Below are 57,671 nucleotides of genomic sequence, written 5' to 3' on the forward strand. Positions count from 1 at the left end.
ATACAATGATATCGTCCCAAGACCTCCCGATCCGGCTTTCGCTCGGCCGGAAGCGCCACACTGTTGTAAAGTAGGGTTTCAGCAAATGCTGTCGCAGAAATTCTGCCCGCTTAGCGGGGTGGGTTCAACTGATCCCTGCAACACACTCCGCGAACTTTTCAGCTGGGGTTTGATAAAGCAAGGTCTTTCGCGGCCTCTCATTGAGCTGCCGTGCGATCGCGCTGAGCTTAGTCTGGCTGTGCAGGGATAGATCGGTTCCGCGCGGCAGATATTGGCGCAGTAATCGGTTGGTGTTTTCGTTGGAGCCGCGCTGCCACGGCGACCGCGGATCACAGAAGTAGACCTCGACGTCGGAGGCCAAGGTCAGGCGCTGGTGATCGGCGAGCTCTTTGCCTCGGTCCCAGGTCAACGACTGGTACAGTTCGCCGGGGAGTTTCCGTGCCTGTTTGATCAGTGCCGAGACGACGCTTTCGGTATCCTTGTTGGCGACCTTGACCAGCATCACATAGCGCGAGTGACGCTCGACCAGCGTCGCAACATAGCTGTTCCTAGATCCACCGATCAGGTCACCCTCCCAATGGCCGGGGACGGCACGATCTTCAACGGATGCAGGCCTTTCGCTGATAGAGACCGCATCCTTGATCTGGCCGAGCCCGTTCCGCTTCAGGCTGGCGTGTTTGGAGCGACGAATGGTGCGCTTTGGCCCTAAGATGCTCAAGCAGTTCCTTTTTCAGCACCCCACGCGCCTGGATGAACAGGCTTCGATAGATTGTCTCATGTGACACGTGATTATGCGGCTCCCCTGGGTAGGTGCGCCTGAGCCAGCCGGCAATTTGCTCGGGCGACCATTTCCGCTGCAGCTTGGCCGATACTGTCCGGCTCAGAAACGGGCGGCAAGCCAGCTTGCAGAGTTTAGGGCGCAGGGCCGCCGCCAGGCAGCCTGATCGGACCGTGCGGCCCGATACCTATCCGGACCACCATTGCGCCGGACTTCACGACTGATCGTGGATGGCGAGCGACCCAACCGGCGAGCAATCGAACGCAGCGAACAGAAGGTACTCAGCCCTCTGGAAATCTCCTCCCGCTCACTAAGACTGAGCGCTTGGCTTGCCCGTTTCCGAGCGGCCGGACGAATTCCGCCTGTCGGCGAGATCACCGAAAAGACCGACGAGGACTCCCGATCAAATCGTCGCCCGATCGAACTCATCGACTCGCCAGCCTGCCAATGATCCCAAATCTCAGACCGCTGAGCTGCAGAGTAATAGATGCGACGTCGCTGCTTCATGCCCCACACTCCATCTTTGACAAAAGACTAGTGTGTTGCGTTCACCTGTTGAGCCCACCGGATAGTGCAGACATTCGCGTCGAGTTCCTGAGGAATGTCGAGAGACATTCCTCAGGGGGTAGTTAGAGCCGGGCAAAGGCAGCAAACTGGCCGGGTGGGTGCTTGGCTACTATATCATTAACATGTAGGAGGTCGAGCAGTGAGCATTGTCACGCTTCCATGCGGCAATGGGCGGGCCGTTTCCTTTGATGTGATCGGCATTGGCGGCGACCGCATTTTCCTTGTCGACCTGCGCAACGAGTTGAACAGGTACGCGTCGGTGGTCGACGCTGCGCGCGAGGTTTTCCAGTTCTGCAACGCTAGCTGTGGAATCGGACGCATTATTTGCGAGGATACCAATTGAATTGGGACTGGCAGGAAATCGTTCCCGAAAAGGCCGCATTCGCCACTGCACCCTACCGAGGCAAAATTCCGCTCATGGTACATTTCAAAAGCTTGGCACCAGGGCGAGGCATGCCCGGTGGTAGTACCTAGCTGTTTGATCCCGGACTTTAATGGCGCATCATTGCCGTCCGAATCAAAGGATGCGCTATGGGACAGGTTCTACACCGCCGCGCCACGACGACAGAGGCAGTCCGTCGAGCGATACAGCATAGTGAAGAGAGCCTGAGAGCGCTGGCCAAGCGCTACGGCATCGATCAGAAGACCGTTAGAAAGTGGAGGAACCGGACCTCGACCGCCGATCTTCCCACCGGCCCGAAGAAACCAAGATCGACAGTGCTGTCGCTCGAAGAGGAAGCGGTGATCGTCGCCTTTCGCAAGCACACGTTGCTGGCGCTGGATGATTGCATCTATGCCCTACAGCCCTCGATCCCGCATCTGACGCGCTCGTCGTTGCATCGCTGCCTTCAGCGCCATGGCATTTCGCGGCTGCCGCAGGACGCCGACAAGCCGGCCAGGAAGAAGTTCAACGCTTATCCGCTCGGCTATTTCCATATCGACCTCGCCGAGGTGCAGACCGCCGAGGGCAAGCTGCGCCTTTTCGTGGCCATCGATCGGACGTCGAAATTCGCCTATGCGGAATTGCACCCGACGCTTGACGGTGGCGTCCTTGATGGTCCGATTCATCCGCTCGACCTGGCCGTTCGCCCAGGGATGGTTGATCTTTGTGAGCCGGTGCTCGATGCCATGTTCGTCGCAGATGCCGTCGAAGATGTGCTGAAGGGCATGCCGCTCGCAGGTCCGGTTGGTGAACTGAATGCCGTTGTCGGTCAGAATGGTATGGATGGCATAGGGCACGGTCGCGATCAGGTTGCGAAGGAATCGGGCCACCGCCATCTTGCCCGCCTTCTATGAAGGTGCAGGGTTCCAGCAAGGCGGAAAAACTTACTTCGAAATTCGCCGCTTGGAGGACGCTTTGGGTCGATTTTCCACCTTCCCTGACGGCCCGGAGGGGTGGGAATCGGCCGCTCGCGTCGTCCCGGCTGCCTAGCGTGGCGGATGAATTAACAGCCAGCGATTTGGCTCTTGCTCGACGAACTCTTTCTGGACGTGCCTGAGCACGTTCCGCTGCCCGGCAAACGGAACCATGTTGACCGCTTGATCGAAGGGGACCCACTGAAACTCGCTGTGTTCGGCATTCAGTCGCACCGTCTCTGTCGACCCCGCGAAACCCACGAAAACCGGCAGGAGGCTAATGGCGTCGCGGTCCGCTTCATAGAATTGCTCGCATATGTCGGCCGAATAGAGCCTCTGCAGCGTCAAGCCCGTTTCCTCCTTAGTCTCTCGCCAGGTCTTCCTTACGATCCGGTCATGGGTCTCGACCACGGCATCGGCGACCGCCGCCTCCCATTCCACGGCGCAAACGGCAAGGATCGCCCAGCGTCGATCCGAGCTGATATCGCGCAAGCCATCGGTGAAATAGCGCTCACCCTGCCGACGCAGGCGAGCGATGCGGTGTTGCGGATGCCGGCGAGCACTTGCGGATCAAGACCCACCGCGCAGGAACTCCAGTCGGTCAAGCAGCCGGTTTGCCGCCGCGGAATTGTTGCCGAGCTCGAACTTGCGAAGCAAGATGAAGCGGCTTATGTTACCGGCCAACATTTCGGTCAGAAGCCCATCCAACCGCTCGCGCGCACCAGCATCCAGCTTTTCCGCAATCCGCGTTTCGATCCGGCGCTCGGCGTCGACCAGGGCGTCCGCGCACAAGCGCTCGATTGTCGACACGGCTGGCAAGATAGTCAAAGTCTCCCTCCACCGCGCGACAAAACGCGAGCAAGGTCCTCGTTCGATCTGGCATCTTCAGCCTGATCGAAAAGCCAATCCCGCAGATCACGGGTACCGCGCCGCTCGATCGTCTCAATAACCGCCTGAGGCGTCGGCCGGCGCAGCCGATGAGGGCGAGATGAGCGATCCCGCAATCCTGGCATTTCCTCGGCGCGATACCGGTCGAGCCATTTGCGAACCGTCCGCGGGCAGACGCCTGCGGCTTTGGCGACGGCCTCAGGCGTCTGTCCGCTCTCGACCTGCATTACAATTCGCTCTCGACCGAGCGGCGTCACACGGGTACTCTTATGGATGTTCATCCGGTCCCACTGGAATCACTGAAGCTTCGACAACCTCAGCTTTCCCGGTTCGGACCGGATGGATAACCTTCTGAAAGCTCACAACTAGCTACCAATGCGATCAGCTTTCGGGCTATCGGGGCATCCAGGGAGGATGGGTATGTTCTTGGCTAACGGGCTCAAGCTGCGGGACCGCGGGTGCACCCTGGCACTGATTTTGGCGATCATATGTGTATGTGCGCCTGCACTGGCGGCAAACGCGTCGGATCAGGCGTGCCGGTCCATCGCCAAGCTCACAATTCCAAGCGTGATCTTTACCGAGGCTAGCCTTCAAAAGCCGCAGGAGATCCCCGCAGATCCCTTCACTGCATTCACCGGCGCCTCGCCTCAGGCGGTAAAAGTGGGCGGGCACTGCCTTGTCCGAGGTGTTATCGGGAAACGCCAGGGGGTCGATGGTCAATCATATGGCACCCGGTTTGAGGTGCGTCTTCCGACGACCTGGAACGACATGTTCCTTTTCCAGGGCGGCGGCGCAGTTGATGGCTTCCTGGCGCCGGCCGTCGGGACCATTCCTTGCCGGAACTCGACCGCGGCTCCCGGGCTCTTGCGCGGCTACGCTGTTGTAAGCATGGATGGCGGGCACCCAAGCCCCGATCCGGCTTTCGGGGTCGATCAAGCCGCACGCATTGATTTTGCGTACGCCTCCATTGGCAAAGTCACTTCGGTCTCGAAGCAGGTGGTGGCCAAGTTCTATGGGGCGGCTCCGAAAAAGTCGGTGTTCATGGGATGCTCGAATGGCGGTCGTGAGGCGTTGATAGCGGCTCAGCGATATCCGCTCGAGTTCGACGGGATTGTTGCAGGTAGCCCGGGTTTTCGTCTCAGTGCCGCCAACATTGCCCAAGCCTGGGATACTCGCGAGTACATGAGCATCGCTCCCAAGGATGAGGCCGGCCATCCCATTCTATCCCGCGCCTTCTCCCAGCAGGATCTGAACCTCGTCGCCAACGCGGTTCTCGCTGCCTGTGATGCCCGCGATGGCATTGAGGATGGCGTCATCAACGCCTGGCAGCAGTGCCGGTTCGACCCAAAGGTCCTGTCCTGCCAAGGCGATAAGACGGACAGCTGCCTCACGGCTGGTCAAGTGCAGGCCATGAGCCGCGCGTTCGCGGGTCCGGAAAGCTCCGATGGCGAAAAGCTTTACAGCGATTGGCCATATGATACGGGCGTTGCGGGCGCGGACTGGAGAATGTGGAAGCTGGGCAAATCCCCCACTTCCCAGTCGGATGCAAACAACATCGTTCTGGGAGCCCGCTCGCTTCAATACTACTTCATGACGCCCCCGGCGCCGAATTTTGACCCCCTGAAGTTCGACTTCGACAAGGATCCGGCACGCGTTGCGGATACGGCCAAGCTCAATGATGCGACCGGCACGTATCTCGCCAGCTTCGCTGCCCACGGTGGAAAGCTGCTCTTGTTTCAGGGACTTTCCGATCCGGTCTTCTCGGCCAACGATCTGGTGCGCTGGTACAAGCAAGTCGTCGAGGTCACAGGCGGCGGCGATTTGGAAGCGACTCGCCGTTTCGTGCGCATGTTCATAATCCCGGGGATGACCCACTGCGGCGATGGCCAAGCCTTCGACGACTTTGATCCTTTGGCCGCCATCGAGGGCTGGATAAACCAAGACAAGGCTCCGGACTCTCTCGCGGCTGGCAGCAAGGCATTCCCTGGCAAGCACCAGCCGATCTGCGCTTATCCCACTCAAGCTGCCTATGACGGTAAGGGAAATCCCGATGAGATCGCGAGCTATTCGTGTCGGGGATAAGAGACCTCGTCATTTGTTCGCTTCAATCTGCGCGCATTCCCGGAACAGGTCTCCCGGACCAAGGATCGGTTGGAAAAGCTAAACCCGGAATTTGTGGGCCGTGCCATAACGCAGTTGATGATCATGCCTGACTACGAAGCGTCGGCCGCCGATAGTCTGGAGCGCTCGCTGTGCTCGAGGAGGTATTGTTATCGCCTGAGATCTGACCGCCTCATCCCAGCGGACAAAACGGGGCAGGGGAGGGGGCTTTTCAGAGCCCGGACGCCTTGGTGAGATTGACGCGGAAACGATCGCGCCGGCGCTGATACTTTCGAGTCATCTCGGCCGAGGCGTGACCGAGCTGCTGTTGCACATAGCGCTCATCGACCTCGGCCGAGGACGCGAGGCCGGCGCGCAGTGAGTGGCCGGCGAATTTCTTGGCCCGTTCGCCCTCCGACAGATCGCCGCGCACGCCGGCGGCCAGGGCCGCGCGCTTGACCAGGCGTGCGACCTCCTGGTCGTTCAAGCGATCGGCACCGACGGCTCTGCCTTGACCAGCAACGCGCCGGAACAGCGGTCCGTGCGCAATGCGCGCCAGTCTTAGCCAGGTCTGCAGAGCGACCACAGGGCAGGTGCCGTCGGAGGAGCCGCGGCCGATTTCGACCTCGCGCCAGCCGGTTTTGCCGCGCAATGTGACAAGCAGACCCTTATCGGCAAAAATCTCGACCCAGCCGCGTCCGTCCTCGGTCTGATCCCTGCCGACGTCCAGGCCGACGATTTCGGATCGGCGAAGGCCGCCGGCGAAACCCAAAAGCAGCATGGCGCGGTCGCGCAGACCACGCAGCGTGCCGCGGTCGAGGGTCTCGAGCATGGCGATCAGATCCTCGGGCAGGATCGCTTCCTTCTGCCGGGGAGGGGAGGCGTGGGTGTTGCGGATGCCGGCCATGACCGTTGCGATGTGGCGGTCCTTGCGGTCCAGCGGTTCGCCTCGCTGCGAAAAGTTCCAGGACAGTGACGAAAGGCGACGCTCGATCGTCGCCACAGAGTTTGGTTTTTTCTCCCTTGTTACCTTTCCGGACGCGCAGGCGGTGATGTAGAGCCCGAGGGTCTGCGGATCAGGTGGGAGCACTTCCAGACCCTGCCGGCGCGCCCAGGCGCAAAAATGCTTCCAGTCGGCGGCGTAGGCGCGCCGTGTATTGGCCGAGCTGGCCGCCTTGACATAGTCGCGGGCGTGGCCGGCAAGCTCTTCCAGATGGCCGGGAAGGCTACCATGTCCCCGTGAGTGCATAGGCGGCAGGGGAGGGGAGGGGGATTTTTCGCCCTCCTGTGGATGCTGTCCCATTTCCATCACGACATCGATGATGTCGGGAAGATCGTCCCCTCGGGGCGCTGCAGTTGATCCCGCACCGTCGCCAGCCATCGTTATGCTGCCTCGATATCCGTCTGGGAAAAGTCATTGCCGATAAAGAGCAAGGGCTCATCCGCCCGTTTGGCCAACGCGTAGGAAAGGCAATCGGCAAAAAATTCAGGGCGGCCGGGTGGCGGCCTTTGCCGTAGGTGAGCCAAGCCTGCGTTGCCACATCGACGAGATCGGCATCCACGGCGATGATGTCGGCCTCGATTTTGCGCAGCCACAGATCGATCTCGGCCAACGCATGCTCACCGCGCCGGCTGACCAGCACCATGCGCGCCTCGAGCACACAGGTTGCAGGGACCAGGCGGATTTGGTTGGTGACGAGCGCCTTCTCAAGCCTCAAGGCATCTGGTTCGTTGCGCAGGATCGCGACGATGGCGGAGGTGTCGATCACCATCAGTTCGGAATGCCGTGCTCGTCATAGCCGACGATCTCTTCGTCACTGCGATGATCGAGTTCCGGCAATCGCGCCACTCTTTCCCGGATCGCCCGCAACTCGCCGAGCAGGCGCTCCTGGGCCACGTCACCGTAACCCATTCGATGCAGCCGCTCGCTCAGCGCCTGGTGAATGGCTGCAGTCTTGCTGATACCCTGGCGGTGCGCGAGTTCGTCGGCGAGAGCGACGGTGGCCGGGTTTTTGATATTCAGGGACACGAGAGGCTCCGAATTTCTACCTTTTTGGCAATTTCTACCTAATCTTTTGATTTCTGTCAATTAGGAACGATAATGCAAGATTATCATTCATTCTATCAGCACGACAGGCACAGCGCTTATTGTCCATTTTTGTTGCCAAAAGCGCCGCCATGATTCATCGTGTTTGCGATGATTCTGCGTCCCAAACCCTCTCCGCGCCACTACGCCACGCTTGGCGGTGCCCCTTCGACCGCGCCGATGGCAACCGTGCCGGCCTGGCTGCGCCGCGCCATCCCGGATGCGCAAAGCCTTGCGAGCAAAGACGTTGAGGACGTCGCGCTCACAGCGGGCGCTGCCATCGGCGCGCTTGACGCGGTGGTTCGCCGCCAAGGGCGATGGGCCGGTGCCTGGCGGCAGCGCCTGGCGCTAACGGCTGCCGCGGTAACGGCGAGGCAGGCCGGCCGCGTCGAGGATGAAAGCGCGCTGCGCGACGCCGTGCTGCTCACACGGCCGGGCGATTTTTTGTCCGTCGGTCCCGCCGGATCGATGCTGCTGGCTTGGCGCCGGCTGGCCGGCACGCCTGCCGAGAAACTGCTGACCGAGACGAGCATCGGCGCGGTGCTGGATGACCTCGGTCTCCGCCGCGACGACGAGGTGGTCAGCGACCTGGCGGACGATCTTCGACAGCTTTCCGCAGGTATCGGAATGGTCGGCATGCTGACCGGCGTGTTCACGGCGGCCGAAAGATATGGTTTCGCACGAGTCTTCGGATGCTGGCTCGCCGACGCCCTGCTGGCGCAGCGGCTGGGCTGGGCACATGCGGTGCCGCTGCTGGGCGCTGAAGCGGCCTTGGGCGCAAGCGCCCGCCCGCGCCGATCGGCAGCCGGCTCTGCGGCGACAGGCATTGAGACAAATCCTGAACGTGCCAAAAGTCTGCTTGCCGCGCAGGCGCGCGCCGCGCTGCGCGCTATTGATCTTTCCGCGGAGCTCGAGCGCCGCGCGGACCGGCTGCTTGCCGTTGCGCCGAAACTCAGGGCCAAGGCAGCGGACGCTGTTGTCGACAAGCTCCTGTCTGACGATGCGATCGTTGCCTCGGAAAAGATCTCAGGCATGAGCGACCGTGGGCTGCGCCGCCTGTTCGACCGGCTGGTCGAGCTCGGCGCCGTGCGCGAATTGTCAGGTCGATCGACCTTCCGCATTTACGGACTCTGAGACCATGGCCGAGGCAGTGCGCAGGCGAGGGGGAAGCCGGTCAGATGATCGTCAATCAGCTGACCAGCTGTTCGACCGGGAGCTGGACCACCTGCCGCCGGAGGCGCGCTGGCGCGAATGGATGCATCGCGTCGAGGCCACAATCTTTGCTGCCAGCGAGCCGGTCGGCCGCGAGACTCTGGCGCGGATCGTCGGCAAAAACTGCAGCATCGACCTTTTGATCGATGACATCCGCGAAGAACTGCGCGGCCGGCCCTATGACCTCGTCGCCGTCGCCGGTGGCTGGAAGCACCTGACCCGGCCTGCCTATGCAGACGCCATCCGCAGTGCAGTCGGCGGTAACGAGCGCGCGGCAGACCTGACGCAGTCAGAGGTGCTGGTGCTGATGTGCATCGGCTACTTCCAGCCGATCACCCGCGCCGAGTTGTCGTCTTTCTTCGGCAAGGAGATCAGCCGCGATTTTATTGGTCATCTGCGCGGCGCGAAGCTGATTGCGTCCGGTCCGCGCAGCCCGACGCCCGGCGCGCCCTACACCTACGTGACGACCAAAGAATTCCTGCTGGAGTTCGGTCTCGACACGCTGCGCGACCTGCCGGATTTCGAGGCACTCGAGGATGCCGGGCTGCTGTCGAAGGAGAGACTGCTGGCGGGCGACATCATGCCAGACTTTGCCGGCGTCCAAGAGGACATCGGAGCCGAAGCGGACGAAAAAGCGCCTTGGAAGCACGAGAGCGATGAAATCTAAAACGAAAAGCCTTGATCGTTCCGCCGTGATCAAAGCTATCAATGCTATGTCGAGCGTTGACCTCAAAGCTCAACTTGATGGGGTCCGTTTAACCAAACACGAGCTGAACGATCTCTTCGGGTTGATGGCAAGGTGTTCGCAACTTTTCTTCCGTGCCGAGAACCCATTGCGCGAGGCGGGTAGGGATTCCTTTTTGGACTCCGTGGCAGAATCTATCACCGAGCGGGTCGGCAGACGGGGACATGCCCGAGCTGCGGCTTTTCGTGAACTCATTCGGCTGATCGAAGCCGGTTACCGCGATGTCGCGTACGGTCTGCGGACGGCGGCGATTTCGGCGTTACCACCGGAACGACAGCTCATCGCGGTGATGGAGAGGGCGGCATTTGATCTCGATGACCTCAGGGACAGTGTGGCGCGGGGTCTGGAAAAGCAGCCCGTCCTTGGGGACCAGATCATCGCGATCGATCGCGAGGGACGTCAATTCGACGCTGACGGCGCGCTTGCGGCTTATGTTGGTCATGTTGGGGCCGCACTACGGTTGCTTGCCGGCCGAATGGATTCGAGCCCCAGCGCAACACCGCTCAAAATCCCCCCGCCGGGTGACGCTACTGAAGAGGAAATATTCAAGGCGGGCACGAGCTTGCTATGTGCGGGCGCCTTCAGACGTTGGAAACGAGTCGAAGAACGACGTCGCTTCCGGGGCGGCGAGTTGAGGGAAATCCGCCCCCCGCATCTGCCGCCAAGCGTGGCGCCCACCATCGAGGTCATTCGGGAATTTCGGCCGAACTCCCAGGTTGAACTTCTCGATTGGGTCGCAAACGAACGCTTTAGGGATTTCCTCCATAGGCAGGTCACCTCTGCATGGTTCGAGGAGACAAACCGCGGCTTCGCAGGGATCGATAACGCAGCCGCGCTAGCCCCGGAGGGGTTTGTTTCATTGCAGGAGAGGGCAGCGTTCAAGGCGCTTCTTGGTCTTCTCTCGCCTGATCCATTTCGTGACGGGCAACGTTTCCAAGGCCTCACGATCGCCGAATGGCTTCGCGGCTACGCTACGCTGAACAGTCTCGCCACCGATGCGCGGGAGCGAAACTCCACGCCTCGATCGCGCTCGCTACTGATGTTTGCCGAGGGAGAACTTGAGACGCGCCTTTGCGGAGCCGGGCTGCCGAAAGCTGCTGTCCCGACCTTTGTAGCCTCGGTCACACTGCGGATGAATAGTGATGACCTCTTTGATTGTCCGGTGGTGCAGATCACCGACGGCCGGCGGCTCCTGTTTACGCCAGCAGCAGCTGACGCAGATCTCACTCGTATCATCCTCTCAAACCTCGGTAGCCTCGGGGAATCGTTCGCAGCCAAGGGAGGCAGCTTCGAACGGCATGTCATTGAGTTCTTCAGAAGTTTGGGCTTTCACACGTTCACTGTGAACGAGAGAAAAGCCTCTTACCAAATAGATGCTCTCGTCGCCTGGGAGGACCATTTATTCCTATTTGAGTGCAAGAATGAGTGGCTCTCGGAGGCCTCCCCCGTTGCCGCGTTTAATTTCGAAAGGTCCAAACAGAAGCATGTCGAGCAAATTCTGCGACAGGTCGATGGCATCAGGCGGCATCCTGAAATGGTCATAGCTGCTGGCGGCGTCGATCCCGCTTCCAAGACGGTTGTTCCGGTCTTGCTATACGCCTTCCCTTACTCCGAGCCGGATCCAGGCCATGGTGTGTATGTGAGCGACTGGTCCAGTCTCACGCGGTTTTTCGAAAGTCCCAGTTTTCATTCGGTTTCGTCTTCACCCGTCCGAGGTTCAAAACTTCGACGCACAGCGACTCATCGGCTTTGGGAAAATGAGAGGCCAACACCAGCTGACCTTTTGCGGCAGCTAAGAGATCCTCAGCAAGTCCGAATGATGATCGAGCGGGCGACATTCAGACATGACGAAATATGGTTGGCTGACCACCGCTACGCTCTCTCCTATGACCTGTATCGGGAGCCTACGAAAGCGATGCTCGTTGCCGTCGCAGCGGAAGGCTAAACTACGGGCGTCGGAGGCCGCTGTTGGGTCTATTCCATCGGAGTCCGTCCACGCGCAATCAGAGTCGTTGACGCGGCGAAATTACGAGGAACTTGATCGCAGATAAACGAATCTCAGTCGGCGTATGCAGTTTCGGACTTCCAATCGATCGCTGCGCCGACACGTTTTTCGATGATCGCCAAGGCATCCGCGCGGCCGGCGATGAGGCCAAGCTCATCATGACCCCATATTTGCGATTTCGGGCACGAGGTGGGCTCGCAGTTCGGCAATCCTGGCAAGGCGAGCCCACGATCGCGTCTGGTCCGCGCAGCCCGACGCGGGGCGCACCCTACACCTATGTGACGACAAAAGAATTCCTGCTGGAATTCAGGCTCGACACGCTGCGCGACTTGCCGGATTTCGAGGCACTCGAAGATGCCTGATTGCTGTCGAAAGAGAAGCTGTTGGCGGGGGATATTTTGCCGAACTTTGGTAAGACGAGCGCGACGAGGGCGCGTGACATGATGAGGAACGCCATCCTTGGACGTATGTCTCGCACTTCTTCGCCAATGAAGCGTGAAGTGACCGTCGTCGTCGCAGGGCTGGAGACCAAGAGCGACAAGATCCGCGCGCTGCTACGTCTACGTGTTCGTGGTCGACAATCTCATCAAATACATCGGCGTAAGTCGAGCTGGTATCCGCAGCCGCTTGTCGAACTACCGACTCGGCCAGTCGGGGCAAAAAACCAGCGCCCACGTGAACCGGATCATCAACGAGCACGTAACGGCAGGCACAGTCGTCGAGATCTATGCGCGATGCCCCCTGCGCTCGAGTGGAACGGTTTGCCGGTGATCTCCGCCGCCGGGCTCGAAGCGGGGCTGATCAAGATGATCCAGCCACCGTGGAACAAGAATTGGTGTGGAGAGTTGGATGGCCAAGCGTGGCGACGAGTCGCTATTGATGCTGACATTATGGATTTCGCGGCGCGGCTATCATCAGGATCTCGCGTGGGACGAAGGGCGACCCGGTGGCGAGCGTCGAACGCATGCAATGGTTCGAACCGGACGGCCATGAATACACAGGCTATACGGATGCCGTGACGGACCGTCGCCGGCCCGCAGCGGACGTGCTCGCCCAATATCGAAAAGCGACTTTAGTTGCGGTGGTGAGCGAGGGCCTATGGAACGCAGCCTTGGGAGAATTGGGCAGCGAGCATCGCTAGAAGGCGTTCAAGTTTCCGCGTATGACACGCATCAGTATGCCCTGCTTTGCGAGATCGGGCTCAGCTCCCTTTGCGTGAGGCTTTCTTGGCGTACCAGGTGCGAGTTTCGGCTGCGTCGGTCCTGAGGCCAACGAACACCGCCGTGACACCTGTTGTTTCATCATACTCCTGCGTTGATCCGTATTTTGAAAGCTTGATCGAGTAAACGAGCCGCTTGCCAAGAAGGGAAGCATTGCGGACCGTCGAGACGGCGACGGTTGTATTAGCCGGCGTGGAGGCGCTCCCAGTCTCATTATACTCCCCACAATCAATTACTCAGATCGCCGAACCCCTTCGGTGGAGTACAACTCAGAATGTAACGCGAGCCACGATCTTGGCGGGCTTTGCCGCGGCAACCGCAGGCCCGATCGTCTCCGGGAGCCGGAAGATTCTCAAGTTCTGCTCCTTGGTGGTCGACCCTGGAATGGCAGCTTCCGCGGCAGCGATGTCCTTCGCGCTGACCTGCAGCGACTTGCACGCTCCTTTCTCATCCCAAAGGTTCTTCGCAACCACGCTTCCGACGGCAGAAGTTATGGCACCTGGCGCCACGTCGTCGGGAGCCACCTGCCGTGCTTTGATCAATGCCTTGATCGCTTCACCAAGAATTTCGGCTGAATCGTCGAATTCGATTCCGCGAACCTGGTCGAATCTGTTTTCGGTGCTGCCATCTACTATGCAGTGGTGAGCGATGAATACCCAATCGTGGATCATGTAGGCCGGCGCGTAGCCCCAAGGGGACAGGCCCTGGAAGACTTGGGCGATCTTCGGGATCGAACCGCCGTCCGTGTACATGAGACCCGGCTGGATCGTGCTCCCCGGAGAAGATGGATATGCGCGATGGAAAATCAATGGATCCCGTGGGTCGGGCACGAATAGGAAATTTCCGTCGCCCGAACTGTTGCCCTCGCCAACCCACATGACAAAGAGGCTGCCAGATAGCCGCCCTGTGGTGAGCTTCTGATAGTCAATCGAACTGCACCCGGCCACGATAGCGGCGACCAGTCCCAACAGCCCTAGAGCTGCTTTTTCCAGAACACCATCCCTAACGATCGACATGATTCCCCCCTAGCACAAGTTTTCACACGGAATGCCGTCCTTGTCGCGGTCGAGCTTCCTGCCCCATGAGCAGTTCTGCAGGTTCCAGTTGGCTTCGTCTGACGTTGCCCCCAGTTTCTATCCAGTTTGAGTTCGTTTCCGGCGTGGGTTGTGCCCTGCTGGGCGGGTGAAGCGGCGACGGGCGCTGGCGCGGAGCGGTTGGCTCCCTTCCGGTCGCGCATTGTCTCCATATCCAGCGCGCCAATCCATGGCGCCTGAAACGGCCCGACCCACAGTCCGACCTTCGCCTGCTGCCCTGCATAGGCACCGTGACTGTAGCGGGGCCAGTCGAGCGCTTCGCCGTGCTCGACCATCCACCCGGCGACGCTGACGCCATCGCGTCGGCCGTCGCCAACAAAGCGGCCGTAGCGATCGCAACTGACGAATTCGCAGCGTACCGGCCTCAAGGCGGCCAAGAACCCGTCGAGTGCTGCCGCATCTGTATGGTACCTGCACCACCGTTGCACTCCAGCGACGGATTCGTTTTGGCCTCTACGGTTCGGCACTACGTCAGTGGCTTAGTGGCCGACAAAGTCGCCCGGCCGCTCGGCTTTCTGTGCCAGATACTCTTCCTGTTCGCCGGCAGCCTCCGACACAAGTTCGCCAGCAGTCAGGGTTGGCCCCGCTCCCTGGAGCGCGTTGGGGAACACTGCCACGATCGGTCGATGGTCGGAGAAGCCTTGGGCGTCCTTGTCACAGTATGACGCGTCGGGAAATTTGATCTCCGCCGTTGCCCCTTTGGCGAGGGAGGTAGGCGCATACACTTGATCGAGCATTGAGTTGAAGGAAGGATCGCATTGTGTCTTGATTGGATTGTGTGGTTTGACCCACACAAGGTTGGCGCCTGAAGTCAGATTGTTGAACGCGTCTGCGTGTGGTCTTGAGCTGACGGAGTTTGTCTGTCCGGTACACTATGCCAAGGAAATCCGATTCGCGGTCTGAATTGGCTCCACTTTCGCTAACGATATAGCGCCATCTCCCGCCTTGGGCCGCCGCCGCCTCAACGTATGCCTTCAGCGCTTGCGCGCTCTCAACCTCCTGCAAGGCCAGGATGTCAAACGCGCCGATCTCTCCGATAGAGATAGCGACCTTCGCGGGTTGCGTATCAGTATCGGACTCGGTGTTGAAAGTCGCAACGGTTAGGTCTGCAGCCTGTGCGATCGAAGCAATTAAAGCAATTACTACGGCAACGAAAAAACTTAGCATGACGTTCCTCCTCACTGTATCATCACAGACGAACATGATCATCTCGAAGTGAGTTGCTGAAATTTCAGACTGGATGGACCCGCAAATTGAAGAAGACGATGGTTCGCCTCCTTCTTTGCTCCTGGTCAGAGAAGCCCGTTACCAAGCCTTATCTGAGTCAGGTGGACCAATGTCGACGTCTTGATCCGGGGAAACGTCCGCAACTCCTTTAACGCGCCGTACCTTGCCGGCGACCGCTGCCTCGGCGGTGCCGGCGATCACGCCGATCTCATCCATGGTATTTTCGACCTGAAACCCGAGTTGGAGCAGGTCTGTCTTCAAGTGCTCAAGAGGGCGTGCACCCGACGAGGTTACAATCCACTTTCGTTTCTCTGCCATGACTATCTCCTGTCGGGTGCATGCCGCGGGCTCTACGCCGGCGCTTGGACAAGCCCTCGGCCGACCTTAGCCTGCGGGAACGGAAGCGGCCTTGCCGCCTGCAACATCCGGTTCCACAGCGCTTGCCCTCGAAGGCTCGGACTCGTTTGTGCCCAAAGTGCCGCGCAGCCCGCGACGTGGGGCGTTGCCATGCTGGTGCCGCTCTTCGTCCCGTAACGCGTGGGCCGCGGCACAGATGAGAACACGTCGCGCCCCGGCGCCGCAATCTCCATTTTACCAAAGTTCGAGAAGTTCGAAGGGACAAGAGTTTGATCGAGGGAGCCCACGGACATGATGGTGGGTGAGTTGGCGGGGGCCCCGGTGTTTGAGCTCGCGTTTCCTGCAGCTGCGATGATAAGGCAGCCGCGGTTGAGCGCTGCTTGGCCTGCCGCCGTATAGGCCGCTTGGACTGGCGATTGCGAACCAAGCGACATGGATATCACAGCGCATCCATTGGCAATTGCCCAGTTCATTCCAGCCAGCACGCTCGCACTGCTGCCGTTGCCCGAGTTGCTGAGGACTTTGCCGACAAAGATTGAAGCAGAATGCGCAATGCCATAGCGAGGGATGGAGCCTGCGGGAGCTTTCGGTCCGCAAGCCGTACCGATGCAGTGTGTGCCATGACTATGCAAGTCCTGGACTGGTTGCCCGACAAAACTGCTGGTCACGATCGGCCGACCGGCGAAGTCCGGATGCCCGAGATCCATACCGGTATCGAGCACCGCGACCTTCACACCAGCGCCAGAGCGCGAACTTTGGGGGATGCGACATGTAACCAGCCCCCACGTGGCACCAGCCACCTCGGCCTCGAAGTCGAGCTCTTCTTTCCGCATCTGGTCGAGCTCCAGCCCAGCGATAATCGCTTCGGTCGCCTTGAGGAACCCGCGTAGGTAGTCCGAGGTTTCCTGCTGTGCGAAGACGAAGTACTCGTCCTCGATCGTTTGTATGGCGCTGTCTGAGGCGGCTTCGGCTTCAATGCTAAGTCCAGCAGTCTGCATGCCAAGATTGGAAACCACCGCGACGCCAATTTCAGGCAAGACGATGGCGTGTGCATCGCCAACATCCGCGATCTCGAGAGACTGATCGGCAAAATCGCGGGCGTCTGCGGTCGCAAGCCGAGTGACGTGAGGTTGTCAGTCGGGCTGCCGGCGCCTTCCTTAAAGGTGACGACATAGCGTCCTGTCCGCAACGTGCCGTCACCACGTGCGGTCGCAGCCAGAAGCAACTCGTCTATGCTGCTACTAAGATTCGGTCCAGGTGTGGCCTGAGCGGACACACCGGACCCAACTGTTTTTTTGGCCATTTCGCTTCTCCTCTTGATGAGCGTCCGGTCACGCCATTTGCGAAACAGGATCGGGGACGCATCCGACCTGCAATGCGCTTCGCAGGACATCAGGTTGTCGAATCGTGGTCTTGTGATCGCGGCCGCCAAGTTGGTGGCTTCAGCTAGAGCCGAGTGTCTTCGGCGATCGCAACCACACGATCCGTCGGCTAGACGATGCCGCTTTCAATCAAATATGCGCAGGCGTCCCCATACCATTTGGCCGCCCGATCTAGATGATCGTCGTAGGCGCGCAAACCCCATGGGCTGTGAGCGCTGTTGTACAGTCCGCCCGCGTTGAACGCTGCGGCGACGAAGATTGGATCGAAGCCGCTCGCGCCGAGCCGTATGCGGATCTCTGCGGCACCAAGATCAAGGTTGGTTGCGAACTCATATAACGGATGATCAGCTGGCCTGGGCTCGGGCTTGGCCGGATAAACTGGCGCAACCGCAAACGGGTCGTAGTCCAGCCCGAACTGCGATCCCTTGGAACGAATGACCCAGCGCGCCGTCGTGCCCAGCGATTGCATCGGACCTGCCGAGTAGTCGCCAAGAGTCGGTGGATTGACGTCATCATTCTTGATATGCGCTTCCCACCGGAACGTCTTCGGGCCGGTGAATCTGTGTGCCTTGTAGATGTGGGTCTCCGTGGCGACCGTCATCAGAAGGAGCGCGGGTGGAATTCCATGCTTGGCGCTCGCGACAAGCAGTTCGGAACCCATATATTCCATGATCTTGCGCATCGTATCGAGGCTCTCCTCCCAGCGTTGCTGCTTGACCGTGCCGTTTTCGCGGGTGGCAAGGCCGCGCTCGTCGTATCGCCACTCCCTCGTTCCTATGCCGAACGAATGCCAACCTTTCTCATCCATTGGCGGAATCGCCGTCGGCGCGAAAGCAATTGGAGGAAAGCTGACTGTCTGGACGCCGCTTGATGGTGAAAACTTCAGGGGGGTCACGACCTGATCTGCGTCGAGACGTATGGCGGACACAGCAAGGTCAAGGAGAAGCTGACTGGGATTTCGCAGCCGGCTCGGGCGGGGGTTGGCCTTGGGCCAGGAGTAATTCCTGGTCGTGCCGCTCGCATAGGTTTCAAAATGCAGCATGTTCAGTCGGCCAACAGTGCCGATCCTCTGGCCGGCACCGACCCGATCGCCAACGCGAAGGCCAAGCGATGCGAGAGAGTTGGGCGCGACTTCACCATAGTTCACCACGTACCCATCGTGCTGGACCAGGAGGGCGTAGGTGTTCTGGTAGAAGTGATAGAAGTTGACGATCCGGCCGTCTTCCAACGCAACGACCGGGTCCCCTTCCGAGCAATAGAGATCGATCGCGCAGTGATAACGTGTGCCGCCGTTTCGATCAGCAAGGAAGCGCCGCGAGGCATTGGCACCGAAAGCGCCTCCGCCGACAAGAAGCGTGTTGACTTCCAAGGCGCGAGGATGGCGGGTCACGACAGGCCAATAGGGGGTGGTTGCGGTCGATGCAGCGAAAGCGATCGGGTCTGCGCTTGGTATCGGCCGCGCTTGCATCGCTGTTGGCCCTGCATCGGCATGGGTTGAGAAATGCTGTGCGATGGATGCGAGGATTGAGTCGGCGCCATCAATCTCCATCGTTCTGGTCGCGGGCGCCGACTTCGGCGCAGCCGTGAAGCGGACTTCAGCCATGGCTCGGCCTCGCCTGGCATAGAAGCCGACACGCTCGAGAAATGCCTCCCAGCCGTGGGGTCGCCCACGCAGGACGCTGGGGCAGTTCTTGCCTGTCCAATCATGATGCTGACGTAGGCCATCGGGCACGGTGATGCCGAGTTGCATGGCCAGGAAAACGCAAAGCCGCGCCGCGCGATCGTAGGCGGACATTTCATCCATGCCTCGGTGCATGCAGATCTCGATGCCAATGCTGGATGCATTGGCGGCGGCATGCGCGTGCCAGCCAGTCTCGTTCACGGGAAGATGCTGGTAGACGTCCTTGTCGTCCACGGTGAAATGCCATGACACCCGGCGGGCAACCGCGTCGGGGCTACGAATGTAGCGGTTATGTGCCGCAGCATCGGCGCCGGGGCCAGGATTGTCTGTGTTGTGGATGGTCAGGGTGGTCGGCCGGATCCGCGTTCCCGGTCGCGTCGGAAATCCTGGCGGCAACAAGTCAACAATGATGCCGAGTGGATTGGCAGATGCGGCGCCGTCTGCCCTGCGTGCGCGGGGATTTGACCTGACTTCTGTTTTCGGTGCTCGAGTATCCACGGCATCCTCCTTTGACAAGTATCTTGATCGCCGGAGCTCTTCGCCTGCGGTTTGCAGATGGCTCCAACAAGATGCCTATGATCCTAGATCAGGAAAAAAATCCCGACCGTGAAAACACCGTGAAATCAACTGGGCTAGCTGTGAGCACTTGCCATTGTGCTTTGTCCGCATTGACCGTCCAAGAAATGCTCGCCGAAAAGATTAGGCTCCCTTCAACAGAGTGGATTTTGGTTCTCCACGAGCGCCGCCAGCGCGACTGGAAAGTTTACTCCTCCCGGTGGATAGCGAGGCACATGAAACTACGCTAATGTAATAGGATACAAGTTACTTTCATGGGCGACATGCTAAAGCTGAATGTTCTTGGCAGGCTAACTCTCACCGACACGGAGGGTCATGATTTTGCGCCGCTCGGCAGCAAGGCGAGGGGAGTGATTGTGTTTCTAGCCGTCGCACCCGGTCACACGCGCACGCGGACCTGGCTGCAGGAGCGACTTTGGAGCGACCGCGCACCCGAGCAAGCAGCAGGCAGCCTGCGGGCAGCTCTCACCGAAATACGCAGAGCGCTTGGACCGCACAGGCAGTTGCTGGTCGCCTCAAGGCATGCGGTAACTTTGGATCAGGCGGGCTTCACTGTTGTCTACGAGGCTCCTGCGGAAAGCCAGATCGGAGGCGCGGTCAAAGCTTTCGAAGACGTAGACATACATGACCGCGAATTCGAGCAGGCCATCCGTGATATACGCAGCCAGGTTCTCCAGAGATGGGTTAGTCAAAGAAGAACCGCGCCAAGGCGCAGGTGCATAGTATTGCTGCGAAGCGATGCGCGAGGAGCCCCGGCGGCTGATGTTGGCGCACGATTGCTGCAGAACCGGATTCTGAGCGCGCTGCGGCAGATCGATAATCTGGAGATCATGGCTGCGAGCGGCGCTGATGACGTTGATGATGTAAGCACACCAGGGGGGCAGCCGCAGGCGATGCTCTTGATCCGCGTGCTTTCCGTTGCGCTCAGTGACGGGGTTTTCCTCTCTTGCGAGATTCACAACGGACGAAAGCTGTGGTCTGAAAATGCGAGCGTGCCCGGCGCTATTGGCGCGATGCATGACTCTGTCGATCTCGACAGGCTTGCGTTGAACACAGTCGAGCACGTTTGCAATGCTTTCGCCGAGGCCGCATCGATTGATGGAGCGGATGCTTGCGCATTCGTCCTGGCGCGTCAGGCGAGAAGTTTGTTCTTCCGCCTGGATAAGGGAAGCTTGATCGATGCCGATCGCCTGTTCAGGCGTGCGTTTGAGATCGAGCCGCGCGGCCGGTACTTGGCGTGGCGTGCCTTCCTGCGCAACGCCGCATTTTTTCAGCACCGCTCGATGTCATTTTTGGACAACGCCGCGCCGATCACCGAACTTGCGGTGGAGGCGCTACGCCACTCCCCGGATGATGCTTCCGTTCAGACGATCAGTTCCCAGATTGAATATGTTCATCAAGGCAATCTGCGTGCCTCTCTGCTGATGGCTCAGGGCGGTGTCGAACGTGACCCGACGGATCCTCTAGGGTGGGCGCTGCTCTCCAACGCTTTGACCACCAATGGTATGTTCGACGAAGGCTACCAGACAGCCCGGCGCTCGTTGGAGCTCACCAAACACAGCCCTTTTCAGTTTTATTTCGAGCATTTTGCCTGCATGGCCGCTGCTGCCCTGGCTGACTACGACCAGGCGCTTTTGCACGCGAAAACGGCGCTTCGATTCCGTCCGGATTTTGTCTCAACGCGGCGCTATGAGGTTGCATTGAATCTTCGCAACGAGGAGACGCCGCAGCTCAGGGAGTCGGTGAACGCCCTGCGGCAGCAGGAACCGGGCTTTACGCCGGCAGCCCTCCTTGATCCGACGTATCCAGTGAACACGCTTCGGCGACTGCCCCTCATGGGGGCGATAGAGAAGAAGGCCACTGCTCGGGTGGGCGATCTGCTGGAGTTCTAGTGGTTGCCCAACGCGCTTGTCAGGAAAGTACTGTCCCTGTCACATAACGCCCTGAGGCAGCAGCCCGCTACACTAAATACCGCGCCCAATAGTGCCTCCTCCGATGCTCCGTGAAATCATCGTGAATTCGCCAAATCACCAGAACAGGCGGCGCGCACCCCACTGTCTTTTTTCTTGAGACCGCTCTATCCAATGAGTGGTTCAATCACGTTCAACTAGGAGAAATCTCCGTGCCTGTGAGAACAAAGGGACTGCCGCCGCGTCCGGATCGCTTTGGTGCCGAAGAACTGGCTGCGCTGACAGCAGCGCTTGACAAGAACAGCCTTTGGTACTGGCCGAAAGCAAATGAAACGTCGATCGTCGCGACTGCGATGGAAGCTTATGCGAAGAGGTTCGGTGCCCATAGTGCCGTCGCCACGTCGTCGGGAACGGCCAGTCTCCATGTGGCCGTCGCAGCTTCCAGAATGCCGCCTGGTTCTGAGGTGATCACCACACCGATCACCGATATAGGCACGATCAACGCCATCCTGTACCAGAACCTCATCCCGGTGTTCGCTGATGTCGATCCCAACACTGCCATGCCTCGACCGGAGCATATCACCGCTGCGATTACCGATCGGACACGCGGCGTAGTCGCCGTCCATTTGACGGGTTGTCCCATGGAAATCGACGACATCGCGGCGATATGCGCACGCAGGGGGTTGTCCCTCATAGAGGACTGCGCTCAGGCGTTGGGCGCGACCTACAAGAGCAAATCCGTCGGGCTATTTGGACATTTCGGATGTTTCAGTCTGAATGATCAAAAACACATCACGTCTGGTGAGGGCGGTTTCGTGTTAACCGGCACCGACCATGACTACTATCTCTGTCATAACTACGCCGACAAATTTTATGATCGCTACGGCAGGAATATCCGGCTGCAGGCGCTCGCACCGAACTACCGCATGAGCGAGCTCGACGGTGCGATGGCAGCGGCTCAGCTTCCGAAACTGGACGGCATTGTTCGCAGGCGCCGAGAGTTGGGTGATCGCCTGGACCGCGAGTTATCCAAAATCCGCGGTGTGATTCCGCAGAGAAAACCGGCTGATGCCGAGTGCAGCTACTTCTTCTATCTTTTGCGGATCGACCCGCGGATCATCACCTGCACCCGCGACCAGTTTTTGAGAGCCCTCGCGAAAGAGGGAATCCCCGCCAGGGCGGCATATGTGCGCGAGCCAATCTATCGGAGCTATTACTTTCTGCAAAAGTCATTCTTCCCGGGGGTGTGGCCAGCAGAAGTCGTGTCGGGGCGCCAGTATGACTATAAATCAGTGTCCTTACCGGGAGCCGAGGAAGCCGTAGCGACCGGAATATCGCTTGAATTGCATGAGGGTTTCGCGGACAGCGACATCGATGATTACATTGCCGCGATTGACCTCGTGGCGAAGAATAATCGTTGAGTTGATCTGGGGGACGGCAGTGATGGCAAACCGTGCACTCTTCATTTCTCTTGTGAGCATGTTTCTCGCGGTCTTCCTGTCCGCCAGTCCTGCTCAGCTCGCCGACAGTCAACCTTGCGCCGTGCCTGAAGGAACCCCATTCAGCAAGGCCGCAAGCATCAAGATCGAATGCTCGAGCACGAGGCCCTTACAAGGGGGCGCAAAGAAGCGAGAATTTGTCGTCAAGCTTCCGTCTCTGTCACAGCAGCCGCAGCAGAAATATCCCTGGCAGGCCATCGATCCGCTCAAGGATCCCTCTGCTTATGTGAAGGCACTGCTGGACTACGGTATCAAGGACAATCAGAATATCGACTGGCGCATCGAGGATGATCCATCCAACGGCTGGTGTCACGCCCCATGGTTTCAGGATGTGCGCGAGCGCCTGCGAGGCATGACCGCAGAGCGTCACTCACGTTCGAACGAGCTTCACGCGTTGCAAGGGGAGGGGCGGCAAAATTGGGCCATCGGCTTCTACAATTCGGCTGCATGCCGCAGATTGGCTGAGGTCTGGCAGGATCCCGCTTTCCCGAAAACAAAGAGTTTTGCGTTTCCCGATGGCAGCTATGCGATCAAGGTGCTCTTCACTCAGGCGACACCTTCCGAAGTGCCCTATCTCGCTGGCTCTTTGGAGTGGGATGCAGCAATAGGCGATGCGGGCGAAGTGGCCACGCTGCGGCTGCTTCAAGTCGACGTTGCGGTAAAGGACAGCCGCATTCCGGGAGGTGCCGGTTGGTTTTTCGGTACGTTCATGTATGACGCCGGCACTCCCGGCAACACGCCCTTTGAGAGGCTTGTACCCGTCGGTCTGACGTGGGGCAATGATCCCACGCTGACGGCATTTCAATATGAGCAGCAGGGCAAGACCGTGGCAGAGGCATGGGTCAATGCTGCTGTGGCTGAGAAGTTTTTTCCTTTGCCACGGCACAATCTGGGCCTGTTCGGCCGGCTGAATGGGCCGGTGGACAATCCGAGATCATCTTGCATCGCCTGCCACGGGCAGGCGCTCGATTGGGGGCGAGCAGTCCCGAAAGGAAGTCTTGCCGAGCGAAACGCTCAAATGCTTCTACCGGGCCCCCCGAGCAACACGTCCGACGACGAAGCTCTCGGGCGCTATTTCATGAACCTTGGGACTTCGTCCTCGGTCCAGGGCACGCAGCCCCTTGATTACTCGCTGCAGGTGGCAAAGGGCATCGAGAAGTTCCGCGTGTGGGTGCGGGCAAAGTACCCAAGCATGGTTAATCTTACGACTGATGTTCCAAAATTTGCCTTTCCGACTGATCCTTTCGAGGCCCAGCCGGCTACCACGCCTGAACCATCCGTCAAAATTTTCGCTCGTTAGGGAGTCCGATCATGAAAGATACGATCGCTGAGTGGGCGCTGTGGCTCTCAATCGCCTCATTTGTATTGTATTTGGTCACGGCCGCAGCCCAGGTCATCGCGCAATTCAAATCTGCCAATGGTGCTGCCCAGACAGCTGACGCAATCCCTAACGTGACAGGCTTCTTTGTTGTGCTCAAAGATCTTGTCGAAGCGCTTTCAAAGGCCAGCCCTTCGTTGGTGGCACTCATTGCTTCGATCGCTTATTTGGCGATGGCGGGTTTCGCCAGCGGCGTTTGGTAGGGCCTGAGACAATATGCGGACCGGTGCGGGCGGGGCCTTGCAGTGCGGCGGCGCCGGCGGTCAGGTGGGAGATTTGATCGTTCATATTCACTCCAGCTCAATCTGTATCCTCAACAAAGGGTACAGGTTTGCTGGAGTCGACGCCGCGGAGCGAGCCCAATCCTCGATCATCCACCTTCGATTTCGAAGAAGCCTTCCCGCGTCTCGCAGCCGCCGTCTTGATGGTTGCCGCCTCGACCAATTCTCGCTGCGCGATGGCTGTTCGGACGATGGCGCGGGTGTCGACTTCGCGACGCCCCTTTGCGCGTAGGGTACGCCGGGCGGTCAGTGCCTCGTGCAGCGTTATCGAGGGCAGGGTCACATCGGCATAACGGGCCTCCACGAAGTTTCCTGATGGCCGCCGGACAAAGATGCGCGCCATGTCGCGCGGATCGTATTTGACAAGCAGACGTTGATCCGAACGCCCCACATCGGCGCTCAGTGCCGACGACCAGTAGCGCAGGTTGAACAGATGAATCCCGTCTGGCATCAACGTCCGCTCCTGCTCCGGCAGGAACGTCAGCCAGAAGCGCATTCGATCTTGCGGCAACCGAAGCGGGATTTCGCCCTCGTGCTCCCGCCACACCGCGATCGGCGGGCGGTCCAGACTGCCGTGGATCGATTGATGGTAGGCGCCGACGATGTCGAGAGCGATGTAGCGCTCGAGCTCCCTCAGAGTCAGTGCCGCATGTCGCTTTGAGTCGTAGTCGCCCAGCTCCTGTTCGTTGCTGAACGTTGTTCCGGGTAGGAGATGGCTCTAAGTCCCCAGCAGCCTAGCATCAAGCGAAGGTGTCAAGAACCTCCCCACTGACTTCCGGCCCAATGCCGGTGACTTTGCCGTGGACAGCTCTCTGGCAGTGGTAAATGCAAGGGTCGCCACGGCGGTCACGCGACACCTCATCCTGTCACTTGTGGCAGATCACACATCCTGCCGCAGCCTCGTCAATTCCGTAGACGTCATCGATCGTAGGCACAACATTGCCGGCGAGCGGGTTCACGCGGCGCCGCGCCAATAGTCGCGCGCGGCGTTGCTCGAACTCGCGCTCGATCTCGTCAATACGGGCCGGCGCGCTGAGCTCGTCTAGGCCCTCTCCCTGGCTCCAGGTGAAGGGTGAGCCGTGATCGCGAGCGGTCTTCTCATATCCCTTGGCCTCGTCGAACGCGTCGGGGTGCTCGCGCATCAATCGCACCCACTCGATTTTTTGCTGGAAGAAACAGAATGTGCACCCCGAGCGAGTCCGCCAGCGATAGTAGTCGGGTTCGCCCAAGCCGGCGCTCTCGAGCGTTTCGATCACGCCAGCCCTGCTGATGCCGTCCTCCCGCAGAGGGAAGTGCACCTGCATGTTGCCATGGGTCGCCTGATAGCCCTCGCGACTGGGTTCATCAGCCCGGATGGCCACGTAGGAATGTACGACAACCCCGGCATCGAGGTCTTCGCGCAGCCACTGCTCGAGCGGACGGAGCTTGAGCTGCCGCGTGCACCACCGAGTTTTGGGGGAGGGCAGGAAGTGATTGTATTCCTTAAGCCAGAAGTCGAAATCCCGGTCCGGATTAAGCCGGGTGATCGGTTTTCCCAAGAACCCCTCAAGCTTGTCGAGGAACGAATACACCTCTTCCAGCTCCTTGCCGGTGTCGGTGAAGAAGTATTCGAGATCGAGCTCTGGCCGGGTCTGCCGCATATGGACGGCGAGGGCCGCGCTATCGCGACCCCCCGATATCCCAAGGATATGACGCTCACGCACCAGATTTGTCATGCTGGCTCCAATCCCTTGCCTTCGGAAAGGCGTTCTACGATGCGCGCGAGAGCGGCAAGCTCCACGGCCGGCCTCATGCCCCTTTGGCGAAGCTGCGCCATCAAGTCGTCTGCCGCCATGTCTGCAGCCGCAAGCTCCTGTTCTGACACCTGGAAAGCGTGAAAAAGAGGCTTCTCCTTTGGATCCAAGCCTACCATCACCGAAATAGCCTGGGAGGTTGGGGACCGGTCGCGAACCGCGGCGAATGTCTCTGCCTCGCGAAAGCGCAGGGAGAGTTTGGCCATTTCGAACATGGCTTGTTCTTGTTCGCGGTCAGACCAGTTACGGGGCGGCTTATGAACGAGCAGGCTCGCTAATCCTTCGATGTCGCCGCCATTTCCCTCGAAAGCGCCGGCACGCATGATGAAGGCATCGACGCGCAGCTCAGCCGACACGCCAGACGCTGTAGACGACCGCGGCCCAATTCCCTCAAAGGTCATCGGGTCGACCCCAAGATGCTCGGCCAGGCTCGTGCGGAGGGTCTCCAGCATTTTTGGATAGGCCTGTTCGGCCTTGTTCAGTGCGGCCACCACGCTGACCCCGGGATCGGGCTCTCCCTCGAGGGCGGACGCGAGGTCTGAAAACAGCAGCGCTTCAGGGTCGCTGGCCTTCAGCACAATGTCCCTGACCTTACGAACATTTTCGGCCAGCGTCTGAGTGCGCTGCGCCCACAGCGGAAGAGCATGGAAACGCTGATAGAGCGCCGATGCGACCGGGAGGGCCTTCGCTTCAACGGGGCTTGTTTCGGTCGAAAGAAGCGCGGCGAGCTGCTGGACGAACGCGTCATCGCGCTTGGAGCGCGAAATCCGGCGGAACTCGATGGCTGCAGGATCCTGCAGAATGCGGTCGGCGACGATATCGTCGATGGCAGGCTGGAAAGCGCCGTCGACGTAGACGGCGACCGCGTTTCTGTGCGCCAGCAGATAGGACAATACCAGTACGGGCATCACGCCCCGCTTGATGCCATATGGCCGCGCTGCCCAGGTGTCGAAGAGTTCGGCCAGGTTCACCCGCTTCTCACCCAGAACCGTCCAGGCAGGCTTCATTGTCTTGCCCGCCTCGGCCTCCGCAGGATCGGCGAAGCGCCACACGCCCTTGTCATCCTGCCGATGAAGACCCAATGGCCGAACGATCGTTAGGTAGAGCCCGCGCTCGACCGGGAAGTTCTCGATCCCGAGGTCTGCCACGTCCGACTTCGAAACCATGGCATGCATCAAGGTCCTCAGGCCCGCCATGGCGGCAGTCGAGGGCTTATCCCGGTAGAGCAACTCCGATTGGATGACGGGTGCGCTGCTGAAAGCAGTCGTGGCAAGGGCCGACGCCAAGACGGTCAGTTCCCTGCCATCGAGTTTCTTGCCGGATGCATCTTTTGCGCTGTCACCGAATGCCCACCAGCGGGCCGAAGAGAACGCCTTCAGCAAGTCGCTGCGTACAATCTCGGCGATCAACGATTTACGTGCCGACAATTCTCGGCGGGCGATCCGATCACCCTCGAGCTGCGGATGCGTCTCTTCGATGCGATCCAGGGCATAGAGGTCGCTCGCATGATCCCTAAGCAGATAAACCTGCTCACTCGCGGCCACGCCGGCCAGGACTCCTAGGTTCTCCAATTCGACACTGAGCTGCTTGGCGGCGACCTTGACTGGCGCTTCGAAGCTTCGCGCGTCGGGCAGCAGCATAATGAGAAGACCCGCCGACCGCCGCTTCGTCTTGGCCAATGCCGCAGCGGTCCTCTTGGCCCACGCAGCGGGACTTTGCGGGCTCTCGTCGGCGAACTGAATGACAACGTCGAACGTGCGCAAAGCACCGGTCGCAAAGTAGTGGCTCTTGGCTGCGATCGGCCCCACGCCAAGCCGTGATGGCAAATCAGCCAGAACATCGGCGTCGAGCTTCAGCGCGACCTTGGAGATGGCCTCATCGAGGTCGAAATCGCTGCCGGCGAAGAGGGCATATCCACCAAGCCGCGGCTGACGGATGAGGATCGCACGGTTGACCAGTTCGTCGATCGCCGCCGTAACGTCGGCCTTTTTCGCCTCTGGCGCGCAAAGAGATAGCATGTCGTCGGCAACCGCGAGCCCAGAGCCATTCCTGAACAGCTCGACGACCGCCGCGGCCTTGGCGAGCTTGCCAACCAGCGGGCCATAAAGCGCCGCTTTCTCTACGGCCTCCATGGCCAGTGTCATCCGATTGCTTTCGGGACCAACAGAAAGGGCGCTGCCAAAGTTGGCAACTAAGTAATCCCAAAGCTGATCCGGACCATACCAGGCGTTTCCGTCGACGTCGGCCTGCGCCAAGTGGGCCTGAAACCCGTTGGGTTCCGACGAAGAGAGAAAGCCGAAGACGCTCCGCTCATTTTGTGCAAACCGTTGGCGGGACACCGGTCCCAGCAACAGAGCGGAGACCGGGTGCAATGGCCATGTTTGCGTAAGGATTTCAGTCAGCCCGGCGACATCGACCGGGCGACGATGCGAGATCGCTACCGCCGTCAGGCCAGCGATCGCTTTGGCGCTTGCCGGAGCTTGGTCGCTACCAATGGCGCGAGCGATAAGCGCCGCGACCTCGTCGGCCTGCGCAACGAAGGGCACGTTCTGGTACCGACCCTGGACCTTTGCCCATTCGTTTCGACCAGTCCGGCTCAGCCGATTGGCATATTGCTCAAAAGACTGATGCAAGATGCCGACGACGACCAGCCGACCGTCAGAGCGGGCTGCTCGCTCTGCGAGATCCTGCAAAATATGCACGTCGCCGGCAGAACTCGTCGCGTGCTCGAGGAATTTGCCGAGCTCGTCGATGACGATAAGCAACCCTCCCTTGTGACGAGCACGCGCTTCCAATTCGTCGATAAGTGCTCGCTCGTCGCGCGCTGCTTCCCGCGTCGCTTGAGGCCACTCAAATTGCTCCGCAGCCGCGTCCGCCAAGGCCCCTGCCAGGCTCGTGCGCCGGCCGGTCAGTGCAAGCACATCCCACGAGCGGCCCCGCCCAGGGAACGCAGAGGAAAACTGCTCCGCCAAGTCTGGCCCAACTATCCCTTCGGCGAGCGCGCGTTGCTTCTTGTTGCCAGCGACCAGATTGGCAACAAGCAGCGCCGCACAAGATTTGCCGCCGCCGTAGGGGCCGGTCCAGGTGAACGCAAACTGCGACCCTTCCGCGACCCCCGCTAGCATGGCTATCAACGACTTGCGCACGCTCGCCTGCAATACGTATCCCGTGAGCGGCGGCGTGCCGTTGAGATCGGTGTCGACCCTAGCGGACAGCGCGAACCGGCGTTCGACCTTGACGATGTTGGCGAGCTTGGTCATCCCGATCTCCGCCCACGGTAACCGGCTTTGACGAGATCGAACTCGTCGATTTCCTCGAGACGGCCTGCTAAAGCGACCTGACGGAGGCCCGCGGTGTCGGTCCACACCATTTTCCCGCCGGTTGCGTCCCCGATGCTCATCAGGCGTGCGACGAGGCTATCCTCATCCAGTTTGAAGACGCGCCCGGGGGAGCCGGGGTCATACTGCACCTGCTCCACCGAGAGGGTGGGGGATAGCGAGTGGTGACGCTCCCAGAACTGCTTCAATACCAGCGCAAATATGCTTTCTTCCAGCGAGGGCTTCTGCCCGCGGACGAATTCGAGTTGCCCGGTCGAGCGCTGCTCGCGCAGCAGGCCGAGTTCGACGAGCAGCGGTTCTACCGCGTCTTCCCCTGCGTCGGCGTGACGCGGCGCATAGCTGCGAACGAACACTTCCACGTCGCGCTTGAGGGTCTCGGCAGTTGCTCTTGCGGTCGCGCGCGCTTCAACGATGGCCGCCATGGCCCTCACGAGATCGTCTCGGGTAAAGGCAATCTGATTGAGCAGGTTGAAGGCGTAATAGAACGTCGTTGCGGCGTGCGGCTGACTCACAAGATGGGCATGCATCAACCACAGGGTCGACGGATGCTCGAGATATGGGTCGAGCCCGGTGCCGTCCGTGAAAATCAATCGCCCTAGAGGGGTGGCATGAAGATGGGTGGGGCTATCAACCAGGATCTTCGTCGCCAGCGCCCAATGACGCATCGAGAGCGCCATATTCTTGCCGACGCCGAAGGTGGCGATTGCGTTTTGTTCCTGAAATGTTCTACGATCGACTCCATCTGGGCCGGACGCATGATCGAACGCCTTCTTCAGCCACAACAGCCGAAGCGAGAAGGTCTCGTGGCCCGAAACGCGAATCGCGGTGGCCGGATCATAAAGGTCGTTCAACATGGGAGTGGATGCTACTGGAGACGGTCGCCAGTTGGCAATCCTTAGCGGCCGACTATTTCCGAAAGCGCGATCGCGGCGTCCGTGGCGTCCATCTCGGTATTATAGCGGGAAAAGTATAGACGAACAGTTTCCGCTGCCTGTTGGTGAGTAAATCCCATCTCAAGGAGCACATGCGAGGCAGTAATCTGCCCGCTCGTGCAAGCTGATCCTTCGGAAATCGAAATCCGATCCCCGGCTTTCGCGATTATCGACATCGCGCCATTGCCGGGGAATCTCAGACTCAAGCTGCCTGGCACGCGTTGCCAAGCAGGAACATTTTCGATGAATTGGACTTGCCTGTTGCGCAACTCGTCTAGGAACAAAGCCGACAAGCCCGTTGAATGGACGGCGTCCGCTGCGAGCCGCGCCCTGGAGACCTTGGCGGCGGCGCCAAATCCAACCACGAGCGGCGTCGGTACGGTCCCAGGACGGATCCCAGCTTCCTGACCGCCGCCGAACAACAGCGGCAACGGGCGGAGTGGAGCGGCAGATGATATGAACAGTGCGCCGATACCCATTGGGCCGTACATTTTGTGCGATGATATGCTCGCAAGGTCGAAATCCGAAAAGTCCAATGGAAGCTTGCCCAGCCCTTGTGCAGCGTCGACATGCACGAGCGCCCCCGCCGAACGAGCAATACGAACGACATCGGCGAGCGGTTGGATGGATCCCACCTCGTTGCTGACCGCCATCACCGATACCAAGAGCGTCTCGGCGTCGACCAGCCGTTCGAGCGCCGAAATATCGATGACCCCGTTCACATCAACCGGCGCTTCAATGATGCGGAAGCCAGCACTGCGCAGCGAGCCCGCGGCCGACAGCACGCTCTTGTGCTCGATGGCAGATACGACAATGTCACGCCCCCCGAAGCCACCTTCGAGTGCGGCGAGGGCGATGCCCCTTATCGCGATGTTGTTCGCCTCGGTCGCCCCGGAGGTGAAGACGAGTTCCTGTGGATCAGAGCCGATGAGGGAAGCGAGTTGCGAACGCGCAGTCTCAACGGCCTGTGACGCCAACATGCCACTCACGTGAGGCGAGTGCGGATTGCCGACCTGAGCATGCCACCAAGGTGCCATTGCTTCCATCGCCTCTGGCGCCAGCGGGGTTGTCGAGTGGCCATCAAGATAGATCGGCATAAACGCATGTGACTCTGTCTTCGGATCAAGCTCAACCTAATCCGGAACGGGGAAAATTCGAAATCGGCTCACGATCGAGGCTCAGGCAATTTGCTGATAGCATACAGGGCGAACAGGAGATGCGTATCCCATGACTGAAGGCAACGACGTCAACGTCAAAGAAATCTACAAGGAGCAATACGCCCACTTCAGAGCGATGAACGACATCCTCTACAAGATTCCCCCGCTGTTCTCAGTGGCAATCGGCGGCTTGTGGTACTTCGCGGCATCCCAGCTCAAGAGCGATCGGCTCATCGCCGTCGGCATTTTCCTGTTCGCCGCCGTCGTGAGTGTGGCCAGCGTTTTCATCATGGGTCGCTTCAGCCAGGCTTTCAGCCTCTACATCACCAATTTGAACAAGCTCGACGGCGACTACGCCGTCTCGCTCAAGAACAAGGACAAGAAATGGCCGCCCTCAACGGTAAAGATCATTCAGTTTCTGTTGTGGGTCGCGGCCGCGATGTCGTGCGCCGGGGTCATCTATGCCCTCGTCCTCCTGTTCGCTCCTGCCCCGCCTCCGGTTTTGCCAGCTCAGCCGTCCTGAGCAGCGATAGCCGACACGACGTCTTCTATATCCTCATCGGACAGGAATGGTGCCTGTGCGAAGACGGTCGAGGCCTCGCCGCTCAGTCGCGCGGCCAGGTGCCCGAGGCCGAGCAGGTTCTCGGCGCCCTTCATTCCGAGGGCGATCTCTGAGGTTCCGACGCTCGCGACCTTGAGGATCAGCCGATTACCGAGATTGTCACGCAGCTGAACAGGCATGACTCCGGCATCGGGCCGTTGTGCCGCAAAGACGAGGTGAATGCCGGCGGCTCGCGCCTTCACTCCAAGTCTGGAAACGATCGAGGTGACGGCACCCTTGTAATCCTCGGTCAGCATCCATTCGGCGAACTCGTCGTGGATGAGAAACTTCATCGGCAGCCGTGCTTCTGGCGTGGCCTTGATGTTGAACGATCGAATGTCGCGAGCCCCGCTCTGCCTGAAAAGCTCGTACCGCCGGTCCATCTCGACGACGAGCCCCTCCATCATTTCGATCGCGGCCGCTTGGTCAATGATGATCCCACCCTTCACATGCGGCAACCGCTCGATAGCGGAGTAGTCGACGCCCATTTTCGGATCGATCAGGTGAATGTGCACCAGGCCACTAGGATTGGTCGCTGCGATGTCGAGGATCAGGGCCTGGATCAGCACCGATTTACCGCTGCCAGTCGCGCCGGCAATCAGCGTGTGCGGGTCGTGTTGTGAGACGCCAGCAAAGGGACCGCCCAAGTTGAGATAGAGAATTTCTCCGTCCAGCTCGCGCAGGCCGAGAAGGAAGCTCGTGTTCAGACCGGCGGCGTTGCGGTTCAGGGCGCGGCGCTCCCAGAGATCCCACATTGAGACAATCTGCCGCTTTGCTCTTGCCACGCCCACTACGATCTCGCCGGGCAGTGGCGAGATCGAGATCACTCTCAGGCCATGCGTGGTCAGAAGGGCCGACTGCTTGGCCTCGATGTCTTCAACGCGCAGGCGATCGCTGCCGACAAATCGCACCAAGGCGGCGTTTGGCGTCAATCGCGTCCCCGCGATCTTGGCCTGCAGATTGTACCCCATAAGGGCCGTACGCAGCCGGCCGGCTGTTGCCTCGAGCCATTGTTCGTCCTCGTCAGCCGCAGACTGCACCTGTCCCGCCCGTCGGGACACCATCCCGGCAAAACTCTCGTTGTCCCCGGGAATCGATCCTTCCACCTCCTGCTCCTCCCGATCAGGCGGAGTGGCGTGGGAAGCCGAATGAGGACCAGCCTCATCGGCATCGGCAAGAGGCGCTGTATCGGCACTTCCTTTGGGCCCAGCCGGAAGGGGCGTGGGTGTCATTGGCGGAGGGCTCGGCGGCGGGGCGTCCGGTTCGGGGCCGGCACCACTCGCCGCGTTGCTCCTGGTGGTCCACCGAACGCGCGGCGCTGGCGCGCGGAACTCAGATGTCTCCCACGGCCTGTGATCCCCTAAGGCCCGCCTAATCGGCATCAATGGCTCAGACGCCTCATAGGCCTTGATCAGTTGCCGCAGACCTTCGCGTGTGTAGATCTCCTGCAGTCCCCGGACCTCGGTCACTTCGTCCTGATCGCCGGGGGAACCACCCGCGTCTGCGGGTCCCGAGACAAAAATGTGGGAATAGCCCTTTAGATCGATTTCCACCGTGCCGTTGCGGATGCCGTTCCTCACCTCCTCGAGCGAAAAGCCTGCGGTTAGAGCCGACGGCTCATCGAGCAGGATGTCCGCAAGACGCGAAAGCCATAGGTCACGGTCAAGCCGTCCCGGATCGCCGAAGAGCGCGTCCTCGATCCGGCGCATCGTTTGTCGTAACTGCTGGCTGGAATGACGTTTGGCTTCCGCCAGGCCACTGGCCTCGACATATTTCGCTTCGGTCACCACAGCGCGAAGCCTGGGGCGCCCATCGGGCCCCGGGTCGACGCTGAGCGCAAGAATGTCGGCAATCCCTTCCTCTCGCTGGCCCAGCCATTGTGCGTAATCGTCGAGGAGGAACCACGATGCCGGACGCTTCAGAAGCTCCTCAGCAATAAGCGCACGACTGAGGACCAGGCCTATTAATTCACCAGCCGATACGCCGCGCTTGGCCGCACGCAGTATGACATCTCCAGAGATGGCCGTCGCGTCGGCGATCATCTTCTGGGCAAGCGCCGATAAACGGTCGTCGCTAAGCCCTAGGTTGAGTTGATCGAGGCGTCGACGGACAAGCACCGGAAGGACACGCAGGTCGGAGGTCGAGGACACCACCATGTTGCGGCCGTGCGTCCGTTCGCGCCGATATCGGATGACCTTGATGCCCTGCGCCATGAGCTGCCGCTTGTCGAGCAGGTCGTCATAAGTGGCGACCCACTCGGCCAGGCCGTGAACATCCTTGAACATGGCCTCTAGGCCATGGTCCTGCAGCGAAATCTGACGCGCGGGCAGGTAATGCTCGTTGTCGCGATGCGACTGTTTGCGGATCACGGCCGCCAGTGCGTCGAGATAGGACCAGCCGACCCGAGGTTGGCGGGGCGAAACCAGATAGCTTGTGGCGGTGAGTTGCTCTTCTCCAACGACCCGGCGATACGACCAGCGAGGCGGCACGTGGTCGGCGATTGAGGGGGCCATGTCGTCGTTGCGCGGGACAGAAAACCAGGCCTCCTTGGCCTGACGCGATACGACATCATGCAGGAACGCCACGTCCACGCTGCGCTCGTCAGGCGCCCGGCGCCCCGTGCTGCCCTCAAGCATCACCCCGATTCTGAGCTTCGACATGAAGTTGAGCGACGTTTCACTGACGACGATTGCGTCGGGGTCGTTGCCGGACTGATCCAGGAGATCGGTATAGACCTTGTTGAGCTTCGAGCGGTCTCGATGGCGGACGAGGACGTTGCAGTGGACCTCGTCTTCGTGAACTGACCCCAACGCGTTGACCGTGGCCAATGGAAGGCCAGCAGCATCGCAGTTGTAGAGCATGATGCTCAGATTGGCGCGCTCATGCGGCTGCAAGTCGAGATAACGGCCGATCAGCCCGCGGATCTCACGCGCAGCCTCGGCCGGATCCACATCGGTGGATGCTTCCGAGGGATCGCGAACCGGCCGTTCCATGAAGCTGTAATCGTTGAGTGTGCTCGTCTCCGTCAGGAGAACCGCTTCACCCCCCGTGAAACCCGGTACTGCCTCGGGATAGTAAGGGTGCGCGAGTTCAGACCGGAGATCGGCAAAAAAGAGCCGCTGGTCGCCGAAATTGACTTCCTCCGCCTTGAGCAGGTGATCAATCAGGCCGCACAGACATCGCATCTTGACTGCCGTTGCGGCCATCCGCATCGGGTGCCAAGGTGCTACGATCGCGGCCGGCGTCGAACCGGCAATCTGAACCGTGCCGATCCTGAGGATCGGTTCCCACAGGTCCCGCCGGTTTAAGTCGCCTGGCGCCGAGCTACGAAGTTGCTCAAGCAGCCTTGCATACAAATCGGCCTGTTCGAGCTGAGGTGTTCCCCCCATGCCGTTCGTCCGCCAATCTTCGATGGCAGCCGAGTAGCCCGCGACGAAGGCAGTCCATGTCTCTCCAAGATCCGCGCCGGCAGGCGGCGTCATACGACCGCCCGCGACGGCTGCCTTGATGGCCCTGGGCAGGGCCTTGCTTAAGTCTTCGACATTGGTCGATCGTGGAACCAACGATCCCGCATCCTGGCGGAAGGAGGGCTGTAGAGTACCCACGTCGGCGAGCGACACCGACTGCATCGCCCCCTTCTTGCTGACCAGCATGCGTGACACTTCGGCAATGCCGAATGGGTTCTTTTCGAGCCGGGCCAAGTCGTCGGGCAACGCCAATCCGATCGCGTTTGGCTCGGCCCGCCAGATCAACTGAACCGTGTTTTTCTCCGCACCCGGGCCGCTTCCTACGGTCAGAGTGAGGTCGAACTTGATCTGAATGTTTGCGCGCGACGTCGAGACGTTCTCGCGGAATTTCCGGCTCTTGCTTGCGGCTTCGAGCAGCGCCTCGAACTCGAAAATGTGCGGCGTGTCCCAGCTAATCGCCTGTGGGAGAACCTGACGAAGGGCCTTGTACTTGAGGCTGAAGGCGCGGGCTACGTCCGCATTCATGTCCAGCCATTGCGTCTTGGTCCGGCGTGAAGACCGGATCTCGATCCGGCGAGGCATCTTGAGCGTGCCGAGCTGGGCAAAAAGCCGCTCGATGCTGCGGACCAAGCCATCGAGGAAATCCGTGCACTCAATAGGGCGTCCGTAGACGAACTTCTCCCATTTGGCGCGCAACTGCCTGTTGGCCGCCAGATCCTCCCGATGAGCTTCGAAGAACTCGCGGTCGTCCTCTCGCGATTCCTTGAGGGATCGACCCTTGAGATCGCTGAGATACGCCTTGTCCGGATCGTTGAGGCGATCGGGACGCTCGTAGTCGAAAAACTGAGCGGTCTCTTCCGGAAGCTTCAACTTCTTGAGCTTGAGGCCCGAGAAGATGAGAAGGATATTGTCCTGTTCCCACTCGAGCTCAGCGAGTTTTTCGGTCGCCTCCCGCCACCCGGCTGGCGAGTCGACGAATGCCTCGATCATCGGGTGCAGCTCGGCGGCGATCTCGTCTCGAACCGTCTCGAACTGATCCCGCAGCTCGTCGGCTTCGATCGGCTGGCGGTTGGGCCGCTGCTTGGAAAGCAATGGTCGACGGTCAGTGATGAGTTTGTCGTAAAGGCGTCTCCAGCGGCTTTGCTGCTGCAGGTCCTTTGGCCGCTGCGAGCGGAAATATCCTGTGTCGCGCGGCAATTGCAGTGCAGGTAGCGCCCAGCCAAGTGCGTCCGCCACGGGCAGCGACATACTGTCGATCGCGTCTCGCGTCATGGCAACATAGTTGCTGAGTTGCGCGAGTGGCCAGTCATCGACACTGGACAGGGCCTTGAGGGCTATGTGCCATGCTTCGATGTGCTCTTCCGGCAGCCCAAGACCATCGGACGCAGGAAACACCCAATAGGCGGGTCCTTCCTTCAGTTCCTTGGCGCCGATCAGCGCCACATCGTGCAATGAAGCGCCCTGATCATCGTCGGTGTTCGCGATAAGGAGCGCGGGACGGTCGCACTCGGCATGCCGCCACGCCACGGTCCTCTCGTCGGTGATCACGGAATCGGGCAGGCCCTGGCCATCGACGAGAGCGCGGGGCACGGCAATCTTGACTTGCGACTGGATCGAAGCGTCAGAAACCAACTGCCTGACGATCGCGGCAACCTGCGGCCCGGTGAGACGATCGAGCATGAAGCGAGCTGTGCCGCTGTCGGCTCCGAGACCCTGCAGGCGCTCTTGCAGCGCCGCAGCCCCTGCCGTGCCGATCAGATCGAGAGCGTTCATGCTCGCACCTCGCGGCGAAACGGATTTTCGACGTAGGCGGCCGAGTCCGACAGCCGGTTGAGCAGGCCGAGGCTAATCAGCCGTTCCTCCAGTCGCCGCGCATTATCGGAGAAGTCTTCCTGATCGGCTTTTCCGGCGCCGATGATGCTCGCTGCCTGTTGATCTCCGATCACAAAGCCATAGCGGTCGTGCATCGCGGCGAGGAAGTCCTTGAACTCCATTCGCTCGCTCACGCAGCAAACAACCAGCGTCTTGAGCAGCCGGTCGGTCGGTGCGTAGCGCACGCGGCGGCTTGAGCGACGCGAGCTCAACCCGATCTGCCGCGCCCAGGTCGAATGCACCTTGCCTACATGTTGCGCGTGTCTGGTTTTCGCCCTGCCGACGAGCTCGTCGATCAGGTCGCCAGGATTGCTCATCCCGGTCGGTAGGTCGTCGGGGTCCGGCCAGTCGAACTGGCGTCCCAATACCTCCGCGGCGCTGAGGACGGCATCGTCCGATGTAACGGCGTGCTGCCACTCATGAGAACTTTCGGCACTGCGGACGTAATGCTCAATGGCAAGACCCGGCAGCGCATTGTTCGCCTGAAAGGAGTCCGCCGCAAGGTCACGGATCACCGTCTTTCGTGGCGATACGATCTCGCAAATCATCGTGATGGGCACCGAGTCCAGCAGTTCTCGCGCCCGGTCAAGCTGGTACTGAACAAGATTGAGCCCGGTGATGGTTACGATGTGCGGCAGAGCGTCGAACACCGAAATCGGGCTGTCCAGAATAGCGATCCAATCCTCGGCAAGTTGATCGAAGATCGGGTGGGTCGAGCAGGGCAAGTATGAACCCGGCCGATCACGCTCGGCAAGTTGTGGCTCCCCTTGCAGCGCAGCGACCAACCGATCGTAGACGGTTGGCTGCTCAAAGAGCTTTGCGACCAGTCGTTGTTTGAGCTCGGCGGCTCGCTTCGACCGGCAAAGCATCAGGTAGAGAACTTCGCCGGTTCGAGCGAAGAAACGTCTGTCGGTCGAAACACCAGACGCCGTCACAGCGGCATCCTCGTAAAGCGCGCTGGGACCGAAGGGGAAGACGAACTTTGAACTCCAGCGTTTATTGCTGGTGCCTTCGATGGCGGACGACTGCAAGAACCCCACCACAGAGGCGAAGTCGTCGAAGCTGTCGAAGCGGCCACGGAGGTAACTGAAGTCGCGGCTCTCAAGGCCGCCGGCGTTCTGTTCCATCAACTCCAGCCATTTGGTCCAGGCTGCATCGTCGGAAAGCTTTTCGGCCCCGATGGTCAGAAGGTAGGGATTGTTGAAGATGAGATTGCGCAGTCGCAATTGCGTCTGCGGACGATAGGACAGTGCGTTGAACTCCTCTTCCGCCAAGGCGCGGCCGGCAACGTGCTCCGATCGGAGCACGCCAAGGAATTCAAGCACAATTAGCCAGGGCGTCTGTTCGTCATGCAGGCGATGCCCCCAGATCGCTTCATCGACCCAGAACGCGGGTCCAGTGCGATCCTCATGGGAAATTGGGCGTTTCAGGATCTCCATCATCAGAGCCTCACCGTCACACTACGCGATGATGCACGACCATCAGAATTGAGGTCGATGAACTTGAGGACGATCCCGTCACTGCGATCGTCACCGTCAAGGAACCGCCGCCGTTCGACGGCGCTCAGAAGCCGTGCCTTAAACGCAAGAAGGTCCTCGTGGCACTCGAGCGAAAAACTCGTAGGCAATGCGCCCTCGGCCACACGGCCCAAGAACTCAAAGCGGGTCGTCGACAATTGCAGCGTGACTTCAGGCGGATCATCACGCGCAAGCCGAACCACCAGCTTCATGCCTCCATCCCCGTCACCGAGCAACGCCACTTCCTCGCCAGCCCGGCGGGCGACGGACACGAATTCCTCCAGCAGAGGACTGGTCCTCGACTGCGATTGGCTTCCTGAACTTGCAAGGACTAGCTCGTCCTGGTTCTGGATCAGCATGCCGGTGAACACCCGGTTCAGCCCGCGCATGAGCATGGGCATCACCTGCCGCGGCAATGCTCGTTTCTCGGCCAACGCGCGACTGGTCTCGAGATAGAGCCCGGCGTACCGAAAGACGGTCAGGTCCCAGAGGTCCAGCGTGTCTGCCAGGTCGTCTGAGATGGTAAAGAACAACCGCTGACGCTGCCCGCGAAGGAGCCCGAGAAAACGGGCGACAGCGTTCGGATCGTCGCCCTCGAGGTAGGACTGTTGCGCCCGTTTATAGGCTGGCGTCTCGCCGTAGACCTGATCGGTTTGCACCAGGGTTCTGTAGGTTTCCACCAGTGCCGGATCGTCGGCGCCGTAGACCAGCATATTATCGACTTTGTTGCTCGTTTCCGAGCCGATGCCGAACAGGTTGAGCTTGCGAAAGGGTTCGGTTCTTTCTGCTCGGCTTGGTTTCAAGTTGCCGCCGAACACGTTGCGGTAGGGACTGGCTCGCTCCGCGGTTCCCGCAGCTGCCAATTCGACGACATCGGTGCACGCCATTAGTCCGTCGCGTGCGTCGGGATGGCCAAGAATGATGTTCGTGACGAGGGATAGGACCTGCCGGATGGTAAAGTGACCACCATTATGTTCGCTAGCTTCGACCAGATTGCCGAGCCGTCGCCGGAAGAGACGATTGTCGTGGGTTCCGACCAGCCGTTCGCGGTTCTCGCGGATCGGACAGGTTGCCCCATTCATCGCCGGACAATCCGCGCAGCCGTCCCAACCGGGGTGCAGCGTCACCGCATCGATGACCTGATCGATCATCACGGCGGCGGCAGACCGACTGAGATCCCTCAAATCGAGCTTAATCGCAGAGTTCCCGCTGCGGCCAACGACCAGGAGATTCTCCACCACCTCGACAAGAGCGCTTGTCGTCTTGTCGCTGCAGGCGGTCTTCATCTTTTCTAGAAGCTGGCCATGATTGGCCGCCATCAGATAGACCCTGGGGGAATTGGGGTCTGCGACATCCCACGCCATCTGCTCGATCAGCGGTTTACTCTCGTCGGAGCGAAGCTCGCTTAGGTCCTTGACGACGATGAGTTGGCGAGACCCCAAGCTGAGGCGCTGGATCTTCTCTCCGCCATTCCAATCTTCAATCGTGCCTCCAAGCTCTAGCCACACGCGTCGGCAGTGATAGGTCTTTCCGTCGCCGGCGGTGCCCGTGAGGATAACGGACTGGCATTCTTCTGACCTGAAATTGTCGACCAACCATGCCAGATGCTGGGCCGGCAGCTCGATTGGCTGCATCTTCAAGCGAGCCAACGCCCGCTGAATGGTCTCGTCGTACATATTATCGTTGGTCGGAATGGGTCCGTAGTTCCGAAGAAATCGGATCCAGTTGTTGGTCGGCATGCGCTATCCCCCCACGACTGCCGCCTCGCGCTGACGACCGTCCTGGAATTCCAGCGCAGCCCCATGAAAATCAGTCAGTTGCAGACTACTGTAGAACTCGTGAAACGCAACAATACAACACCGAGGGGTCGGCGAACGCCATCTCCTCACCCCTTCGCGGCAGGGATCCAAAGATTGGGGCCCCGTTAAACGCAGGGGATAAGACGTCCTTATTCATCTGTGCGACCATGAAACCGGCCAAGCGAAGAACGCGCCGAGTCTCTCAGACCTAAAAGCTAAAACTTGCGATCAACGGGCAATGGTCTGCGATGCCGAGCAGCGGCTCGGGATTGTCTTTGTTGGGATGACGACTCCCCCCGAGTCTTCCAATCGAGGTATGCGTCGCATCACCTCGAGGGACAAGGCCCGGTCCCAGCAAGATGTGGTCGAGCCCGATGGGATTTCGGCACCCAAGATAGGTGTGAAACCTCAAGACATCGACTTCTGGCGTATCAAGTGCCCGCGTCTCACCCATCCCGCACAGAAGCTTCCCAACCTCATTGAGAGGACACAGCTCCTTGAGCATCGTGAAGGCGCTCGATGCAGGCTTGCCGTCGATGACTTCCTCAAACAGGGAGCTCACGCGCACGCCGGCGGGGAGTGGGGTTGTAGGGTCGCTGCCATCACTTCGCACCGCTCGGGAGTCCTCAAGCTCGTGCCAGAGGTTGCGATTGAAGTCGCCCAGCAGGATGGTCTTGTCGGTGACCGCCGTCTCTCGGTCGATCCAGGTCTCTAGGGGGACGATCTGGTCGTGCAGGATCTGGCAAGCGGACGCATCTCCAGCCAGTGGGTTTCCACCGATGGGGGAGACGCAGCTCGATTTCAGATGCACATTGAGGACTTGCAGACGCGTTCCGCCGATATCGATGGCCAAGGACAGCCCTGGCCGGGGCTGATCCTTGGGTGGCCTGACATCTTTGAGCGTCAGAGGGTCTTCGGTCGCGCAAGCGATCTGGCTGCCCAGAGACCTCTTCCATGCGATGGCAAGACGTTGGACCTTGAAGGTCGTGAAGGAGCAGACCTCCCAATCGGCAGCGCCGTTTGGCAAAACCTCAAGAACAGCTTCTTTGCCGCTTACTTCCTGAAAGGCGATGATATCGGCCGGAACGCTGTTCGCGATGAAATTTTGTATTTGGGTGCGGCGTTGCTCGTACGCGGCGAGTGTGACGCGGACGGTGGCAAATCCGACTCCCTGCTTATTGGCTCCGTAGACATCGCAAACAGGAAAGCGGGCGGCATCCCAACCCTCTATATCGAATGCGTTGATGTCCCATCCGAACTGCGCACCGATCTGTGTCGATGGGCGGTATCTTTTTGTGGCCAGGTCCAACTCGTAAGTTGCGGTGCAGGCTTCGATCCAGTCCGTGACTGTCGCGCGATCCATGTGCCAACCCAGATTCCAGGTGGCAATGCTGATATCACGCGCGGCAGCCGCGCCCGCCAGACTCGAAAACAACAGGCTCAGAAGCACAAATAGGCGACGCATCAATGACCCCCTGAATTGGAATGGGCTAGCACCTACCACAAGTCGGAACGTCTTGCGGCAAAGCGGCGGCCAGCATAGCTTGCGCAACCAGAATCCGTTGGCTTCAATCTTATGCAGTTTCCATGACAAATTGACTAGGGGCCACAATGTATCGCGCGCTAAGTGTTGTCTGCCTGTTTCTGATGTTCCAGACCAACGTGTTCAGCGCTGAGATCGACCCAGCGCCCATTCCCTCCGGTCGCCTGATCGTCTTCGTGAACGGGATCAACTCAGACATCGAGGGCACGTTCAAAAATACGATCACCGGCGCCTTCTGGCCCAGCCTCATGCGCGATGATGAGGACAACGTCTTCGACCGTGCCGACATTCTGGTTTATCCAATCGTGACGGATTTCGGCGGGGACAGCCCGCGCATCACGGATATCGCTGACAAGCTCGCCACTGACCTGAACGACACGCTCAAGCCGTACACGAGCGTGCTCTTTGTCGCGCATAGCCTGGGTGGCGTGTCCTGCGTAGATACCTTCTGGTCGAAAGCCGGAAGGAAGGCGGGGGCATCACCTCGGACAACCGCATCAAGGGACCTCCTGCTCATGGGGACGCCTATGAACGGCGCTGGCATAGCAAACTTGGTAAGCGGCATATTCGCGAGCAAAACCCTTTGGCAATTGGGCGAGAGCGACGATCCGGATTCCTTTCTCGACACGCTGCGCGACGAGTGGATCGATGAGGGAATGGTGGCCCGCATCCCAACAGAGTGCGGCTATGAGACCGTTGGCGTGACCGTCCCATTCCTATGGTGGGAGGTGAGGACAGGCGTCACAGTGGTCACGCCGGACAGCGCATCAACGCTTTGCACGACCGGTGTCACCGGACTTGCGCAACTAGACCATTTCGGCATCGTGAAGCCCGCTAATTTCGAAGCGCAGCCATATGGGTTGGCCGTCCGGTGGTATCAGGAGCTCTTTGACGATCCTGAGGAGAAAATCACCTCCGGCGACGTGGTCGTCGCCAATTGCGAAGTTGATCGCTATGGCAAATTGCTTTTCGATAAGCTGGCAAAGTTGCTCTATGACAACAGCATCAGCATGCGCTTTTCTCCGCGGCTGCCGCAGGACTGGAGCACTGACACGCCGAATTCGTCGATTTGGACCGGGACTGAGCCAAGACTTCTTGTCATCCACTACTCCTGTTTTCAGGACGAGGACGGGGTCGATGATGATGTGCTGGAGGAACGCCGCGTAGATTTCAACGAGCTGCTCGCAAGCCTGGCAAACACCGACGTGAAAATCCTGATATGTTCTCGCGCATTCTGGGACTATCCGACCTTTGTGCAGGAAAACATCACCAGGGCGAACCGCGAGGCATTCAAAGACGTGCGCCTCTTGATGCTGCCCCTGCGGCATGGCGTTTCCATCGGGCCGGACGACATCAAACGGTTTGAACGGTTGGTCGACCAGGCCCTCGCGAACTAAGCCAAAGGTCCGTTTGGCCCCTACAACATGGGACTTCTCGCCGACATCGACGCCAAGGGCACTTGCGCCCTTGCTAAGCGTTCTCCTGCCAGAGACGCCGTGAGGCGGCGGCGCCATGATTGTGAAGAGAACGGATGGATCAACTTCGAATGACGATGTCCCGACGGGCGCACCGGCGTCGTTCCCCTATGATCGGACCACCATCGAACGCTTCCGGAAGAGTTTTCCCCGTGCTCGCTGGAGCTATGAACTCAAGGCCTGGTTTGTCCCGGGAAAGATCGCGGCTCGGCGCTTCAATCGTTGGATGGAGCAAGAACTCGCCGGATCGAGCGTGCATGCTGACAGCAGAGGACGCGACGCCTACGCCTTCGATCCTATCGTTTCCAAGTACCTGCTCGTCCAACAGGATCGGCTGGAGGTGCAAACACCATATTCTCGCTCGGTGGTAAAAGTAATGCGCGAGGTGCCGTTTGCGTCCTGGAATCCCGAAAGGCGGGTTTGGACAGTCCCTTAGCCGCGCAGCCGCTTGCCGTGCAACAGCTCGAGAAACAGCCCGAGGGCCTCCCGCTCATCGTCGAACACGAATGCTGGACGGTGCGGCCGGTCGTTCCGATCCGCCCCCATCGGCGAACCAGGCAGGCGTGGCCGAACAGGGTTTCCTCGATCGACAGCGCGTAGAAGCGGGGCATGTTCCGGCCCACGTCACGGCGTTCGATATAGAGGCGATACTGCTGCGCGATCATGGCAAGCAGAATCGCGCAGCCGGAATCCGGCGTCCAATGATTGGTTTGAATCACCGGACCCGGATCGATTCATTTCTGTGATGTGTCGGCGCGAACGTCAGCCGTTCAGCGCATCCTTAACCGCCTTCGCCGGTGTAAAGGAGAGCTTCTTGGAGGCCGCAATCTTGATCATGGTGCCGGTCGAAGGATTACGGCCCTCGCGCGCCGGCGTGTCCTTCACCTTGAACTTGCCGAAGCCAGCAATGCTGGTCTCCGCACCCGAACGTCTCTGAAATCTCATTGAACACCCTTTCGACGACCGCCTTGGCCTGCGCCTTGGTCAGGTTCTGCTCGGCGGCGATCTTGTCGGCGATTTCATTTGTTGTCGTCATTAGGTTCGACCTTCTCTGTTGATGGGCGGCGAACCTAGAACACTATTGTCAAGCTGACGATACCGACAATCTGCTTCATCGCCATCGTCGATTTCAATACGAGAATCGAGATTGCATTCGTCAGCCAATGGCTACGAAATGCGCTATCGGCAAATCAGAGTTCGATCTCAGCTGGATCCAGCGAGTCGATCATCGCAGGCGGGTCGAATCCCTCCGAAAAAACGGCGATCTCGGAAAGCGTGATCTTGTGGGCGGCAAGGGTCGCGAGACGGGGTAATGCTAGCGGCCTGCCTTGTATTCCTCCAACGCCGTCTGAGGCCCGCGGGACAGGTAATGCGTTTCGATGCTCCTGAGCCACTCGTGGTAGGAAGCCCATTTGGGTGTCCGATAGCGATGGAATATCTCGTCTGGACCGACGTGGGTGATCCGCACCCACGCGCTCCATTCTCGAGATGCCGGATAAAGGCCAGAGCCGCCTCAACGTGGCCGTCCGCGACTCTTTTAAAATCTTCGGCTACGCCGCTCGAGGCTATCTGAGCCCATCGAGTTCGAGGAGAAAGCCATGCTAGCTTAATTTAACAGCGTGCCCGAAAAACCGGCAGCAGGCCACTATTCGCAGAAATGATCCAGTTCAAACTGGTAATCGCCAAGCTGCTTGCGCGCTGCTAGGACCGCATCGAGACGCCAGAAACGGGGACCCTCTACGATACGAGCGTCTTTTAGCCCGTCGAGCTTCGTTGCGATCGACAGGGCGCGTAGGAGAACTGCCCGTGCCTGTGTATCCGATTTCGAGTCCTGGAGCGAACGCACGAGGTCAAGGCCGGTTGGATCGTCCATCTGTCGCAGCTTGTGCGCCAGCGCGCGATAGACGATGTCAAGGCCCGCATAGGACAAGTGGTTGGACGCGTACCTTTTGAGCAGGTCGATTGTCGCCGACGTGCTGCCGTGATCGCTCTTCAGCGACGCGGACAGCGCCTGCGCTACGGAGACGTCGGTGACTTCGATGATTTGTACGCCTGTCAGTGGATCGGCAGCGCGCGGCGGCGCTATCTGTACGTCGTAGGCGACGCCTCTTTCCAGACCTGAGACCCAGCGATCGGGCATGGGCGCCCAGCATGCAAGGTCGATCATTTCGGATGCATACGCCGCGATATCGCGCTCATCCTTGATGCTATCGTCGAGTCGCGAGACCAGTCGGGCCAATGCCGCGGTGCTGAGGAAGCGACCCTGCGCGGCAAGCACGCGTGCAGCTAAACCAGAATCGAGAGGGAGGCAGCGCGGGTCTTTGCCTGTTGTGTCAAGCGCACAGTTCCACAGCGCAGCGGTCCACTCTTTGCTGAGGGGAACCACGCGCGCAAATCTCGGCAACCAGATGGCGTCTGGATAGAACATCTCGCCATTAAGGACGAACAAGCCAAAACGCCGAATGATCAGGTCGAGGTCTCGTTCGTCGAGTTCGCCGCGGCGAGCAAGCAACAGGAGGGGCGGGAGCGACCATGAACGAGTGGCGTCCCCTTCCGCCGCCTGTCTCTCAGAGTCTTTCGCCATCAGCCACATCATCAAGCCTGCCGCGCTGCCCATGCCGGAGGCTTCCGGGCCCGCGGCAAAATATTCGACAATTTTCATCGACAGTTCACACCAACTCATTCCGCACTTGGCCAGACGCGGAAACACTGCGGTGTTAGGTGCGACGGCAAGCTTGGGGCTTCGTGCTATCTCCTCGACGAATCGCAATAAGGCAAGCCAATCCGCCGATTTGACCGCTCCGCGTTCAGCGCGAACGGAGATCAACAATACTGCCGCTTCCAGTGAGCGTCGCCTCGTGTCCTCATCCCCGAGCTCACGATAGGCCAAGGCAAGGCCCGCCAAATAAGTCCGTATTGCCTGGTCGGAAAGCCCCGAAAGCCCGTAGTCGGCGATCGTCTGCACGTCTTCGACGGCGTAGAGGTCGACGATCTCGGGGCCATTCAAAAGAAAATAAGTAGGGGGGCAGGACCGTGCCCGATCGAGCAACGCAGCTTCGAGTGCAAACTGATATTCGCGGATTCGATCGCGCCGAATGTTTGTCGCCTCGCAGATACTGGTCATGTCAATGCGTGACGAGACGAAATCCATTCGGCGGGCAGCTTCCTTGGATAATTCGGATGTCAGCCGAAACTCCCAGTTTTCTTGATCACCTACCGGGTGATTGACCAGCCCGCCTATGCCGCCGCGCATCAGGGCGGTTCGGGCGTTGATCCGCTCCTCGTCCCAGCGAGGCGAAGCGGGCTCAAGATCGTCGACTGCGACTGCCAACTGGACACCCGATCCTACCGCAACGGGAAGCAACGAGGACATCCAGGCCGGGCCGGGCCGCAACTCGATCCAGCCGTTCGGCTGAACAGCGATGTGGTACTGCAGGAAGTAAAGCAACAGGCCGATTGTAGCGGCGATCGTTACACCCCAGCCAAACACACGTCTGATTCTGCCGGCCAGCGCTCGTCGCGGTTCCGGTGCAGAAGGAGGACCGATTGTTGCATCAGACCAGGAAAGCTCAAGATGGCCAGCGCCATGCAGCTCCGGCGTCTGCATGCGACCGCCCGCAAATAGATAGGCGAGCTGTTCGGTGCGCTCCCTTGCGAACACAAAAAGCCGCGACAGGTCACTCGATAGCGATACGCCAAACGGCGTTGCTATTGTGGATTTGCGCAGTCCGGCGAGCGCGAACAGTCTCTTGTCGACGAGTGCCTCGTGCAGCGCGATCGTGAACAAACCCCTGCCAAGGGCAGGGTGCTCGTAGGCCAGTTGCCGCGTGGATGCGCCAGCAAGGATCAGGACATTTTCGTGGCCAATTTGTTTTGACAAGGACGCTTGAAAATCTTGCGCGACGCCGCCGGCATGGCAGAAGTCAAGTACCGCCGATACCTTGGCCGGTCTGGCAAGCATGACCAGATCGGCAAGATCGCTGCCCGCCAGGTCAATCCCATCAGGACGAGCGTCATAGGTACAGAACCAAGTCTCTTCCCCAGTCTGGTCACCATGACCCGAGAGCACCAGAATGAGTTCGCATGCTTGCTGCCCCTCCCTGGACCCTATGTCTCGAAACATGGTCTCCAGCGACTTGCGCGTAAGATCCTCATCATGGAGACCGGTGGGCGGATCGCTGGAAGAGAGAACGGCAATTGCATTGGCCAAGGAAAAGGCTCCCTCCACAGAATAACGCAGCCGAGACCGCGAACTCATGTAGATGGGACTGGAAAAGCGATCGGCAGCTATACTACAAACATATCTGGACTGGTTGGCAGTCGAACTGGAGGATTGGACATGAGTGGCGGAGTAGCGTTGACCACTGCGCTGAGCGTTTTCCTGGTTGGCCTTTTTGGGGGCTTCGTCGCCGAGCTTGTTCATTGGTATGGCCTAAAGACAAATCCACGGTTTCCAGAGTATCTAAAAAGTGCACCGTACTGGATTATCACAGCGCTGATGATATTTGTCTCGGGTGCTTTTACTTGGTTGAATTTTGGAAGCCAAGCGCAGGCATTGACGGCATTCCAAATTGGACTCTTGACCCCTCTCATACTACAGAAAGTAATCTCTGGCGCTGCCGGCGCGGAGACCGCGCGCTCACCACGGGCCAATCTGATGGATTTCTTTCGCGGTTGAAAGACCCGCCTAGCGGCAAAGCTCAATGTAAGCCGAGGCGGCCCCCCGCTTCTTGCCGATCCATAGTCGACGATCACAGCGAGCGGGAAGCCGCAGGCAGGTGGCCACCAAGTGTTGCGGTTCGTGGAGAGTAAGCTCCGTGAGCTCTGAACTCCGTAACCTATCCAGGCGTATCAGCGTAGACGGACTGGCCCACCGGGACTTAGGAAGCATGGGCTTCACTTCGCTGCGGAAGGCTGGCCGAGCTTTTGGTCGAGGGACTGCCTGAATTCTCGCTTTTGTATGTTGGAGCCAGTCGGCCTACGCTTCGCGAGATCCTTGGCTATCTTGGTTACGGAACCATCGAGCACTCGATGCAGCGTTGACAGTAATGTCCCTTCGTCGTTATCGAAATCGCCGTGGTGCCTTGCTTTAGAGGCTGGACCCGGAGCTAAATTCCACTGCTTGGTTGTTCCGTCGAATAGCGTCCCCAGCGCATCTTTGGCAAATCTTTCCATGCCGAGGATAGGAACTCCGTCCTTTAGAGCAGGGATGTGAGGTGTTGTTTCAAACGCGTTGCTGACAAGATAAAGCAGCGACTTATGATAGATGCCGGCGCAATCGTCGTCCTGCTCCGTTGGGTCGTCAAGCGTATAAAGATCGAATTTCTCGATCATTCCCTTCTTGAGCGCTGGCAAATAGGTCTCATTGAAGAGCGCGACTGTGCACGCAGGCGCCCAAAGACTGACAGTTTTTAAGGGGACTTTGGCCTTGGCGAATTTTGAAACGACCGGGGCATGAAATATCGATCCGGCGCTATGTCCGACGAGATGGACCTCATCAATCTCACCGTCCTTGTGGAGCTTGATGAGATGGTCGGTTACCAAGTTCGCCGAGCCAAGTTTCTCTTCCGTCGCCATCCGCGCGTTTTCTTTCATCTCGTCCCACAGCGCTTTACCTCCGAGGTTTCGCGCGCCGACCTCCAGAGTGTCGTCTAGCCTGTCGAGCATGAAATCTTTGGCTTTGTCCAGGAGGCCTTCGTCCCGCCGACGCCCAATTGCGTCCCTCAATATGTTTGACAAAGTCGTCCAAACGTCCGAGCGCCAGATGAATGAGAGAGGATAGACCTGCGATTGAAGCAACGGCGCGAGATTGCTTGAAACCGTTTGCACCGCAGCGTCCTGACCGACCAAACCGCCGTGAGCATAGAGCAGCACACGCCTAGTTTGCCATGAAGACATGGCGCGCGGCATCCGCTCAGTTATCAGAGTTTTCAACCCAGCAGGGGTTAAGCCATAGGTGCCCTTGTCGTCCAAGACACCATTGTTCTTCGACGTGATGATGTATGGACGAAGGTCTGCATAAACCTGGCTTTGGTAGCTGCGCGGAGCGTCCGCTCTCATGTTTGCGGTAGCAAGCGACGAGGTCAGGTCGACGGGTGCGCCGAGTGACGCGACCCATACGTCTGTGCCGTTCGCGAGCCAGTCCGTGTAGGACAGGTTTGCCAGCCCTTTTGCGCCCCACTTTTCCCCCCAGCTGTTTTGAACCCAGAAGCCTCGGCGATTGTAACCTACGATCGCAAAGGCGTGCCCGCCAATCTGCCCGGGACGATATTCAATATTCTCCTGTTCCGGCTTGACCGACTGCCATCCGTCGTGAACGCGCGCCGTGGCATACAAAATGCCGGTTTCGTTAATCGCCGCGTGCATGCCGACGAGGTCTTTGTGATTCACGCGAAAATAAGCGCCGAGCGGACGAGCAAGCGCGTCCGCAGACCGCTTTTCCTCAACAGTGGGATCGGGATCGCGTTCCTTCCAGAGCGCATAAGCGCAAAGACCGTGCTTGAACCATCCCTTCATGGCTCCCCTCGCACTGGATCCCTCGTAATTTTGCCCGGGCCACTCATCATAACGCTTGGCCATCGCGTAAAGCATCCAGGCACTTACTTCGTCGGCCGCCGGATTCCTTTCTCGGACCCTCAGGAGATAGTTTGCGACCGTCGCCAAACCGAAGCCGGTGCATGCGCCTTCTCGGCCCTGATCCAGGACGGGTATGCCAAGGCCATAATAGGCGCTGATATCACTTTCGGGTGCGACACGGATAAGTGTCGGCGTAAAGATTGCATCTCGGAAGTCAATCGTGTCAGGCAGTGTGTCGAAGGTTCTCTTTGTAGCTGCAGCCCTTGCCATTTCCCCACCCATGATCCCGGAACGTAAGTGTGCGTCAGTCGCCGGTCACGGCTGCGCAATATTCGGTGAATGCATTGACATTTTCCATATAGATCTGCGCCCGAGGGCCACTCCCGTTGTAGGGGGATAGAATTTTTGGAGGCAGATATCAAAGTCGCACCACTGGCGGTCCCGAAAGAACTGCTCGTCTGGCTTCACTCCTTGCAAGTCGTACTTAAACCTTCTGTAGCCGTTGTAGACCCCGCGGACGATCCGAATGACGCTGAAGCCTACGCGTTTTATTCGCTTCTTCGATAGGCATCGCAGTGAAATCAGGTCCGAATGCTTGGGTGTTTCTTGGGAAGGCGGTCCGCGGTGCGCCGCAGTAATCGCCGCCTGCGTGAAAAAAACATTAACGTTAGACGATCTCGTGGACCGACATCTCGTCAATCCAGCTAAGCATCTCCTGGCATACGATCGCGCATAAATGCTCGACCCCGTAAGCCTTGCGGTCCGCCACAATACTCACGCCAAACGCAAGGTCTGAACGCAGTTTATTCTGCAGAAAACGTATTAGCCCTCGAACATAACTAAAGAACGAGTCCCAATGAAAATCAAGACCCAAGCCATCTATGACAACATGAAGACGGTGGTATGGACAGTCGTCGTCGGCAAGGACCGCAACACAACAGCCGCTTCCGAATCCGAGACGGCCTCCACCCGCCTGAGCGTTTGCAGACACGCCGGCTTCAGCTGTTCTCGCGCTACTCCCGGACGTTTGGAGCTCGCTCATCATACATGTCGATTTCAGAGAAAACCCTCGATGACGCTCATTCGCAAATTCATATGGGGTCTTAACTGAATCTAGTGCGCTGATTTGTTCAAGGTGCACCCGCCAACTTCGACATTACGACAAATAGGAGTCGACTCGCCAAGCTTTATTGCTAATATAAGGAAGCGGAAATGAAGGGGTGGGGGGCGTCGATGGGTATCAATCTAGATATCCCTGGCATCTGGACGTACCGTAGCTTTCTAAATGTCCCGGGGAATGTTGGCGATTTTGGCAAACTGACAGTCTGGGAAGCCGAACTATCCCTCGAAGTTAGCGAGGACGGGCACATCTATGGTTTATTGGGGGAGCGCCCAGAACTTTGTGTAGGTACCGAACCCTACTTACTCGTTGAAGGCACCGTTATACCTGGCAACCCTGCGGTGATCAGCTGGCGTGCCAAGGGCAAGCCTCAATCCGAGTATGACGGCTGGACCTACGACTACCGGGGCTACCTATCCCCCGAGTGGCCGGACGCGCCGCGCAATCGCCCAACGATCGTAGGGACCGTGACGCGCACCGTGGCCCATAATGGAGCGCCGGCGGGTTCAGTGTTCTCTTTTGTCGCGGTCAAGTCGGATTTCCTTGAACCACGCAAAACGATACCCCTAGTGAAAAGCATCATCGACATGATGAGCTCGGCAGAGCATCGCTACCATCATGCGCTTTGGCACGCTTCGCGCGACACATGGGACAACCTGAGCGACCCCAAGAAGGAGGCTCTGCGCGCAACCGGTTGGCAGCCTGGCCCAAAAACCAAAGAGCGAGCAAGTCTGTCGGCCGATCGACTTGCCAACGGTTCGGGCGAAGATTTTTTCTACATGCACCGGCGCATGGTGAAGGAGGTTCGAGCTATGGATCCCTCTGTCGGGACCTGGCGACGTCTGCCGCAGCAGCAGTTCCCCTCGTCGTTTGCGCCAAAACGAAGGCGTCGCAGATTGGCAATCTCGACGGATACTCCCTGCCGCCAGCGTGGCTCGTGCCGGGTGACCCTGACACGACGAATTGGCTGTTCGAATTGAGGAAAACCTCAACGCTTTATGGCCGATTCCAGGCATGGGAGGCGCTTTATACCTCCGCGGACTACCTCGCCTCCCTGTCGCTCGGCGAGCTTGGTTCACGGATTGAGTTCACCATCCACAATTGGATGCATATGCGGTGGACCTCGGTGACCCGCGACCCTACCGGTGATGTGGCCAAGCGCGGTTTGCCGCTTCCCAACGGCCGCGACGCACTAGACTTCGATGAAAAATGGCTGGATCCCGAGTACGACTATCTAGGCGAGACTTTTTCATCCCATATTAATCCGATTTTTTGGCGGCTGCACGGGTGGGTCGATGACCGCATCAACGACTGGTACCGCGCCCACGAAGCTGTGCGACCTGGAGTGGTCAAGCCAATGACCCTTGACGGTGTGGAATGGTTCGCGGTCGACGGGACTTGGGTGAAGAACGACGAGCCATGGGAGGGAGCGCGTGCGTCATCATCCCCAACCCATCACGCTGGGCACAATCATCCTGGTCACTCGGGACGGGTCTTGGATGTGCCGACGATGCAAGCGGCCTTAAGGATTATTTACGGCCCCGAACCGGACGCTGCGCCTTCAGCAATGGAAGACCACGGGCAGGCTTTGCCCGGGACGCGGGCAAGCTGGTTTAAGAATGTCCCAGCGTAAAAGGGTTTAGCGGGGCGCTGCAAGTCGGGAACTCGGCGGCCAAGATCGCCGAATGCGTTTCATCACGGATGGGGAGAAACTTTCATATGGCACGGACAAAAGAAACGACACTATCGCCCGCGAAGTCCACCAAAGCCAGCGTTTCGCCGGAACTCCGGGACGATAAAGCCGCCGAACGCAATACCAAGCCCCTTGTCCACGTCATCCGCGAGGGTGTCCGCTGCGACACCGAAGAACGCGGGCACAAGACCCCAAAGGGCAAATCCCCGTTAGAAATCGTCGTCGACGCCTCAGAAGGCTTTATTCCTTTGTGGGCAAAAGGAACAACGCTGCGCTGGAAGTTCCGTGAGAGCTCCGTGCAATCGTTTGCAGATCCCGCCAAAGTCAAGGCTCAAGTTGAGGATTTGTTCGCGAAGGCCATTCTTGCTTGGGGCGATGCAGTGCCAATCAAGTTCGCGCAGCGAGACGACGCCTGGGATTTCGAGATTGTGGTGAAACACAGCGACGACTGCGACGTCAACGGTTGCGTACTGGCCAGCGCGTTCTTCCCCGACGGCGGTCGGCACGTCGTGACTATCTATCCCAAGATATTCGGACAAGACCCGACAGAGCAGGTTGAGACCTTAGTTCACGAAATCGGTCACATTTTTGGCCTTAGGCATTTTTTCGCGCAGGTCAGTGAGACCGCTTGGCCCTCCATCATTTTTGGGACGCATAAGAAGTTCAGCATCATGAACTACGGCGCGGACAGTAAGTTGACCGCAGACGACACTGCCGACCTGAAGAAGCTCTATTCACTGGCTTGGAGCGGCCAGTTAACAGAAATCAACGGAACCCCGATCAAATTTATGACGCCGTTCCACACGAGTGGCGAGCCGACAGAAATCATCTCGGCCATGGAACCTGCGCAAACCTTAGCCAGGGTACAGCAGCTTTTGTCGCCCTGAGATTGATACGGCCAACTTCTATCATTTCGAGAACCTGCGGCCTTAGGTGGATAGGAGCAGTAATATGATTTCGCTCGTCGTCTTTGTCGCATCGGTCGCTTTGGCGGTTGTGATTTTGACGCTCTCACCGATGAAGGTCTTGCAAAAGGCCGTCACAGTCGGAGCGGTGATCTTATTTCTCTGAAATATGTTACCTCGCTGGTGGCGCTTTCGTCAGTCCCTTCTCGCTTCCCTCGAATGAAGCTATCGGTGCGACCAGCGATGTCATCAATCTGGTAGCTGTTCTGATTGGGACCATAGGAGCGGTATCTGGGGAGCGTCTATTTTAAAGGCGGTGGCACCGCAAGATTTACCGTTGCGAGTTTCCTGCCTCCGCTTTGCTGCGCCCCGCTAACCCTGATTCCAATTCTTAAACTGATTAGCGGGAAGGACGATTTGACGTTCCTCGGTGTAACGACGCTTGCTGTAACTGCTTATCAAGCGCGATTCTTCTGGGAACGCTTGCTAAAAGATCAGGGAGAGATGGGCGAGGCACCATGATACTGCGGGCAACTGTCCAGTTTTCTGAGGAAGCTCCTGCGCGCGACATTCGACCCTGCGGCCCAACCTCTTCGTATCGTGCTTATTGCAGGGGATAGATCATTGCCCGAATTTTTCGGACGGACAGCAATCGCTTGAGCCAGCTGCGCATGACTTCGTCTTGCTGACGAGTCTATATAAGGACGCGCGGATGGGCTCGATCCCGACACCTGCAATCCGATTGATTCGCCTCTCATTCCCGCCATGCACAGTTCCGTCTGTGAGAGTCTGGCCGGGGGCCCAGGCGAAAAATCTGATTCAGATCCATCGTGGACATAGCGATTGGAGCAGGGCGCCCAAGCTGGACGATAGAGATGTACTTTCACGGAAAGTAGTTGTGGAAGGGGCGACAAAGCTGATGCAAGTCCTTCCCCCGTCCAGACTTTCAGCCTTTGGAAAGCTGATTAGGCTGCTGATTTCCTTGCACCGTCGGACTTTCCTCAATACGAACGAGAGGCAACAAAGGAGTTCGAACCATTGACTGAAGAAGCCGATCGGCGTGATGCTGAATTGATTGAATTGACTGCGGATATCGTCGCCGCGTTTGTCCAGAACAACTCTGTCCCGGTTGCGGGACTGCCTGACCTCATTGCTTCTGTGAATTCCGCCCTCTCGGCGCTTCGGAAGCCGGCGGTCGTCGAGGCGCCAGCTCAAACACCCGCGGTCAATCCGAAAAGGTCGGTGTTTCCCGACTACATTATTTCTCTGGAAAACGGTCGCCAATTCAAGTCGATGAAGCGCCACTTGGGCTTGCTTGGAATGACACCCGACGAATACCGGTCCAAATGGGGACTTGCCAGAGATTATCCGATGGTGGCGCCAAACTATGCCGCACAGAGATCGGAACTGGCGAAATCGATCGGATTAGGTCGGAAACCTGGTGCATCGGTTAAGAAGGGGCCAGCGAAGCGGAAAGCTAAGGTTTAGCCAGACTTCCCGCGATCGCGCAATTATTTGGAATAGCCAACCCTGGTATCTTTCACGGTGGCGGACCCCAACCCGCTAGGCCGACGGCCCCCATAAGCTTCCTTCCCCACCCGCCCCCAAGAGGTGTCGGCCCGCTTCCTTTTACTTTACGTGGGGAACTTGGCAGCGTCCGTTAAACTAGGTTTAGGGCAAGGAAACGGAGAACGAAACGCGACGGCACTCACCCCGGGAATCTCGTCACCAGAATGGCTGGCTCGATCGCTGCATGGATGAACGCTGCCGGGGGCAAACGCGCCTCCTCAACCGCTTCGAGGGCGCCGAAACAAGCTATCCAAGCCGCGATGTGCATCTTGCCGGTTTCTTGTCGGTACAGTAGCGGCGTCGTCGTTTCCGCGATGCGCCAACCAGAAGTCGAAGAATCCGAAAGTCAGAGCCTTCGGGGCTAAACGCGACGCTGCCAACAGTTGTGACCAGAATTAGAAAAAATAACTCCGGCAACGACAATCGCTGCGGAGCTATATTGCCAATATCACACACTTGAGTGATGATGGCCTAGAAGAGGCTAGGGGGCTTCATAAACTTTTCCGTCATCGAGTGCCGTTCAGGCACAAGGATTTCATTGGAATCGCATCTACCTTCTTTATCGCCGAAGCGGGCATTTAGATTTTATCATTAGAAGGCTACGGCTGAGCATAGGGGGTAAGTCGAGGAGGGAATTATGTCCCTTCCCGAAAAGCTTATACATTTTTAAGTCTGAGCATTGGGGATGGTATCTATGTGCTTCTGGCGCTGCGTGCTGACGTCTGTCTTCTGCCTTGCCCTTGCCGACTGCGGAACGTACGTTCCGAGCACTCGCGAATGGCCCAACGCAAACACGCTTAAAGAAAGCGACATGATCAGCACGATCATCAGAAGCGTTGGCTGCGAGCTTAGTTACACCATAACGCAAGTGATAGAGAATGACAGAAGAGACGCAAAATATCGAAAGACACAACAGACCTATACCGATTTCCTCAACAACTGGGGCGTTGAGGTCGCCATCAACCTCACGGTTGTCGAAAAGACATCGGTGAACCCGACGGTCCTTCTTACTCCACCTTCGGGCCCTTCATCGATATTCACTGCGGCTGCTGGACTAGCAGGTTCCGCTGAAGCGACCCGTCTGCAAAAGACGAACGTCTTTTTCACTGTGGCGGATTTGTACAGGCCCCAGTTTTTCTCCGTCGACTCCACTAAAAGAGGGTGCCGCGACCCCCTTGGAAACAAGGAAGGCTCCCTCCTTGTCGACAGTGACTTGAAGCTGTCCTCACTTCTTGAAGGTCGCATCGGCGCCACGATACTCAATGTTGCTGACAGCCCGGGATCCAGCGTGCCGATCACCGGACAGAAAAACGTGCTTTCGCAAACCGTGTCCTTCAAGATCGTCACTTCCGGTTCGATCACGCCGACCTGGAAGCTCGTTCGGGCGAGTGTGAACCCCTCCGGAACATTCTTCAGCACAAATCGCGACCGGACCCACGAACTCGTGTTCACGTTCGGCCCGCTTGATAAATCGGTCAAGGGAAGGCCAACGGGCCTTACGCCTTTGGCCGAGGCTACGCATCTCAATACTCAGCTTCAGACCGGGCTCAGAGGCCTGGTCAGTCCCCTCCAGTGAAGGTGTTGTTCGATGGGAAAATCAAGGAAAACAGTTCCCGAAGCGCAGAAAGCTGACAAAGCCAAGTCGCGTACCAAAAACGACAAGAAGACAAAGAGTCAGGAACGCCTACATTTTCAAGCGTTGGTCAGTGTCGGTGCAGAGGACATAGGCCCCCCTGACCAGATTTCCAGGATCAAGGAGGCTCTGAGTTCCAATCAGCTTGATGATCACATGATAACGGAGCTCATGCTTCATTGCGCTTCGGTGTTGGCTTTCAGGCGCTCTCAGGCAACTGGGTTGAAAGAGCCTTCGCCGGTCGACGGCAGCTGCTACAAGGGGGTAGGCGGAAGTGACCAAGTTACCATCTGGTCGAACGGGTTTGCTGTCGAAACCTGTTCCCGACAAGAGGCAAGA

General features: G+C 59.0%; 38 protein-coding genes and 8 pseudogenes. 20 read left to right on the forward strand and 26 right to left on the reverse strand.

Annotated features, from left to right (window positions below; translation table 11 throughout):
* Nucleotides 1-124 precede the first annotated feature (124 nt).
* Nucleotides 125-1,285, reverse strand: a pseudogene (locus tag NKJ32_RS22115) (IS30 family transposase).
* A 199-nt stretch (nt 1,286-1,484) separates the two neighbouring features.
* Here NKJ32_RS22115 and NKJ32_RS22120 point away from each other — a divergent pair.
* Both NKJ32_RS22120 and NKJ32_RS22125 read left to right on the forward strand, forming a co-directional pair.
* Nucleotides 1,485-1,688 (forward strand): hypothetical protein, encoded by a 204-nt coding sequence (locus NKJ32_RS22120; RefSeq protein WP_352644029.1) that lies wholly within the window; start codon nt 1,485-1,487, stop codon nt 1,686-1,688.
* A 188-nt stretch (nt 1,689-1,876) separates the two neighbouring features.
* Nucleotides 1,877-2,374 (forward strand): annotated as a pseudogene (locus NKJ32_RS22125) (transposase family protein); the annotation flags it as partial.
* A 3-nt stretch (nt 2,375-2,377) separates the two neighbouring features.
* Here the strand turns inward: NKJ32_RS22125 and NKJ32_RS22130 are convergent.
* The 3 pseudogenes from NKJ32_RS22130 to NKJ32_RS22145 all read right to left on the reverse strand — a co-directional run.
* Nucleotides 2,378-2,632 (reverse strand): annotated as a pseudogene (locus NKJ32_RS22130) (IS481 family transposase); the annotation flags it as partial.
* A 408-nt stretch (nt 2,633-3,040) separates the two neighbouring features.
* Nucleotides 3,041-3,645: pseudogene (locus tag NKJ32_RS22140) on the reverse strand (Tn3 family transposase); the annotation flags it as partial.
* Nucleotides 3,646-3,672: 27 nt separating this feature from the next.
* A pseudogene (locus NKJ32_RS22145) lies at nt 3,673-3,870 on the reverse strand (leucine zipper domain-containing protein); the annotation flags it as partial.
* 139 nt (nt 3,871-4,009) lie between these two features.
* On the opposite strand from NKJ32_RS22145, the gene NKJ32_RS22150 reads away from it, so the two are divergent.
* Nucleotides 4,010-5,671, forward strand: a complete 1,662-nt coding sequence (locus tag NKJ32_RS22150; protein WP_156937414.1) for a tannase/feruloyl esterase family alpha/beta hydrolase — start codon at nt 4,010-4,012, stop codon at nt 5,669-5,671.
* Between the two features lie 250 nt (nt 5,672-5,921).
* On the opposite strand, the gene NKJ32_RS22155 is transcribed toward NKJ32_RS22150, so the two are convergent.
* The 3 genes and pseudogenes from NKJ32_RS22155 to NKJ32_RS22165 all read right to left on the reverse strand — a co-directional run bounded on the left by NKJ32_RS22155 (nt 5,922) and on the right by NKJ32_RS22165 (nt 7,718).
* Nucleotides 5,922-7,070, reverse strand: a complete 1,149-nt coding sequence (locus tag NKJ32_RS22155; protein ID WP_352828940.1) for a site-specific integrase — start codon at nt 7,068-7,070, stop codon at nt 5,922-5,924.
* A gap of 2 nt (nt 7,071-7,072) precedes the next feature.
* A pseudogene (locus NKJ32_RS22160) lies at nt 7,073-7,461 on the reverse strand (type II toxin-antitoxin system VapC family toxin).
* Nucleotides 7,461-7,718 carry a type II toxin-antitoxin system VapB family antitoxin gene (locus NKJ32_RS22165; RefSeq protein WP_023804176.1) on the reverse strand — a complete coding sequence of 86 codons (258 nt, stop codon included), beginning with the start codon at nt 7,716-7,718 and terminating at the stop codon, nt 7,461-7,463. The pseudogene NKJ32_RS22160 and the gene NKJ32_RS22165 overlap by 1 nt, the downstream one beginning before the upstream one ends.
* Nucleotides 7,719-7,886: 168 nt before the next feature.
* On the opposite strand from NKJ32_RS22165, the gene NKJ32_RS22170 reads away from it, so the two are divergent.
* The 4 genes and pseudogenes from NKJ32_RS22170 to NKJ32_RS22185 all read left to right on the forward strand — a co-directional run.
* Nucleotides 7,887-8,909 (forward strand): DUF1403 family protein, encoded by a 1,023-nt coding sequence (locus NKJ32_RS22170; RefSeq protein ID WP_352828969.1) that lies wholly within the window; start codon nt 7,887-7,889, stop codon nt 8,907-8,909.
* Between the two features lie 4 nt (nt 8,910-8,913).
* On the forward strand, nt 8,914-9,654 hold the full coding sequence (gene scpB / locus NKJ32_RS22175) for an SMC-Scp complex subunit ScpB (protein WP_352828942.1): 741 nt from the start codon (nt 8,914-8,916) through the stop codon (nt 9,652-9,654).
* Complete coding sequence (locus NKJ32_RS22180) at nt 9,644-11,677, forward strand: nuclease-related domain-containing protein (RefSeq protein WP_352642691.1); 2,034 nt, start codon at nt 9,644-9,646, stop codon at nt 11,675-11,677. Before scpB ends, NKJ32_RS22180 begins: the two co-directional genes overlap by 11 nt.
* A gap of 275 nt (nt 11,678-11,952) precedes the next feature.
* Nucleotides 11,953-12,096: pseudogene (locus tag NKJ32_RS22185) on the forward strand (SMC-Scp complex subunit ScpB); the annotation flags it as partial.
* Between the two features lie 1,130 nt (nt 12,097-13,226).
* Here the strand turns inward: NKJ32_RS22185 and NKJ32_RS22190 are convergent.
* The 6 genes from NKJ32_RS22190 to NKJ32_RS22215 form a co-directional block, all read right to left on the reverse strand.
* On the reverse strand, nt 13,227-13,973 hold the full coding sequence (locus NKJ32_RS22190) for a hypothetical protein (protein ID WP_352642693.1): 747 nt from the start codon (nt 13,971-13,973) through the stop codon (nt 13,227-13,229).
* A 9-nt stretch (nt 13,974-13,982) separates the two neighbouring features.
* Nucleotides 13,983-14,087: an excalibur calcium-binding domain-containing protein gene (locus NKJ32_RS22195; protein WP_352642718.1), complete on the reverse strand. Its 105-nt coding sequence runs from the start codon at nt 14,085-14,087 to the stop codon at nt 13,983-13,985.
* A 443-nt stretch (nt 14,088-14,530) separates the two neighbouring features.
* Nucleotides 14,531-14,845 carry a hypothetical protein gene (locus NKJ32_RS22200; protein ID WP_352642695.1) on the reverse strand — a complete coding sequence of 105 codons (315 nt, stop codon included), beginning with the start codon at nt 14,843-14,845 and terminating at the stop codon, nt 14,531-14,533.
* Between the two features lie 511 nt (nt 14,846-15,356).
* On the reverse strand, nt 15,357-15,596 hold the full coding sequence (locus tag NKJ32_RS22205; protein WP_352642696.1) for a hypothetical protein: 240 nt from the start codon (nt 15,594-15,596) through the stop codon (nt 15,357-15,359).
* A gap of 32 nt (nt 15,597-15,628) precedes the next feature.
* A complete protein-coding gene (locus NKJ32_RS22210; RefSeq protein ID WP_352828945.1) occupies nt 15,629-16,672 on the reverse strand; it encodes a S8 family serine peptidase in 1,044 nt (347 codons plus the stop codon).
* A 454-nt stretch (nt 16,673-17,126) separates the two neighbouring features.
* Nucleotides 17,127-19,214 (reverse strand): N-acetylmuramoyl-L-alanine amidase, encoded by a 2,088-nt coding sequence (locus NKJ32_RS22215; protein ID WP_352828946.1) that lies wholly within the window; start codon nt 19,212-19,214, stop codon nt 17,127-17,129.
* A 314-nt stretch (nt 19,215-19,528) separates the two neighbouring features.
* On the opposite strand from NKJ32_RS22215, the gene NKJ32_RS22220 reads away from it, so the two are divergent.
* The 4 genes from NKJ32_RS22220 (at nt 19,529) to NKJ32_RS22235 (ending at nt 24,264) form a co-directional block, all read left to right on the forward strand.
* Complete coding sequence (locus tag NKJ32_RS22220; protein WP_352642702.1) at nt 19,529-21,166, forward strand: hypothetical protein; 1,638 nt, start codon at nt 19,529-19,531, stop codon at nt 21,164-21,166.
* 230 nt (nt 21,167-21,396) lie between these two features.
* Entirely contained in the window at nt 21,397-22,605 is a 1,209-nt protein-coding gene (locus NKJ32_RS22225; protein WP_352642704.1) for a DegT/DnrJ/EryC1/StrS family aminotransferase, read from the forward strand.
* Nucleotides 22,606-22,627: 22 nt separating this feature from the next.
* Entirely contained in the window at nt 22,628-23,983 is a 1,356-nt protein-coding gene (locus tag NKJ32_RS22230) for a hypothetical protein (protein WP_352828948.1), read from the forward strand.
* Nucleotides 23,984-23,994: 11 nt separating this feature from the next.
* Nucleotides 23,995-24,264 carry a hypothetical protein gene (locus NKJ32_RS22235; RefSeq protein ID WP_352642708.1) on the forward strand — a complete coding sequence of 90 codons (270 nt, stop codon included), beginning with the start codon at nt 23,995-23,997 and terminating at the stop codon, nt 24,262-24,264.
* A 97-nt stretch (nt 24,265-24,361) separates the two neighbouring features.
* Here NKJ32_RS22235 and NKJ32_RS22240 read toward each other — a convergent pair whose 3' ends face one another.
* The 5 genes from NKJ32_RS22240 to NKJ32_RS22260 all read right to left on the reverse strand — a co-directional run bounded on the left by NKJ32_RS22240 (nt 24,362) and on the right by NKJ32_RS22260 (nt 31,502).
* Nucleotides 24,362-24,838 (reverse strand): Mu transposase C-terminal domain-containing protein, encoded by a 477-nt coding sequence (locus NKJ32_RS22240; protein ID WP_352642710.1) that lies wholly within the window; start codon nt 24,836-24,838, stop codon nt 24,362-24,364.
* 370 nt (nt 24,839-25,208) lie between these two features.
* Nucleotides 25,209-26,057 carry a phosphoadenosine phosphosulfate reductase domain-containing protein gene (locus NKJ32_RS22245; protein WP_352642712.1) on the reverse strand — a complete coding sequence of 283 codons (849 nt, stop codon included), beginning with the start codon at nt 26,055-26,057 and terminating at the stop codon, nt 25,209-25,211.
* Nucleotides 26,054-29,395 (reverse strand): hypothetical protein, encoded by a 3,342-nt coding sequence (locus tag NKJ32_RS22250; RefSeq protein WP_352828950.1) that lies wholly within the window; start codon nt 29,393-29,395, stop codon nt 26,054-26,056. The genes NKJ32_RS22245 and NKJ32_RS22250 overlap by 4 nt, the downstream gene beginning before the upstream one ends.
* Complete coding sequence (locus tag NKJ32_RS22255) at nt 29,392-30,327, reverse strand: DUF4007 family protein (RefSeq protein WP_352643505.1); 936 nt, start codon at nt 30,325-30,327, stop codon at nt 29,392-29,394. Before NKJ32_RS22255 ends, NKJ32_RS22250 begins: the two co-directional genes overlap by 4 nt.
* Before the next feature lie 41 nt (nt 30,328-30,368).
* Nucleotides 30,369-31,502 carry a cysteine desulfurase family protein gene (locus tag NKJ32_RS22260; RefSeq protein WP_352643503.1) on the reverse strand — a complete coding sequence of 378 codons (1,134 nt, stop codon included), beginning with the start codon at nt 31,500-31,502 and terminating at the stop codon, nt 30,369-30,371.
* A 130-nt stretch (nt 31,503-31,632) separates the two neighbouring features.
* On the opposite strand from NKJ32_RS22260, the gene NKJ32_RS22265 reads away from it, so the two are divergent.
* A complete protein-coding gene (locus NKJ32_RS22265) occupies nt 31,633-32,085 on the forward strand; it encodes a hypothetical protein (RefSeq protein ID WP_352643501.1) in 453 nt (150 codons plus the stop codon).
* Here the strand turns inward: NKJ32_RS22265 and NKJ32_RS22270 are convergent.
* The 4 genes from NKJ32_RS22270 to NKJ32_RS22285 all read right to left on the reverse strand — a co-directional run bounded on the left by NKJ32_RS22270 (nt 32,073) and on the right by NKJ32_RS22285 (nt 42,283).
* Nucleotides 32,073-37,403, reverse strand: coding sequence for an FtsK/SpoIIIE domain-containing protein (locus tag NKJ32_RS22270; RefSeq protein WP_352828952.1), 5,331 nt, complete (start codon nt 37,401-37,403; stop codon nt 32,073-32,075). The genes NKJ32_RS22265 and NKJ32_RS22270 overlap by 13 nt on opposite strands.
* Nucleotides 37,400-38,944, reverse strand: coding sequence for a hypothetical protein (locus NKJ32_RS22275; protein ID WP_352642559.1), 1,545 nt, complete (start codon nt 38,942-38,944; stop codon nt 37,400-37,402). Before NKJ32_RS22275 ends, NKJ32_RS22270 begins: the two co-directional genes overlap by 4 nt.
* Complete coding sequence (locus tag NKJ32_RS22280) at nt 38,944-40,758, reverse strand: hypothetical protein (RefSeq protein ID WP_352828954.1); 1,815 nt, start codon at nt 40,756-40,758, stop codon at nt 38,944-38,946. The genes NKJ32_RS22275 and NKJ32_RS22280 overlap by 1 nt, the downstream gene beginning before the upstream one ends.
* A gap of 268 nt (nt 40,759-41,026) precedes the next feature.
* Nucleotides 41,027-42,283 carry an endonuclease/exonuclease/phosphatase family protein gene (locus NKJ32_RS22285; RefSeq protein ID WP_352642563.1) on the reverse strand — a complete coding sequence of 419 codons (1,257 nt, stop codon included), beginning with the start codon at nt 42,281-42,283 and terminating at the stop codon, nt 41,027-41,029.
* A 146-nt stretch (nt 42,284-42,429) separates the two neighbouring features.
* On the opposite strand from NKJ32_RS22285, the gene NKJ32_RS22290 reads away from it, so the two are divergent.
* Nucleotides 42,430-43,758, forward strand: a complete 1,329-nt coding sequence (locus NKJ32_RS22290) for a hypothetical protein (protein WP_352642565.1) — start codon at nt 42,430-42,432, stop codon at nt 43,756-43,758.
* Between the two features lie 374 nt (nt 43,759-44,132).
* On the opposite strand, the gene NKJ32_RS22295 is transcribed toward NKJ32_RS22290, so the two are convergent.
* On the reverse strand, nt 44,133-44,447 hold the full coding sequence (locus NKJ32_RS22295; protein ID WP_352828971.1) for a WGR domain-containing protein: 315 nt from the start codon (nt 44,445-44,447) through the stop codon (nt 44,133-44,135).
* Here NKJ32_RS22295 and NKJ32_RS22300 point away from each other — a divergent pair.
* Nucleotides 44,343-44,582, forward strand: coding sequence for a hypothetical protein (locus NKJ32_RS22300; RefSeq protein ID WP_352642586.1), 240 nt, complete (start codon nt 44,343-44,345; stop codon nt 44,580-44,582). The genes NKJ32_RS22295 and NKJ32_RS22300 overlap by 105 nt on opposite strands.
* Before the next feature lie 16 nt (nt 44,583-44,598).
* On the opposite strand, the pseudogene NKJ32_RS22305 reads toward NKJ32_RS22300, so the two are convergent.
* Together NKJ32_RS22305 and NKJ32_RS22310 are read right to left on the reverse strand one after the other, a co-directional pair.
* A pseudogene (locus NKJ32_RS22305) lies at nt 44,599-44,872 on the reverse strand (HU family DNA-binding protein).
* Between the two features lie 609 nt (nt 44,873-45,481).
* Nucleotides 45,482-48,046, reverse strand: coding sequence for a caspase family protein (locus tag NKJ32_RS22310; protein ID WP_352642567.1), 2,565 nt, complete (start codon nt 48,044-48,046; stop codon nt 45,482-45,484).
* Between the two features lie 147 nt (nt 48,047-48,193).
* Here NKJ32_RS22310 and NKJ32_RS22315 point away from each other — a divergent pair, with 147 nt between their 5' ends.
* Nucleotides 48,194-48,514, forward strand: a complete 321-nt coding sequence (locus NKJ32_RS22315; RefSeq protein WP_352642569.1) for a hypothetical protein — start codon at nt 48,194-48,196, stop codon at nt 48,512-48,514.
* A 218-nt stretch (nt 48,515-48,732) separates the two neighbouring features.
* On the opposite strand, the gene NKJ32_RS22320 is transcribed toward NKJ32_RS22315, so the two are convergent.
* Nucleotides 48,733-50,682, reverse strand: a complete 1,950-nt coding sequence (locus NKJ32_RS22320; RefSeq protein WP_352642571.1) for a C1 family peptidase — start codon at nt 50,680-50,682, stop codon at nt 48,733-48,735.
* 963 nt (nt 50,683-51,645) lie between these two features.
* On the opposite strand from NKJ32_RS22320, the gene NKJ32_RS22325 reads away from it, so the two are divergent.
* The 5 genes from NKJ32_RS22325 to NKJ32_RS22345 all read left to right on the forward strand — a co-directional run bounded on the left by NKJ32_RS22325 (nt 51,646) and on the right by NKJ32_RS22345 (nt 57,275).
* A complete protein-coding gene (locus tag NKJ32_RS22325; protein WP_352828956.1) occupies nt 51,646-52,512 on the forward strand; it encodes a hypothetical protein in 867 nt (288 codons plus the stop codon).
* Entirely contained in the window at nt 52,509-53,165 is a 657-nt protein-coding gene (locus NKJ32_RS22330; RefSeq protein WP_352828957.1) for a hypothetical protein, read from the forward strand. Before NKJ32_RS22325 ends, NKJ32_RS22330 begins: the two co-directional genes overlap by 4 nt.
* A gap of 86 nt (nt 53,166-53,251) precedes the next feature.
* Nucleotides 53,252-54,112: a matrixin family metalloprotease gene (locus NKJ32_RS22335; protein ID WP_352642575.1), complete on the forward strand. Its 861-nt coding sequence runs from the start codon at nt 53,252-53,254 to the stop codon at nt 54,110-54,112.
* A gap of 1,056 nt (nt 54,113-55,168) precedes the next feature.
* Nucleotides 55,169-55,618 carry a Ros/MucR family transcriptional regulator gene (locus tag NKJ32_RS22340; RefSeq protein WP_352642577.1) on the forward strand — a complete coding sequence of 150 codons (450 nt, stop codon included), beginning with the start codon at nt 55,169-55,171 and terminating at the stop codon, nt 55,616-55,618.
* An 892-nt stretch (nt 55,619-56,510) separates the two neighbouring features.
* Complete coding sequence (locus NKJ32_RS22345; protein ID WP_352642579.1) at nt 56,511-57,275, forward strand: hypothetical protein; 765 nt, start codon at nt 56,511-56,513, stop codon at nt 57,273-57,275.
* Nucleotides 57,276-57,671: the final 396 nt, after the last annotated feature.

Origin of the sequence: Mesorhizobium sp. M0159 (genome assembly GCF_040322295.1) — a bacterium.
Classification (GTDB): Bacteria; Pseudomonadota; Alphaproteobacteria; order Rhizobiales; family Rhizobiaceae; genus Mesorhizobium.

Coding starts and splice junctions, on each gene's coding strand:
- NKJ32_RS22150 (WP_156937414.1), top strand. CDS start 4,010: ATGTTCTTGGCTAACGGGCTCAAGCTGCGGGACCGCGGGTGCACCCTG.
- NKJ32_RS22155 (WP_352828940.1), bottom strand. CDS start 7,070: ATGGCTGGCGACGGTGCGGGATCAACTGCAGCGCCCCGAGGGGACGAT.
- NKJ32_RS22170 (WP_352828969.1), top strand. CDS start 7,887: ATGATTCTGCGTCCCAAACCCTCTCCGCGCCACTACGCCACGCTTGGC.
- scpB (WP_352828942.1), top strand. CDS start 8,914: ATGGCCGAGGCAGTGCGCAGGCGAGGGGGAAGCCGGTCAGATGATCGT.
- NKJ32_RS22180 (WP_352642691.1), top strand. CDS start 9,644: ATGAAATCTAAAACGAAAAGCCTTGATCGTTCCGCCGTGATCAAAGCT.
- NKJ32_RS22190 (WP_352642693.1), bottom strand. CDS start 13,973: ATGTCGATCGTTAGGGATGGTGTTCTGGAAAAAGCAGCTCTAGGGCTG.
- NKJ32_RS22205 (WP_352642696.1), bottom strand. CDS start 15,596: ATGGCAGAGAAACGAAAGTGGATTGTAACCTCGTCGGGTGCACGCCCT.
- NKJ32_RS22220 (WP_352642702.1), top strand. CDS start 19,529: ATGGGCGACATGCTAAAGCTGAATGTTCTTGGCAGGCTAACTCTCACC.
- NKJ32_RS22230 (WP_352828948.1), top strand. CDS start 22,628: ATGGCAAACCGTGCACTCTTCATTTCTCTTGTGAGCATGTTTCTCGCG.
- NKJ32_RS22235 (WP_352642708.1), top strand. CDS start 23,995: ATGAAAGATACGATCGCTGAGTGGGCGCTGTGGCTCTCAATCGCCTCA.
- NKJ32_RS22240 (WP_352642710.1), bottom strand. CDS start 24,838: ATGCGCTTCTGGCTGACGTTCCTGCCGGAGCAGGAGCGGACGTTGATG.
- NKJ32_RS22245 (WP_352642712.1), bottom strand. CDS start 26,057: ATGACAAATCTGGTGCGTGAGCGTCATATCCTTGGGATATCGGGGGGT.
- NKJ32_RS22250 (WP_352828950.1), bottom strand. CDS start 29,395: ATGACCAAGCTCGCCAACATCGTCAAGGTCGAACGCCGGTTCGCGCTG.
- NKJ32_RS22255 (WP_352643505.1), bottom strand. CDS start 30,327: ATGTTGAACGACCTTTATGATCCGGCCACCGCGATTCGCGTTTCGGGC.
- NKJ32_RS22260 (WP_352643503.1), bottom strand. CDS start 31,502: ATGCCGATCTATCTTGATGGCCACTCGACAACCCCGCTGGCGCCAGAG.
- NKJ32_RS22265 (WP_352643501.1), top strand. CDS start 31,633: ATGACTGAAGGCAACGACGTCAACGTCAAAGAAATCTACAAGGAGCAA.
- NKJ32_RS22270 (WP_352828952.1), bottom strand. CDS start 37,403: ATGAACGCTCTCGATCTGATCGGCACGGCAGGGGCTGCGGCGCTGCAA.
- NKJ32_RS22275 (WP_352642559.1), bottom strand. CDS start 38,944: ATGATGGAGATCCTGAAACGCCCAATTTCCCATGAGGATCGCACTGGA.
- NKJ32_RS22280 (WP_352828954.1), bottom strand. CDS start 40,758: ATGCCGACCAACAACTGGATCCGATTTCTTCGGAACTACGGACCCATT.
- NKJ32_RS22285 (WP_352642563.1), bottom strand. CDS start 42,283: ATGCGTCGCCTATTTGTGCTTCTGAGCCTGTTGTTTTCGAGTCTGGCG.
- NKJ32_RS22290 (WP_352642565.1), top strand. CDS start 42,430: ATGTATCGCGCGCTAAGTGTTGTCTGCCTGTTTCTGATGTTCCAGACC.
- NKJ32_RS22300 (WP_352642586.1), top strand. CDS start 44,343: ATGCTGGACGGTGCGGCCGGTCGTTCCGATCCGCCCCCATCGGCGAAC.
- NKJ32_RS22295 (WP_352828971.1), bottom strand. CDS start 44,447: ATGCCCCGCTTCTACGCGCTGTCGATCGAGGAAACCCTGTTCGGCCAC.
- NKJ32_RS22320 (WP_352642571.1), bottom strand. CDS start 50,682: ATGGCAAGGGCTGCAGCTACAAAGAGAACCTTCGACACACTGCCTGAC.
- NKJ32_RS22325 (WP_352828956.1), top strand. CDS start 51,646: ATGGGTATCAATCTAGATATCCCTGGCATCTGGACGTACCGTAGCTTT.
- NKJ32_RS22335 (WP_352642575.1), top strand. CDS start 53,252: ATGGCACGGACAAAAGAAACGACACTATCGCCCGCGAAGTCCACCAAA.
- NKJ32_RS22345 (WP_352642579.1), top strand. CDS start 56,511: ATGATCAGCACGATCATCAGAAGCGTTGGCTGCGAGCTTAGTTACACC.